Consider the following 56,418-nt stretch of genomic DNA (forward strand, 5'->3'; position numbering starts at 1 on the left):
GTTTTATGACTACCTCGCCGGCCACCCCCGTTAGCCCGAGCAACGCAGCGAACCCGAAGGGCCGCGTAGTCGGGTGCCCCTTGGCTCGCCGTGAAGGCGAAAGGCCAACTGGGTAACAGCGCAGTGCATAAAGTGCTCAGCGGACTGGAAGGACCATCCTGGTGACATGTGATGGACCTTTTTAGCGGTAAATCCAACGCACGGCTAGCGCCCCAGGCGCCCAGCGCTATTGCTCCTTCGCCCGATCAGCCGGCGTCGGATATTGCTGGTGCAAACGCGCCATGTGTGCGTCCTTGTCGATCCAGAGCTGGTTTACCCAGGCCTGGAACTCGGCGCGAAAGGCTTCGTCTTCCTGGTAATTGCGGCCAATAAACTCGGCCGGAATCGGCTTGAGTTCCAGGTGCATGACGACGTGGGTGACCTTGCCGCACATCAGCCCCCAGAAGCTCGGGTTGCCGCCGGGGTAGTGGATGGTGATATCCAGCAGCGAGCGCAACTGCTCACCCATGGCATCGAGCACAAAGGCGATGCCGCCGGACTTGGGTTTGAGCAGGTACTTGAATGGCGACTGCTGTTGCTGGTGCTTGGCGGGAGTCAGGCGGGTGCCTTCGAGAAAGTTGAAGATGGCCACCGGCGTGCTTTTGAACTTCTCGCAGGCCTTGCGCGTGGTCGCCAGGTCCTGCCCGGCCTTTTCCGGGTGCTTGGCCAGGTAGGCCTTGGTGTAGCGCTTCATGAAGGGAAAGTCGAGGGCCCACCAGCACAGGCCGATCACCGGCACCCAGATCAATTCCTGCTTGAGGAAGAACTTGAGCATCGGCATATGGCGGTTCAGTACGTGCTGGAGGGCCAGAATGTCGACCCAGCTTTGGTGGTTGCTGGTGACCAGATACCAGCCGTTGTAGTCCAGTCGCTCGCGTCCTTCGATGTCCCAGCGAATATTGCCGCTAAGGGCCATCCAGCCGCTGTTGCAGCGCATCCAGAATTCGGCAACGCTGATCATCACCCGGGTGCACCAGGTGCGCAGCGCGGGTATCGGTATCAGCTTGATCAGCGCGAAGACAAACAGAATAGGCGCATGCACCAGGGTGTTAAGCACCAGCAGCAGTGCGGCAAGGGTGCCCCGTACGGGGGCAGGCAGAAACGACAGCATGGGTTCGGCTCGTCCAGGGCCGCCCGCAGGCGGCCATTCTTATTGGTCTCAGACGACGTTCACGGCGTGGTACCCGCGTATGCGGCTGTCGTCTATTCGTTGTTGTAGGCCTGGATGGCGGTCAGCGCAATGGTATAGACGATATCGTCGACCAGCGCGCCGCGAGACAGGTCGTTCACCGGTTTGCGCAGGCCCTGCAGCATGGGGCCGACGCTGACCACGTTGGCACTGCGCTGTACCGCCTTGTAGGTGGTATTACCGGTGTTCAGGTCAGGGAAGACGAACACCGTCGCCTGACCGGCCACCGGGCTGTCTGGCGCTTTCTGGCGGCCGACACTGGCGATGGCGGCGGCATCATACTGGAGCGGGCCGTCGAGCAACAGTCCGGGCTCGCGTTCGCGGGCCAGACGGGTTGCCTCGCGGACTTTCTCGACTTCGCTGCCGCTGCCGGAGGTGCCGGTGGAGTAGCTGATCATTGCCACGCGCGCCGGAATCCCAAAGGCTTCGGCCGAGCGCGCGCTCTGAATGGCAATCTCTGCCAGATCCTCGGCGCTGGGGTCGGGGTTCACCGCGCAGTCGCCGTAGACCAGCACCTGCTCGGGCAGCAGCATGAAGAAGATCGATGACACCAAGTTGTAACCGGGGGCCGTCTTGATCAGCTGAAACGCCGGGCGAATGGTGTTGGCGGTGGTGTGAATGGCGCCAGACACCAGCCCGTCGACCTCATCTAGCGCCAGCATCATGGTGCCGAGCACCACGTTGTCTTCAAGCTGTTGCAGGGCCATGGGCTCGTTCAGCCCCTTGCCCTCGCGCAGCTTGACCATGGGAGCCACGTAGCGCTCGCGCACCTGATCCGGGTCGACGATCTGCAGGCCCTCGGGCAGGGCGATGTGCTGGGCGCGGGCTACCGCTTCAACCGACTCGCGTTTGGCCAGCAGGATGCAGTTGGCGATGCCCCGGCGCTGGCAGATGGCGGCGGCCTGCACTGTGCGCGGTTCGTCGCCTTCGGGCAGCACGATGGTCTTGGCGGCGTGCTGGGCCTGGCGCACCAGCTCGTAGCGGAACGCCGGCGGCGACATGCGCTTTTCGCGCGGTGTGTCGCAGCGTTTGGCCAGCCAGACATGGTCGATATGGCTGGCGACAAAGTCGGTCACCTTCTCGGCGCGCTCGCGGTCGTCGATCGGGATCTCGCGGTTCATGCGGTCGAGCTGGGTCGCGGTGGCGAAGGTGTCGGTCGGTACGCCGAGAATTGGCAGCCCCTGGTCCAGTGCCGGTTGGCACAGCTGGATGACGCGCGGGTTGGGCTCATAGCCGCCGGTCAGCAGCAGGCCGGCCAGCGGTGTGCCGGACAGCGAGGCGAGCGAGCTGGCGATGATGATGTCATCGCGATCACCCGGAGTGACAATCAGCGCGCCAGGGCGCAGCAGGTGAATGATGTTGGGCACCGTGCGGGAGCACAGCGCCATTTCCATCACCCGGCGTTGCTGCATGTCGCCGGCATGGAAGGTGGTAGCCCTGAGCAGCTCCGCGATGTCGGAGGTGCGTGGCGCGTTCAGCTCTTCTTGCCAGGGCACGCAGCCGATCAGTCGGAAGTCGTCGGTATCGAGCCGGCTGGAGGCCTCGCGCAGGCTCTGGGCAAAGTCCTTCAGGGTGCTCTTGAGCGTCGGGCGGTCAGGGATGTCGGCGCTGGTTTCGGTGGCCAGTGCCTTTACCTTGTTGATGATCACGCCCAGCACCTTCGGATGCTTGAGGCCGCCAAAGGTCTGGGCGTTGATCTCGATACGATCGGCCAGCGTGGCGAAGTCGTCACCGTCCGGGGCGGTTACCAGAATCACGTCCGCATCCAGGCTCTTGGCCAACTGCTGGTTGATCTGGCTGGCGTAGTTGCTTTGCCGGGTGGGGACCATGCCTTCTACTACGACAACGTCTGCCTCCAGGGCGGCCTGCTGATAGCGGCTGACAATCTCTTCCAGCACCTCGTCCAGCTCGCCCATGGCGAGCTGGTGCTCTACCTGGGACAGCGTCATCGCAGGCGGCGGCGTCAGGCCAAGGGTGCGGCTGATCAGCTCGCTGGAGCGCTCCGGGCCGTCGTCGCCCGGGTGTGGCTGAGCGATGGGCTTGAGAAAGTGCACCTTCAGGCCGGTGCGCTCCAGGGCGCGAATCAGGCCGAGGCTGGTGGAGGTAAGACCGACCCCAAAACCAGTGGGGGCGACAAAGAAAGTGTGCAGGCTCATGCCATTGGGCTCCTTGGCTGCGTGTCGAGCAGGGTGAGGCTCTCGTCGGCGATCTGGCGTTCCTCGTCGGTTGGTATCACCAGAATGGCCGGTGAGCCTTCGGCTTCCACCCGGCCAGCCTCGCCGCGCGGCAGCAGGCTGTTGCTGTCCGGATCCAGCTGCAGGCCCATGACGGCCAGATGCTTGACCGTCAGTGCGCGGGTCAGCGCGGAGTTCTCGCCAATGCCGCCGGTGAAGATCAGGCCGTCGATGCGCGGCAGCGCGACCGCCAGCCCGGCCAGCGAGCGGGCGAGGCGATAACAGAATACCTCGATCGCCAGCTGCGCGCCGCTGTGACCGTCGGCGCGGGCCTGTTCCAGCTCGCGCATGTCGTTGGACAACCCGGAGAGTCCGAGCAGGCCGCTTTCGCGGTTGAGCAGGTGCTCGATGCGCGGCAGGTCCCAGCCGAGTGTGCGCGCCAAGTGCGCGTGCAGGTTCGGGTCCACGTCACCGCTGCGGGTGCCCATGACCAAGCCCTCCAGCGGCGTCAGGCCCATGCTGGTATCCATGCTGCGACCATCCAGCACCGCGCAGCTGGAGCAGCCGTTGCCCAAGTGGGCGGTCAGCCAGGCGCCGGTGCCGCGCTCCTTGCCACAGAGCACGCTGGCCTGGTCGCTGACGTATTTGTGGCTGGTGCCGTGAAAGCCGTAGCGGCGCACACCGTGCACCGCGTACAGCTCGTCGGGCAGGGCGTAGCGAAAGGCGTGGGGCGGCATGCTCTGGTGGAAGGCCGTATCGAAGACAGCGAATTGCGGCGTGCCCGGTAGCAGCTTCAGGGCAGCGCGAATGCCGGTCAGGTTGGCCGGGTTGTGCAGCGGTGCCAGCGGTGCGTTGGCCTGGATGCCGGCAATCACCTCGTCATCGATCTGGCGCGCGCTGGTGAAGCGTTCGCCGCCGTGTACCACGCGGTGGCCCACCGCGCTGAGCGGCTGGTCCAGGTGGGAGTCCACCAGCGGTAGCAAGGCGTCCAGCGCGGCGAGGTGATCGGCACCGGACAGCTCCCGTTCCAGACCGTCCGAGGTGGACAGGCGGGCCTGGGCTGTATTCAGGCGCTCGGCGATCGCCTCGAAGATGGCGCCGGCGGTGTTCTCGCGGCGCAGGGCCACTTTGATGGAGGAGCTGCCCCCGTTAATGACCAGTACGAGGCGGTTTGTCATGGTACGAGCGAATTCCTTTCAGCCGAATCTGGAGTTATGGACCGCATTGAAGCCGGTGGGTTCGACCATCTTCCGGTGCCCCTCCTGTCGGGTCAAGCCGTGCGTTTCTGGGCTATAGCGCGTACACTTTGGGCTTGGGAAGCGCAGATTAATCAGCGCTTCCCCTGTTACCCCAAAACCACAGGAAAGAGATTATGCAGATTGCTGCCAACAAGGCCGTGTCCATCGACTACACCCTGACCAACGATGATGGCGAAGTGCTGGATTCGTCCGTCGGTGGTGCGCCGCTGGTCTACCTGCACGGTGCCGGCAACATCATTCCGGGTCTGGAAAAGGCGCTGGAAGGCAAGCAGAGCGGTGACGAGATCAAGGTGACTGTCGAGCCGGAAGAGGCTTACGGTGACTTCAATGCAGAGCTGATTGCGGTGCTGGGTCGCAATATGTTCGAAGGTGTCGACGAGCTGGAAGTGGGCATGCAGTTCCACGCCTCCGGCCCCGACGGCAGCATGCAGATCGTCACCATCAAGGCACTGGAAGGTGACGAAGTGACTGTCGATGGCAATCACCCGCTGGCTGGCGAGCGTCTGACCTTTGAAGTGAAGGTCGTTGAAGTGCGCGACGCCCAGGACGAAGAGATCGCTCACGGTCACGTCCACGGTGAAGGTGGTCATCAGCACTGATCGCTGATGCGCCAGAAAACCGGGCTCAGGCCCGGTTTTTTTGTATCTGCGGCTGGCTGTTCTGATAGTGCTTTATCACTAATATTTATGGTGTGTATTTATGGCTATCAGTCAAAGTTGACCGGTCGTATAGTGTTCGCATGAACGCTATCCAAGACAAACGCGCGCGCATTCTGGCCTCCGGCACCGCGGTCATGCTGCGCAAGGGCTACAACGGCACTGGAGTGCAGGAAATCACCCAGGGTGCCGGTGTACCCAAGGGGTCTTTCTATCACTACTTCGAAAGTAAGGAAGACTTTGCCATTCAGGCGCTGCACTACTACTACACGCCGCGTATCGAGCGTTTTGCCGATGCGTTGAGTGCGCCACAGCTGTCGCCGCGCGAGCGTATCCTGCGCTGTTACCGGGATCTGGTGGGGTATTTCGCCAATCAGGAGCAGCCTAGCCACCAGTGTTTTATCGGTAGCCTGTGTCACGAAATGGCAGAGGAGAGCCAACCCATCGGTTACGCTGCCAGCGCCATTCTGCAGCGCTCCAATCAGGTGTTGGCAGACTGCCTGTCCGAGGCGCAGGCTGCGGGCGAGATCGCTGCGGATCAGGACCCGGCCGCGCTGGCCGGCTTTGTCAGTGCCGCCTGGGAGGGGGCGCTGCTGCGTATGAAGGCCGACCGTCAGATCGGTCCCTTGCGCGTGTTCATTCAGCAGCTGGAGCGCTTGCTGCAGCCTTGAAAACCATTCCATAAAGACAAGACGACTGGTCAGCTTGCAGGTTGACAAGCGTTCTGGTCAGTCCCTTTCAGGAGAGTATGTATGTCCACAACCGTAACCCCGCTGTTCAAGCCCTTCACCCTGGGCAATCTGGCGCTGTCCAATCGCATCGTGATGGCGCCGATGACCCGCAACTTCTCGCCCAAGGGCGTGCCGAATCAGGCAGTGGTCGATTACTACCGTCGCCGTGCCGAATCCGGTGTGGGCCTGATCATTACCGAAGGCACCGTGGTTGATCACGCGGCGGCCAACGGCTACCCGAACGTGCCCCACTTCTACGGTGAAGACGCGCTGGCCGGCTGGAAGCAGGTTGTTGATGCGGTGCACGCCGCCGGTGGCAAGATTGCACCGCAGCTGTGGCACGTCGGCAACGTCCGTCGCCTCGGCACCGAGCCGAATGGTGACGTGCCCGGCTACGGCCCGATGGAAAAGCAGAAAGATGGCAAGGTGCTGGTCAAGGGTATGACTCAGCAGGATATCGATGACGTGGTTGCGGCCTTTGCCAAGGCTGCCAAGGATGCCAAGGACGTGGGCTTTGACGCCATTGAACTGCACGGTGCCCACGGTTACCTGATCGATCAGTTCTTCTGGGAAGGCACTAACCAGCGCGAAGATCAGTACGGCGGCAGCATGGAGAACCGTGGTCGCTTCGCGGTCGAGATCATCAAGGCCGTGCGCGCGGCTGTGGGTGCCGACTACCCGATCATCTTCCGCTTCTCCCAGTGGAAGCAGCAGGATTACACCGCACGTCTGGCGCCGACTCCCGAGCTGCTGGAGCAGTTCCTGACACCGCTGTCTGACGCTGGCGTGGACATCTTCCACTGCTCGCAGCGTCGCTTCTGGGAGCCGGAGTTCGAAAGCTCCGAGCTGAACCTGGCTGGCTGGACCCGCAAGATCACCGGCAAGCCGTGCATCACTGTTGGCAGCGTCGGCCTGGACGGCGAGTTCCTGCAGTTCATGGTCAACACCGACAAGGTGGCCCAGACCGCCAATATCGACGGCCTGCTGGAGCGTCTGGATGCGGACGAGTTTGATCTGGTCGCCGTTGGTCGTGCGCTGCTGGTAGATCCGCAGTGGGCTGACAAGGTACGCGAAGGTCGCTTTGACGATATCGCTCCGTTCAGCCGCGACGCGCTCAAGACCCTGGTCTGAGCCGTCGTATCAGGCAGTCCGGGCTACTTGCTCGGCACTGCCTGTGCCAACGCAGGCTGCCGCCCGGCGGCCTGCAGCAGGTAGCGCTCAAAGCGCTGCACGATGCTGCTCCAGTCCAATTGGCAGGCCCGATGCCGCGCATGCAGGCGGATACTGCGCCGCCCCTCCCTGTCTGCCGTTAGCCATTGCAGATTCTCGATAAATACCCGGTCATGGGCCACGGGCGCCAGACTGCCGCTGTACCTATCCTGAATGTGCTGGTGAGCTGCCGCCGTATCAAAGGCGCAGACTGCCAGGCCCGAGGCCATGGCTTCGGTCACCACGTTGCCAAAGGTTTCGGTCAGGCTGGGGAAGACGAAGATATCGGCGCTGGCGTAGGCTGCTGCCAGCGGCTCGCCGGTCAGTGCGCCAGTAAACACGGCGTGGGGTAGGCGGCGTTGCAGTTCAGCGCGGGCCGGGCCGTCGCCGACAATCACCAGATGCAGTTTGCGGCCGCTGGTGTCCTGGGTGCTGACCTGGTCCCAGGCCTCGGCCAGCAGCGCCAGGTTTTTCTCTGGCGACAGGCGGCCCACATGCAGCATCACCAGATCGTTGTCGGCGGCGCCCCAGGTGCTGCGCAGCTCGCTGCTGCGGTGCGCGGGATGGAAGCGCCTGCAATCAACGCCGCGACCAAGCAGGCACAGGTTGTTCACGCCCAGGCGGCTCAGCTCGCGTTGTTGCGTCGAGCTGGCGACCAGCGTGCTCAACGTCTGGTTGTGAAACCAGCGCAGATAGCGCATGGCGGGCCCGTGCAGCAGCCCGAGATGGAAGTGGTCGCTGTACTGCTGGAAGTTGGTATGAAAGCCGCTGATGACCGGAATCTGCAAGCGCCGCGCGACGCGCAGCGCGGACCAGCCCAGCGGGCCCTCGGTCGCCAGATAGACGGCATCCGGGCGTTCGCGCTGCCACAGGCGACGCAACTGGTGGCCGGCCGGCAGCCCCCATTGCAGGCTGGCGTAGCCGGGGATCGGCATACCGCGTACACGGCGTTCCAGCAGGTCGCCCTGCCTGTCGCTGCCCGGGCGCTCGTCGGCCAGTGCCGGGCGTACCAGTTGCACGCGGTGCTGGCGCGCGAGCAGGCCACTGCACAGCTGGCCAAGGGTGTTGGCGACGCCGTTGATCTGCGGGGGATAGGTTTCAGTGACCAGTGCGAAGCAGCGGCCGGGCGAGTCTGGTATGGTCATGCTCCGAGTATGGACAGCCGCCATGATCGGAGCGTGACATCTTTATGACGCTTTTATGATGCTTGCTGCTCGCGCTCGCGTACCCACAGCAGGGTAGAGGCTGCCACGGCGGTCGGCATCACCAGCAGGTTGACCAGCGGAATCAGCATGCCGACATACACCGGCAGGCCAAAGCCCAGCGACAGGCTGCGGCGCGTCTGCATCCAGCGCAGCATGTCGCGAAAACCGACCTTGTCGTTATCAGCCTGATAGTCGATGTACTGCACCGCCATCATCCATACGCCAAAGGCCAGCAGCAGCGGGGAGGCGATCAGGTTCACCACCGGAATCAACGTAAGCAGCAACAGTGCCACCATGCGTGGCAGGTAGTAGAGCAGCTTGCGCAGCTCGCGGCCGACGCTGTGCGGAACCAGCATGGCGATGTCGCGCCAGCCGGTCGGCGGACTGACCTCGTTGCGCTCCTGTTCGGCGATTTTCTCCGCCAGAATGCCGTAAAACGGCGAGGCGATGATGTTGGCGACCACGCTGAAGCCAAAAAACAGCACCAGCAGGACCACCAGGGCAAACAGCGGCCACAGCAGCCATTCGACAAAGGCGGCCCAGTCCGGCAGCTGCGGCATCAGGCGCGTCATCCACAGATCGAATTGCTGAATGCCCCAGCCGATCAGTGCGCTGAACAGGATCAGATTCAGTACCAGCGGGATCAGCACAAAGCGCCGCAGGCCCGGTTGATGCAGGGTGCGCCAGCCTTCTTTGAGGTAGTCGGGGCCGCGCATGAGGTCGGTTACGTGCTTCATTGTGCCTGATCCTGGAAGGGAGTTTTCGTGCAGAATTGTGCAGTGCCTAGCCGGGCACTATAGGGGTAAACTATTTGGCTGATACAGTCTTTGCAATGTCCTAATGTGTCCGAGCGCCTTAAGCTGCGCTCCATTGTCCTGGAGAATGGGATGAGCGTTCTGGTAAACCGTGCGGCGCCGGATTTTGTCGCGCCGGCCGTGCTGGCCGATGGCAGCATCGTTGATGCCTTTGACTCAAGCAGTCTGCGTGGTCGTTATGTGGTCATGTTTTTCTGGCCGCTGGATTTCACCTTTGTCTGCCCCTCGGAAATCATTGCGCACAACAATCGCATGGACAAATTCCGCGCGCTGGGGGTTGAGGTGGTGGGGGTATCCATTGACTCGCAGTTCACCCACTTTGCCTGGCGCAATACGCCGGTGGAGCAGGGTGGTATCGGACCGGTGGATTTCACCATGGTCGCCGATGTGCGACATGAGATTACCCGTGCCTACGGCATCGAACATGAGGATGGGGTGGCGTTGCGTGCCTCCTTCCTGATTGATCGTGCGGGTATCGTGCAGCATCAGGTGGTGAACAATCTGGCGCTGGGCCGTGAAGTGGATGAGATGATCCGCTTGGTCGAGGCGCTGCAGTTCACCGAAGAGCACGGCGAGGTCTGCCCGGCCGGCTGGCGCAAGGGGCAGAAGGGTATGCAGGCCAGTGCCGCAGGCGTTGCCAGCTATCTGGCGGAGCATGCCAGCGAGCTGTGATCGAATTCGTTTTTGGGGCGGTCACGTTGTTCCGGGGACCCCTTACCCCTGACTGCCCGTTTTATTACTGCCGCCAGTACGCTGGCGAATTGGGAGGTTTACATGTCTGAAGTGCGTCACGCCCGTCTGATCATCCTCGGCTCCGGCCCTGCTGGCTACAGCGCTGCAGTCTACGCTGCGCGCGCCAACCTCAAGCCGCTGCTGATCACCGGGATGCAGATGGGCGGTCAGCTGACCACGACCACCGAGGTGGACAACTGGCCGGGCGACGTCGAAGGCCTGCAGGGTCCGGACCTGATGGAGCGGATGCGCAAGCATGCCGAACGCTTTGAGACCGAGATCCAGTTTGACCACATCAACAAGGTCGATCTGACCAGCCGCCCGCTCAAGCTGTGGGGCGACAGCGGCGAGTATCAGTGCGATGCACTGATCATCGCCACCGGTGCGTCGGCTCGCTACCTCGGTCTGCCCTCTGAAGAGGCCTTTATGGGCAAGGGCGTGTCTGCCTGCGCGACCTGTGACGGGTTCTTCTATCGTAATCAGGACGTCTCGGTGGTGGGTGGCGGCAACACGGCGGTTGAAGAGGCCCTGTACCTGGCCAATATCGCCAAGAAGGTGACCCTGGTGCATCGCCGTGACAGCTTCCGCGCCGAGAAGATTCTGGTCGACAAGCTGATGGCCCGTGTCGCTGAAGGCAAGATCGAGCTGAAACTCAACGCCACGCTGGACCAGGTGCTGGGTGACGACAGTGGCGTGACCGGCATGCGCATCGCCCTGAACGGCGGCGGCACTGAGGACATCGCCCTGGCAGGTGTCTTTATTGCCATCGGCCACACACCCAATACCGGCCTGTTCGAAGGGCAACTGGAGATGAAAGACGGCTACCTGAAAATCAACAGCGGCACTGAAGGTAATGCCACTCAGACCAATATTCCGGGGGTGTTTGCCGCAGGCGATGTCGCCGACCACGTTTACCGTCAGGCGATCACCTCTGCTGGTGCTGGCTGCATGGCGGCGCTGGATGCGGAGCGGTTCCTCGACGAGCTGTAATCTGATGGTCCGAAACCCCGCCTCGACGGTCGCGTCGAGGCGGGGTTTTTGCTTGGCAGGAGGCGGGGTAAATGGAAGAGTGGATCATGGTGATCGGGCTGACGCTGATGGCTGGCATGGCGATGCCGGCGGGAGCCCTGCTGGCCGGCGTGGAGTCCATCCGACCCAATTGGCTGGATGAAGAGCGTCGCCACGGCATTATCGCCTTCGGTGGTGGGGCTTTGTTGTCGGCGGTGGCGCTGGTGCTGGTGCCCGAGGGGATCGAGGTGCTGTCGCCCGCCAGTTCCGCATTCTGGTTTGTCCTTGGCGGAGCGGCCTTCATGGGGCTGGATCTGCTGCTTTATCGCATCAACACCCCGGCCAGTCAGTTGGCCGCCATGCTGTCCGACTTTATTCCCGAGTCCATCGCCCTTGGCGCCGCCTTCGCCGCTGGGGGTTCCGGTGGGGTGCTGCTGGCCTGCCTGATGATGCTGCAGAATCTGCCTGAAGGCTTTAACGCCTGTCGTGAGCTGCGTGCCAGTACCCACTACGCTGTGCGCAGGGTAACCGCGCTGTTTGCCCTCATGGCCTTGCTTGGCCCGCTGTGTGGCCTGCTCGGCTACGGCTGGCTGGCGCAATTCCCGAGCGTTGTTGCGGGGGTAATGCTGTTCGCCGCCGGCGGTATCTGCTATTCAGTATTTCAGGACATCGCGCCGCAGGCGAAGATTGATCGTCACTGGGCGCCGCCCATGGGCGCGGTGCTCGGTTTTGTGCTGGGGATGGTCGGTCATCAGTTGACGATGGCCTGAGCCTGCCAGCGTTTACCGGTCGCCTCTGTCCCTCTGCGGTGACGGCGGTAACCTCACTGAAAAGGAATATCGTTATGAAAACCCTCTCTGCCCTGGCCGCCGCTGGTCTGCTTGTGGTCGCTGGCAACGCTGCTGCCAGCAGCTTCGTCGGCACCACCGATACCATCGGCTCTTCGCTTGCTAATAGCGTAGAAGGCACCAGTGATGCCTCCACTGGCGGCAACAACAAGGTGGTCATGCAGGCGCGTGATGATGCCGCCAGCTTTGTTGCCAGCAACGGCGCGATTCGTGGTGTTCAGCTGGAAGCGGCGCTGCAGCAGCTGCGTGCGCAGCAACCGGGCCTGGAGGCCAGTGACATGCAGCTGGCCGAGGATATTCTCGCCCAGTGAGCAGTTCGCGCCGCAGCGCTGTGTACCTCGTGCGCATGACGCTGCGGTTGCTGCTGTTGCTGTTGCTGGCAACGCCGGCCTCTGCCGCTCTGCGGTTTGTTGCCGAGCTGGATGGGCTGGATGCTGCCGAGAGTGCATTCACAGGTGAGCTGACGCGCGCTGCGCAGGCGTCCTTGCCGCCGCAGTTAAAGGCGCAGCTGGATGTGGCTGTGCCGCTGGCCTGGTCTGCGGGGCTGCCGGCAGGCGTCAGCGGGCGTGCTACGGCGGGTGGTCGCCTGCAGCTTGATCGGCGTCTGCTGCAGCAGCGTGACCAGGCATTGGCCCTGTGCACGCTGCTGCACGAGGTGATACATCTGTACGACCGTCTCGGCCCGCCAGCCAGGCTGCGCTGGTACTGCGGCGCTCGCCTGCAGACGCAGGGCGCAGTAGGGTTGCCGGCGGGGTGCCGCGGGCAGGGCGAGCGGCGTTTTCGCCTGAGTGATGATCCGCGCCTGTTGGATCTGGCCGGCTGGCCGCAGCGGGTGGCTTCGCGTGGTGAGCGAGAAGCGGCCAATGATCAGGTGTTGCGCTCCCCGGATGCCTATGAGCTGGATAGCCCCGCCGAATTTGTCGCCGTCAACGCAGAGTACTTTCTGCTGGACCCGGATTACGCCTGCCGCCGGCCGGCGCTGCACGCCTACTTCACTGCGCACTTTGAAGGCTGGTCGCCGGAGGCGGCTGCCTGTGCCGACAGCTATCCCTATCTGAATGCCGCCAGCGGCCCCGATCAGCCCGTGGTTGGCTGGCTTGATCCGGAGCGTATCTATGCCGTGCATTACCTGCTGGCTGAGCCTAACGAGGAGTGGGCGAGCCGCTGGGGGCACAGCATGCTGCGGCTGGTGGTCTGCGCGCCGGGTCGTGTGCGCGGTCCGGACTGCATGCTCGATCTGGACCAGCACTTGGTGCTGTCTTTCCGCGCCTTCGTCCAGGACGTGCAGCTATCGCACTGGGACGGGCTGGTAGGGAATTATCCTTCCCGCCTGTTCATGCTGCCGCTGGCTCAAGTGGTGGATGAATATACCAAGCTTGAGCTGCGCGCCTTGCGTTCCGTGCCCCTGTTGCTGAGCCGAGAGCAGATTGCCGGCGTGGCGCAGCAGAGCGCCATGCTGCACTGGAGCTATGACGGGCGTTACTACTTTGTCAGCAATAACTGTGCAGTTGAGACACTCAAGCTGTTACGCACCGGGACCGACAGCCCAAAGCTGCTGGATCTCGACAGTCAGACGCCGATAGGGCTGCTGCAGGCGCTGCAGGCGCGGAGCATGGCTGATGCCAGCGTACTGGGTGACCCGGCCGAGGCGCTGCGGCTGGGCTATCGCTTTGATTCCTATGCCGAGCGTTACCGGCAGATATTCCAGCCGCTGCGCGCCGAGCTGGGCTTGCCTGCCGAGGAGGTCGAACACTGGCTGGCACTGCCGCCCGCCGAGCGCCGGCCCTGGTTTGCTGCTGCGGATCTGCGCGCGAGCGCCGGCTTGTTGTTGCTGGAGCAGGCCGCCGTGCGACGGGAGCTGCTGGCCGCACAGCACAGTCTCAAACTGCGCTATCTGGACGGCGACGCGGAGGAGGCCATGCGTGAGGCCGGTGACCTGATTGGTCAGTTGCTGCTGGAGCGCGGTTTTCTCAGTCGACCGGCTGATCTCCTGCCCGAGGGTTACGGGTTGCCGCAAGCACGCGAGTGGCAAATGCTGGAAGCACGTTCGCAGCAGCGAGGCGCAGCGTTGCTGCAGCTGGAAAAGAGGCTGGACGCGGCATTGCCGGCGCTGCTGTCTGCTGCCCAGCAGGCACGCTTGCAGGGCGGGCAGGATAATCTGCAGCTGTTACGCGAACGCATCAAGGCGCTGAGAGGTGAGCAATAGTCAGGGGGATGGCTCCATTCACAGAACGCGAATGGTGCCCCGAGGGAGAATCGAACTCCCACTCTGTTACCAGAAACGGATTTTGAATCCGTCGCGTCTACCAATTCCGCCATCGGGGCTTGCCGGGCGCAGTGGCTGCGCAAGACAGGCGCGGAGTATAAGGAGCCGGGATGGCTGTGGTCAATCCTGTTGGCGACTGACAGATCGCGAATGTGGTGGTTTTCCGCTACTATAGCGGCCCTTTTTTCTGCCATTTCGGATCCGCTTGCCGCATGCGCCTCAGTGATTTTGATTTTGAGCTGCCCGACGACCTGATCGCCCGCCACCCGCTGGCCGAGCGGCGTGGCAGCCGTTTGCTGTGTCTGGACGGGCCAAGCGGCACGCTTGAACACCGTCTGTTCGTGGACCTGCTGGAATACCTGCGCCCGGGTGACCTGATGGTGTTCAACAATACGCGGGTCATTCCGGCGCGGTTATTTGGTCGCAAGGCCACGGGCGGCGCGCTGGAAGTCTTGGTCGAGCGGGTGCTGGATGAATATCGGGTGCTGGCGCATATTCGTTCCAGCAAGTCGCCCAAGCCCGGCAGCCAGATTGTGATTGATGGCGGCGCCGAGGCCGAGATGGTCGCCCGGCATGATGCCTTGTTCGAGCTGCGCTTTGCCGAGCCGGTGCTGCCGCTGCTGCAGCGCGTTGGTCATATGCCGCTGCCGCCCTATATCGATCGTCCTGATGAGGATGCCGATCGCGAGCGCTATCAGACGGTTTATGCCAAGCGCGAAGGCGCGGTGGCAGCGCCCACTGCCGGCCTGCACTTTGATCAGCCGCTGCTCGATGCCATCGCCGGGCTGGGTGTGGAAACCGCCGAGGTGACCCTGCACGTTGGCGCCGGTACCTTTCAGCCGGTGCGCGTCGAGAAGATTGAAGACCATGTCATGCATCAGGAGTGGCTGGAGGTCTCGCCTGAGGTGGTGGCGGCGGTCGAGGCCTGCAAGGCGCGGGGCGGGCGGGTGATTGCCGTGGGCACCACCAGCGTGCGCTCGCTCGAGTCGGCAGCGCGCGACGGTGAGCTCAAGCCCTTCAGTGGCGATACCGACATCTTTCTGTATCCCGGTCGGCCGTTCCATGTGGTGGATGCGCTGGTCACCAACTTTCATTTGCCCGAGTCGACGCTGCTGATGCTGGTGTCGGCCTTTGCCGGGTACCCGGAAACCATGGCCGCCTACCGTGCAGCCGTGGCCGAGAAGTACCGTTTCTTCAGCTACGGTGATGCCATGTTCATCACCCGCAACCCGGCCCCGACCGGCCCTGAGGTATCGTCATGAGTCATATGTCCTTTGAACTGCTTGCCACCGATGGCAAGGCGCGCCGCGGGCGTCTGACCTTTCCGCGCGGGGTGGTGGAAACCCCGGCGTTTATGCCGGTGGGCACTTACGGCACGGTCAAGGGTATGTTGCCGCGTGACATCGAGGCCATTGGCGCGCAAATCATCCTCGGTAACACCTTCCATCTGTGGCTGCGCCCGGGTACCGAGGTGATCAGCAAACACGGCGACCTGCATGACTTCATGCAGTGGCAGGGGCCGATTTTGACCGACTCTGGCGGCTTTCAGGTGTTTAGCCTTGGCGCCATGCGCAAGATCAAGGAGGAGGGGGTGTACTTCTCTTCGCCGGTTGACGGTGCCAAGGTGTTCATGGGGCCGGAAGAGTCGATGCAGGTCCAGCGCGCGTTGGGCTCAGACATCGTGATGATCTTCGACGAATGCACGCCTTACCCCGCTGACGTCGATACCGCGCGCCGCTCCATGGAGCTGTCGCTGCGCTGGGCCAAACGTTCCAAGCAGGCGCATGGTGACAATCCCTCGGCACTGTTCGGCATTATCCAGGGCGGCATGCACGAAGAGTTGCGTCTGCGCTCGCTCGAAGGGCTGAGCGAGATCGGTTTTGACGGTCTGGCCATTGGCGGTCTGTCGGTCGGCGAGCCGAAGGAAGAAATGATCCGCGTACTGGATTTTCTGCCCGGCCACATGCCGCCGGAAAAACCTCGTTACCTGATGGGAGTAGGCAAGCCCGAAGATCTGGTGGAAGGTGTGCGTCGCGGCGTGGACATGTTCGATTGCGTGATGCCCAGCCGCAATGCGCGCAACGGGCATCTGTTCACCGAGGCGGGCGTGATCAAGATTCGCAACGCGGTGCACCGCCATGACGAGTCGCCGCTGGACCCCGCATGCGATTGCTATACCTGCCAGCACTTCTCCCGCGCCTATCTGCATCACCTGGACAAGTGCGGCGAAATGCTGGGCAGCATGCTCAATACCATCCATAACCTGCGGCATTATCAGCGGCTTATGGCAGGTTTGCGCGGTGCCATCCAACAGGGTACATTGAGCGCCTTTGTGGATAACTTCTACGCCAAACTGGGCCGGCCGGTACCGCCGCTGGAGCCCTGAGCGTCCGCGGATGTGATCAGCGCAGCTCGGCGCTTGAATAGTGTCCGAAGCGCCCCCATAACCGATTTTTCGCAGTTCAATAACAGGAGCGTCACATGAGCTTTTTCATCCCCGCCGCCATGGCACAGTCAGCAGGCGGAGCCGCACCGGCGGGTTCCGGTTTCGAGTGGATTTTTCTGATCGGCTTCGTGGTCATCTTCTATCTGATGATCTGGCGCCCGCAGGCCAAGCGCGCCAAGGAGCACAAGAATCTGCTGGCCGGTCTGTCCACAGGTGATGAAGTGGTAACCGGCGGTGGCATCCTGGGTAAAGTGAAAAAGGTGACCGACGAGTTCGTGGTACTGGAAGTCGGCGACAGCCAGGAACTGAAGTTCCAGAAAGGCTCGATCGTGGCTGTGCTGCCCAAGGGCACGCTGAAAGCCATCTAATCCCCTCGTAGACCTCCGTTCCGGGCGCCGATCAGGCGCCCGGACTGCTTCAGGCCCTGATATGCTCAATCGTTACCCCCTCTGGAAATACCTGCTGATCGTGGCCGTGCTGGCGCTGGGCCTGATCTATGCAATGCCCAACCTGTATCCGGATGATCCGGCCATTCAGATTTCCGGCGCCAGCTCCACGCTGGAAATCCAGCAGTCCGATCTCGACCGTATCGAGCAGGCGCTGGCCGCCGCCAACCTGCCGACCAAAGGCACGGAGCTCGGCACCAATGGCCGCTCAGGCCTGGTGCGTCTGGTCAATCGCGCTGATCAGCTGAAGGCGCAGGATGTGGTGCGCGACGCGCTGGGGCGCGATTATGTGGTGGCGCAGAATCTGGCGCCGACCACGCCCGAGTGGCTGAGCAATATCGGTGCTGGTCCAATGACGCTGGGCCTGGACTTGTCCGGTGGTGTGCACTTCCTGCTGCAGGTGGACATGGATAAGGCCATTGAGTCGCGGGTTAACGTCTACCAGAGCGAGATTCGCGGCCTGATGCGTACCGAGGGCCTGCGCTATCGCAGTCTGCCAACCCAGGGCAACACCCTGCAGTTTGGCTTTGCTGATGAAGATCAGCGCAGCGAGGCGCGCCGCCTGATTACCCGGCAGTACAATCAGTTCACGCTGGAAACTGCCGAGCGTCAGGAGCAATACGTTCTGCAGCTGACGCTGACCGAGGCTGAGATTGCCGCCATTCGCGATTACGCGGTGAACCAGAACCTGACCACCGTACGCAACCGGGTTAACGAATTGGGTGTGGCCGAGCCGCTGGTGCAGCGTCAGGGTGCTGATCGCATCGTGGTCGAGTTGCCGGGCGTGCAGGACACTGCCGAGGCCAAGCGCGTACTGGGCAAGACCGCCAACCTGGAGTTTCGTCTGGCTGCCGAGCCGGACGCGCCCCGTGCGACCACCGAGTCCTTTCCCTTCCGTAGCAGCGAAGGACGCGTCGCAGACGTCGAGCGCAGCATCATCATTACCGGTGACCAGGTTACCGATGCGCAAGCCAACTACGACGAAAACGGTCGCCCGCAGGTCAACATCAACCTCGACAGTCACGGCGGCGAGCTGATGAACCGCGCCACGCGCAGCAACATTGGGCGCGGCATGGCGGTGCTGTTTATCGAGCAGCGTCAGATCAGTCGTACGGTTACCGAAGAGGTTGATGGCGTGATGCAGGAGGTCGAGGTTCCGGCCTTTGTCGAAGAGAAGTCGATCATCAGTCTGGCGACCATTCAGAGCGCGCTGGGTACCCAGTTCCGCATTACCGGTCTGGATTCGCCGGCCGAGTCTTCCGAACTGGCGCTGCTGCTGCGTGCCGGTGGTCTGGCGGCGCCCATGCACTTTGTCGAAGAGCGCACCATCGGCCCGAGCCTGGGGGCAGAAAACATTGCCAAGGGTGTGACCGCGACCCAGGTCGGCTTTATCGCCGTGCTGGTGTTCATGATCATCATCTACCGCGCCTTTGGTGTGTTTGCCAGCATCGCCTTGAGCTTCAACCTGATCCTGCTGATTGCGTTGATGTCCATGTTGGGGGCTACCCTCACGCTGCCGGGTATCGCCGGTATCGTGCTGACGCTGGGTATGGCGGTCGACGCCAACGTGCTGATCTTCTCGCGTATCAGGGAAGAGATATTTAACGGCATGTCGCCCCAGCGTGCGGTGCACGAAGGTTTCGACAAGGCCTTCTCGGCGATTATCGACGGCAACCTGACGACCCTGCTGGTGGGTGTGATTCTGTTCGCCATGGGCTCGGGGCCGATCAAGGGCTTTGCCGTCACCCTGTCGCTGGGGATCGTGACCTCGATGTTCAGTGCCATTATGGTGACCCGCGCCATGGTCAACCTGGCCGTTGGCGGTCGCGATGTGAAGAAGCTGTGGCTCTGAGGAATACGCAATGAACATCAATAGAACTATCAATTTCCTCGGCCTGCGCAAGTTCTTCTTTGGCGTAGCTGTCGTGCTGATGATTGCCTCGCTGGGCAGTCTGGTCGTCAAGCAGCTGAATCTGGGCTTGGACTTCACCGGCGGTGCGCTGGTTGAGCTTAACTACAGTGAAGCGGCTGACCTGGAAGATATTCGTCTTACCCTGCGTGAAAACGGCTGGGACGACGCGGTTGTGCAGAACTTTGGCGCTTCCACCGATGTGCTGATCCGGTTGCCCAGTGATGACCCGAATCTGGGTAATCAGGTGGCGGACATGGTCAAGCGCGCCGAAGGTGGCGAGGTCGTGGTCAAGCGAGTCGAGTTTATCGGGCCGCAGGTCGGTGAGGAGCTGCGTGACCAGGGCGGCCTGGGCATGCTGCTGGCCATTGGCGGCATTCTGCTTTATGTGTCCCTGCGCTTTCAGATGAAGTTTGCAGTCGCGGCCATTCTGGCTCTGGTGCACGACGTGATCTTCACCCTGGGGTTCTTTGCCTTCTTCGGTTTGTCCTTCGACTTGACCGTACTGGCAGCCCTGCTGGCGGTGATTGGTTACTCGTTGAACGACACTATCGTGGTGTTTGACCGTGTTCGCGAGAATATCCGGGCGATGCGGCATACCGATCTGGTGGAGATCATCAACGTCTCCACCACCCAGACCCTGGGGCGGACGCTGGCAACCTCGTTCTCGACCATTCTGGTGCTGCTGGCGCTGTTCTGGTTTGGTGGCGAGAATATCCATGGCTTCGCGACCGCGCTGTTGATCGGCGTGGGTGTGGGCACCTACTCGTCCATCTATGTGGCTGGCGGCCTGCTGGTGACGATGAAGCTCACCCGCGAAGACCTGATCCCGCCGCAGGTGGAAGAGGCGGTCGACGAAAGGCCCTGAGCGCAGGCGTTGCCTGCGCAGCTGCAAGCTGCAAGCTGCAAGCTGCAAGAAAACCCGTGCCGGAACTGAATCCGGCGCGGGTTTTTGCTTTTCTGGGTGGCTTGAAGCTTGCGGCTTGTAGCTTGCAGCTCAAAAAAAGGCCCACACCGGTCAGGATGTGGGCCTCTTTGTTCTGCCCCGTACGGCCAGCTTGCCGCTTGAGGCTTACAGCTTGTAGCTTGTCTATTTACATCTTCATGCTGGGCGTCAGGTGCGGCTGGATGGCGGTCAGCACGGCCTTGAAGCATTTGGGGTTGCCGGCAACGATCTGACCCTTCTCCAGGAACTGGTGGCCACCGTTGAAGTCGCTGCACAGACCGCCTGCTTCCTGAATCAGCAGGGCGCCGGCGGCCATATCCCACTCGGCCAGGCCGAATTCCCAGAAGGCGTCAAAACGGCCTGCGGCCACGTAGGCCAGATCGAGGCTGGCGGCGCCGGCCCGGCGGATACCGGCGGTCTGGCCGACCAGGCTGCGGAACATGCCCAGGTAGTTGTCCAGTGAGTCAATCTGGTTGGCGCGGAACGGGAAGCCGGTGCCCAGCAGCGCGCCGTCCAGGGTCTTGCGGGTGCTGACGCGCAGGCGGCGACCGTTCAGCGCTGCACCGCGACCGCGGCTGGCGGTGAATTCTTCCTGACGGATCGGGTCCAGCACCACGGCGTGCTCAGTGCGACCTTTTACGCGGCAGGCGATGCTGACAGCAAAGTGCGGTACGCCGCGAATGAAGTTGGTGGTGCCGTCCAGTGGGTCAATGATCCAGACGGTGTCGGCGCCGTCGCCGTGGCCAGGTTGGAAGCCGCTTTCCTCCGCCTGGATGCTGTGGTCAGGGTAGGCCTTGCGCAGTTGGCTGATGATGGCCTGCTCGGCGGCGCGATCCACTTCCGACACATAATCGCGCGCGTCCTTTTCGTCCACGGTGAGCACATCAAGGCGTTCCATGGAACGGTAAATGAGCTCTCCTGCGCTGCGCGCGGCACGCAGGGCGATATTCAGCATGGGCTGCATAGGGCTATGTCTCTGTCGGGGGAATGATGAAAAGCCGGAAATTGTAGCAGAAGTGTAGGTGAACAGAAATGGATCATGGCTATCGCAGCAAGGCTTTTGTAAGATGCAGGGTCCATTTTCTGGCGTGAAGGGTCCGCTGTGCTTAATAACGTGCGTGTGGTGTTGGTCAACACCAGTCATCCCGGCAACATTGGCGGCGCCGCCAGGGCCATGAAGAATATGGGGTTGAATCAGCTGGTGCTGGTCGATCCGGTGCGCTTTCCGGACCCTGACGCCAACTCTCGCGCATCGGGCGCGGATGATCTGCTGAGTAATGCGCGGATTGTCGCGACCCTGGATGAGGCTATTGCCGACTGCACCTTGGTCATGGGTACCAGTGCGCGAGATCGCCGTATCCCCTGGCCCGTGGTTGACCCGCGTGAGGCGGCGGATCTGGTGCTGGATCAGTCGGCGCTGCCCGAGGCGCAGATTGCGCTGGTCTTCGGTCGCGAGGACTCGGGGCTGACCAGTGACGAGCTGCAGCGCTGTCAGTATCACGTACATATTCCTTCCATGCCTGATTTCAGCTCGCTGAATCTGGCTGCGGCGGTGCAGGTGCTGGCTTATGAGCTGCGCATGCAGGGGCTGCAGCGCGAGGGCGCACCGACCAAGATGCACAAGGTCGAGACCACGGCGGTCTTTAATGAAATTCCGGCGACGGCGGGGGAGTTGGAGCAGTTTTATCAGCATCTGGAGCAGGTGCTGGTTGAAATCGGCTTCCATGACCCTCAGAAACCACGGCAGCTGTTGCCGCGTTTGCGTCGCCTCTACGGGCGGGTGCACCTTAATCGGATGGAAATGAACATCCTGCGTGGCATCTTGACCGAAACCCAAAAAGCCATCGGCGTAAAAGCGGCCGGTGAGCGGAGATCCTGACCATGTTTGCTCGGATGAAAGAAGATATCGCCAGCGTATTCCACCGTGACCCTGCCGCGCGCAACACGCTGGAAGTGCTGACCTGCTATCCCGGCTTGCATGCGGTCTGGCTACACCGTGTGGCGCATGCGCTGTGGGTGCGCCGTGCCTTTTTGCTGGCGCGTATGGTCTCGCACCTGGCGCGCTGGCTGACCGGGATCGAAATTCACCCTGGCGCCCAGATCGGTCGCCGCTTTTTTATCGACCACGGCTTTGGTGTGGTGATCGGTGAAACCACCGAAATCGGCGACGATGTCACGCTCTATCAGGGCGTGACCCTGGGTGGCACGAGCTGGGATCAGGGTAAACGTCACCCAACGCTGGAAGACGGTGTGGTCGTGGGCGCCGGTGCCAAGGTGCTCGGGCCTTTCACGGTCGGAGCGGGTGCCAAGATCGGCTCCAACGCGGTGGTCACCAAGGCGGTGCCGGCCGGTGCCACGGCGGTGGGTATTCCGGGGCGGATTATTCCCAAAGAGCCGGAGCCTGAGGCCAAGACAGAGCAGCAGGTCAAGCGTGAGGCGATGGCCGAGAAGCTGGGCTTTGATGCCTATGGTGTGAGTCGCGACATGCCGGATCCGGTGGCTCGTGCCATCGGTCAGATGCTCGACCATATGCATGCGGTGGACAGCCGACTGGAGGGCATGTGCAAGGCGCTCAGCGAGCTGGGCAGTGACTACTGCGCCAAAGAATTGCCAACCCTGGGTGGCGAGGATTTCGAGTTGCTGAAGGATGAGTCGCAACCGTCGGTTGAAGTGGACGCTGCCAGCGACAGCAAGGCCTGAGGTGATATGAAACAGCCTATTTATCTGGATTATGCGGCGACCACGCCGGTTGATCCGGCGGTAGCCGAGAAAATGATTGCCTGCCTGACCATGGACGGCAACTTTGCCAACCCGGCTTCGCGCTCGCACGTCTACGGCTGGAAGGCCGAGGAGGCGGCAGAGAATGCCCGTCGTCAGGTGGCGGATCTGGTGGGTGCAGACCCGCGCGAGATTGTCTGGACCTCTGGTGCCACCGAGTCGAACAATCTGGCCATCAAGGGCATGGCTCATGCGCTGAGTGCACGCGGTCGCCACTTGATTACCTCCACTATCGAGCACAAGGCGGTGCTCGACTGTTTCAAGCAGTTGGAGCAAGAGGGGTACGAGGTCACCTGGCTGCAGGCTGACGCCAGCGGCGTAATTGCGCCCGAGCAGTTGCGCTCAGCGCTGCGCGAGGACACGGTGCTGGTCTCGCTGATGCACGTGAACAACGAGATTGGCACGATCAACGATATTCGCGCGCTGGGCGAGCTGGCTCAGGGCGCTGGTGCCGTGTTTCATGTTGATGCGGCGCAGTCGACCGGCAAGTTGCCGATTGACCTGAAGACCCTGCCGGTCGATCTGATGTCCTTCAGCGCTCACAAGACCTACGGTCCCAAGGGGGTGGGTGCGCTGTTTGTGCGGCGCGGCCTGATGCCGCGGCCGCAGGCGCAGATTCACGGTGGCGGCCACGAGCGTGGGTTGCGCTCGGGTACGCTGGCAACCCATCAGCTCGTTGGTATCGGCGCTGCGTTCGAGCTGGCCGGCCAGGTGCGCGAGCAGGAGAGCGCACGTATCACGGAGCTGCGTGATGCGCTGCTTGCAGGGCTGGAGGGGCTTGATGGGGTTAGCCTTAATGGCAGTGCCGAGTTACGCGTACCGCATAATCTCAATCTGGCCTTCGCCGGTGTGGATGGCGAGCTGCTGCTGCTGTCGCTCAAGGAGCTGGCGCTGTCCAGCGGGTCAGCCTGTACCTCGGCCGCCGTCGAGCCGTCGTACGTGCTGCGCGGCATCGGCCTGAGCGATGAGTTGGCCCATAGCTCCATTCGTCTGTCGTTGGGGCGTTATACCAGCCTGGAAGACGTGGAGCGCGCCGCCCAGGTCATCTGTCAGGTGGTGCCGCGCCTGCGTGCAAGCTGACGGTCCGCCGTCAGCTATGCTGCTGTTATCTATTTGTCTTTAACCTGCGTATAATCCGCAGGTTAACCATCTTTTGTAATTTCATTCTGTAACTATCTGTCTGGAGAGTTTTATGGCCGTTGAACGCACCCTGTCCATCATCAAGCCCGATGCCGTTGCCAAGAACGTCATTGGCGAGATTCTGACCCGTTTTGAGCAGGCTGGTCTGCGCGTTGTCGCAGCCAAGATGGTTCAGCTGTCCCAGGCCGATGCCGAAGGCTTCTACGCCGAGCATAAAGAGCGTCCCTTCTTCAAGGATCTGGTTGGCTTCATGACCTCTGGCCCGGTTGTTGTACAAGTGCTGGAAGGTGAAGGCGCGGTACTGAAGAACCGTGACCTGATGGGCGCTACCAACCCGAAGGAAGCCGCTGCCGGTACCATCCGCGCCGACTTCGCCGAGTCCATCGATGCCAACGCCGTGCATGGTTCCGACTCCACCACTTCCGCTGCCCGTGAAGTGGCTTACTTCTTCGCCGAAACCGAACTCTGCCCGCGCTAAGGCCGGGTCTGGTTCTCTCAGCCGAGTGATGTGATCGCCATGACCGATACCACCAGCAAGACCAATCTGCTGGGTCTGACACAGCAGAAACTGGAAGCTTTCTTCGAGGGATTGGGAGAGAAGCGTTTTCGTGCCGGCCAGGTCATGAAATGGATGCATCACTATGGCGTGGACAACTTCGATGACATGACCAATATCGGCAAGGCTCTGCGCGAAAAGCTCAAGGCCAATGCCGAGATTCGTGGCCCCGAGGTTGTCAGCGAAGATATCTCCCGCGACGGCACACGCAAGTGGGTCGTCCGGGTTGCCTCGGGCAGTTGCGTCGAGACCGTGTACATTCCGCAAAACGGACGCGGCACCCTGTGTGTCTCCTCCCAGGCGGGTTGTGCACTGGATTGCAGCTTCTGCTCGACCGGCAAGCAGGGCTTCAACAGCGATCTGACCGTGGCCGAAATCATTGGCCAGGTGTGGATTGCCAGCAAGTCCTTCGGTTCTATTCCGGCAACCGCCGACCGTGCCGTCACCAACGTGGTGATGATGGGCATGGGTGAGCCGCTACTGAATTACGACAACGTCGTGGATGCCATGACGTTGATGATGGATGACCTGGGGTACGGTATTTCCAAGCGCAAGGTGACGCTGTCCACCTCGGGCGTGGTGCCGATGATCAACAAGCTGGCCGAGGATATGGACGTTGCCCTGGCGCTGTCGCTGCACGCGCCGAACAACGCGCTGCGCAATCAGCTGGTGCCGTTGAACAAGAAGTATCCGCTGGAAGTATTGCTGCCGGCCTGCAAGAGCTACATCGCCGGGCTTGGCGAAAAGCGTTCGCTGACCGTCGAGTACACCCTGCTTAAGGGCGTCAATGACCAGCCCGAGCACGCCGCCGAGATGATCGAGCTGCTGCGCGATATCCCGTGCAAGATCAACCTCATCCCCTTCAACCCCTTCCCGCATTCCGGTTACGAGCGACCCAGCAACAATGCCATTCGCCGTTTCCAGGACCTGTTGCACAACGCCGGTTATAACGTCACTGTGCGTACAACGCGCGGTGAAGACATCGATGCCGCCTGCGGTCAGCTGGTGGGGCAGGTGATGGACCGCACCCGACGCAGCGAGCGCTACATTGCGGTGCGCCAGCTGGCGGCCGATGCCACTGACGCGAGCGAGCGCAATCAGCGCAACGCGGGTTAAACACTCAAGCCGGAAAGGATGTTGACATGAGCAAGCCAAGCGCCGCGATCCTGCTACTCAGCCTGCTGCTGGCAGGCTGTGTCACAACGGGAGACAAGCCCCGCAAGGTTGACCCTGAGGCGGCGCGTGATGCCTACATCCAGCTGGGCATAGGCTATCTGCAAAAGGGCGAAACCGAACGTGCCAAGCAGCCGCTGAGCGAAGCCCTCAAACTTGATCCGCGCTCGGCATCGGCCAATATGGTGCTGGCGCTGGTGTTTCAGCAGGAGGGAGAGTATCCCGCTGCCGAGCAGCATTTCCGCGCTGCACTGTCGGCCGACCCTGCCAATGCCCGTATTCTCAACAACTACGGCGCCTTTCTGCTGGATCGCGAGCGTTATGCCGAGGCGCTGAGCTATTTCCAGAAGGCGGCGGAAGATACCCTGTACAGCGAGCGTTCGCGTGTGTTTGAGAATATGGGTATCACCTACATGCGCATGGGCGATGCCGCCTCGGCGCGCGAGAATCTGGAGCGCTCGCTGCGGCTGAACGGCCGCCAGCCGCGGGCATTGTTTGAACTGGCACAATTGGAGTTTGATGCTGGTGAATTTGTCCCGGCGTGGAACCATTATCGCCGCTTCGACCAGCTGTCCACTCAAAACGCCGCCAGCCTCTGGCTTGGCGTGCGTCTGGCCCGTCGATTTGAAGATCACAGCAGCGCTGTCAGCTACGGCCTGCAACTCAAACGCCTTTATCCCAACAGTCCCGAAGCGAAAGCGCTTGTGGAGTCCGAATAGTCATGAGTTCCGAGCGTCATGATGCAATGGCAGGCATGGCAGAAACTGGTTCCTTGGGTAGCCCTGGGCAAACACTGCGTGAAGCGCGTGAGGCGCGCGGCATGTCTGTTGCCGAGGTGGCGCAGGAGCTCAAGATTTCCCGCCAGGCGGTAGAGCGTCTGGAGCAGGGGCAGTATGACAGCCTGCCCGGCGATACCTTTGCGCGCGGCTACATTCGCAGTTACGCGCGTCTCATGGGGATGGATCCGGCGCGTCTGGCGCTGGCCTTCGACCGTGAGCGCGGTATCGAGGTGCGTGAGCGCAGCGTCAGCAGCATCACCCGCGTTGAGCCGCCGAGTCGCAGTGGCCGGACCTTGATGTGGTGGAGTTCGGTGCTGATTGTCGTGGCGTTGGTGTTGTCTGCACTGTGGTGGTACGAAACCAGTCAGCCGACGCTTGTTCCGCTGCCTGAACTGGACGAGCTGGACTCGCAGACCTTGTTGGACGATGTCGAGGTTGATGCGATCACCTTGCCCGAATCCATCGCGGAGCAAACCGACGGCGTACCCGCCGATCTGCTGCCCGCTGAGTCCGCGGGCACTTCGACCGAAGCTGAAGCTGAGCCGAGCGACGCGCCGGCCGCCGCAAACAATGACGCGCCGGCTCAAGCAGCCGCCTCGCAGGGCGTTGAAAACGACGCTGCCGAGGTTGCGGCAGCCGGCGCTGCGTCAACTGAAACGGCCGCTCCGGCCAGCAGCGCTGGCCTGGTGCTGAGCGTTGCTGCTGACTGCTGGGTCCAGGTGTCTGCTGCGGACGGCCGCGTACTGCACAGCGCCTTGATGCGTGAAGGGCAGACGCTTGAGTTGCCGCCCTCCGGGGCGCTCGATCTGGTTATTGGCGATCGCAGCGCGGTCACCGCGATTCGTTTCCAAGGACATTCCGTCACACTGCCGCCGCAAGGGCGTTCGGGCGTTGTCCGCATGCGCCTGGGCGAGTAGGAGGTCAGTCAGTTATGCAGCATCAGTCGCCCGTCAAACGGCGCGTTTCCCGGCAGATCAAGGTCGGTTCGGTTCTGGTTGGCGGTGATGCGCCAATCTCGGTACAGAGCATGACCAACACCGAAACCTGCGACGTCGCCGCCACCGTGGCCCAGATACGGCGCCTGGAAGAGGTGGGCGCCGATATCGTGCGGGTCTCGGTGCCGAGTATGGAGGCAGCCGAGGCTTTTGGTGAAATCCGCAAGCAGGTGGGTATTGCCCTGGTCGCGGATATTCACTTTGACTACAAGATCGCCCTGCGGGTGGCCGATCTGGGTGTCGACTGTCTGCGGATCAACCCGGGCAACATCGGCCGAGAAGATCGCGTCAAGGCGGTAGTCGATGCGGCGCGCCACAACGGCATTCCGATCCGCATTGGCGTCAACGCCGGGTCGCTGGAAAAGGATCTGCAGAAAAAGTACGGCGAGCCCACGCCGGCTGCGCTGGTCGAGTCGGCCATGCGTCACGTCGAGCATCTGGATCGATTGGACTTTCAGGACTTCAAGGTCAGCGTAAAGGCATCCGACGTGTTTATGGCCGTCGATGCGTATCGCCTGCTGGCTACACAAATCGAGCAGCCACTGCATCTGGGTATCACCGAAGCCGGTGGTCTGCGCTCTGGCACGGTGAAGTCTGCGGTCGGGCTGGGCATGCTGCTGGCCGAGGGCATTGGCGACACTATCCGGATTTCGCTGGCCGCTGACCCGGTCGAGGAGATTCGGGTCGGCTTCGATATCCTCAAGTCCCTGCGACTGCGCTCGCGTGGTATCAACTTCATCGCCTGCCCGAGCTGCTCGCGGCAGAACTTTGATGTGGTCAAGACCATGAACGAGCTTGAGACGCGGCTTGAGGATGTGCTGACCCCCATGGACGTTGCCGTGATTGGCTGCGTAGTTAACGGCCCGGGCGAAGCCAAGGAGGCCGATATCGGCCTGACCGGCGGCACCCCGAACAACCTGATCTATCAGGACGGCAAGCCGGACCAGAAGGTGGATAACCTGGAATTGGTCGACCGGCTGGAAAAAATGATTCGAGACAAGGTCGCAGCCAAGCAGGCGGCGGAAGCCAATACCATCGCCCGCGGCTAAGCGACCCAGTAACTAGGAAAGCGACTTTGAAGACCCTGCAAGCCGTGCGCGGCATGAACGACATCCTGCCCGCCGACAGCGCGCTCTGGCAGTATCTGGAGCGCACCGTAGCCGACCTGCTGGCGGGCTACGGCTACCAGCAGATCCGCCTGCCTATCGTCGAGCCGACCGAGCTGTTCAAGCGCTCGATCGGCGAGGTGACCGACATCGTCGAGAAGGAGATGTACACCTTTGACGATCGCAACGGCGACTCCCTGACCCTGCGCCCGGAAGGCACAGCCGGTTGCGTGCGCGCCATGCTGCAGCACGGTCTGCTGGGTGGCGGCGTGGGCCACAAGGTGTGGTACACCGGCCCGATGTTCCGGCACGAGCGGCCACAGAAGGGGCGCTACCGCCAGTTTCATCAGATTGGCGTGGAGACCTTCAACTTCGCCGGCCCGGATGTGGATGCCGAGCTGATCGTGCTGTCCTGGCGGCTGTGGCAACGCCTGGGCATCAGTGGCGCGGTCAAGCTGGAGCTCAACAGCCTGGGCAGTTCGGAAGACCGCGCACGCTACCGTGACGATCTGGTGGCGTATCTGCAGGCCCGCTTCGATCAGCTGGACGAAGACAGCCAGCGTCGCCTGGCCAGCAACCCGCTGCGTATCCTCGACAGCAAGAACCCGGATACTCAGGCGCTGCTGGTTGAGGCCCCCAAGCTGGCCGACTACCTGAATGATGAAGCGCGTGCGCACTTCGCCGGCTTGCGCAAGCTGCTCGACGCCGTTGGCATTCCCTATGAAATCAATCCGCGCCTGGTGCGTGGGCTGGACTACTACGGTCTGACGGTGTTCGAATGGGTCACCGATCAGCTGGGCGCCCAGGGCACTGTCTGTGCCGGTGGGCGTTACGATGGTTTGGTTGCTCAGCTCGGCGGCAAGCCCGCCCCGGCGGTTGGCTTCGCCATGGGGATGGAGCGACTGCTGCTGCTGATCGAGACCCTGGAGCAGGTGCCGGCTGAACTGGCCCGTCAGGTTGATGTCTACCTCGTCACCCTGGGGGAGGCTGCCGAACTGGCTGGCCTGCGTCTGGCCGAACAACTGCGAGACGCGCTGCCCGAGCTGCGTCTGGTGGTGCACGCCGGTGGCGGCAGCTTCAAGAGCCAGTTCAAGAAGGCCGACAAGTCCGGCGCATTGTTCGCGCTGGTGCTGGGTGAGGACGAAGTGAGCGCCGAGCAGATCGGCCTCAAGCCGCTGCGTAGCGGCGCAGAACAGGAAAACCTGAGCTGGCAGGCATTGCCGGCTCGGCTTGCAGAGATTATCTGAACGGCATGATCCGTTCCCGGTACCGCTAAGGAGCATTGCGTGGCTTACGACACAGAAGAAGAACAGGTAGAAAAACTGCGAGAGCTCTGGCAGCGCCATGGTGCGCCGCTGCTGACCGGCGTTGCTCTGGCATTGGCTGGTGTGTTTGGCTGGAATGCCTGGCAGAACTACGAAACCACCCAAGCGCAGAACGCCTCCACCCTCTATCAATCGATGATGGAAGCGGTGCTGGCGAGCGATACCGAAGCGTCCCGTGCCCGTGCTGCCGAGTTGGCCGCGCAGCTGCGCGATGAATTTGACCACACTCGTTACGCTGATTTTGCCGCGCTGATGCAGGCGCGTCTGGCCGTTGAGGCGCGGGACTTCCCGGTGGCCGAACAGAGCCTGCGTGAGCTGCTCGACAGCACAGACGATGTGGCCCTGCAGGAAATTGCTCGCCAACGGTTGGCCCGCATTCTGGCCCAGCAGGACCGCGCGGAAGAAGGACTCGAGCTGTTCAGCTCTCCGGTCAGTGGCGCCGAGTTGACCGCCAGCCGCGAAGAGGTGCGTGGTGATTTGCTGGTCAGTCTGGGCCGCAACGACGAGGCGCGCGCCGCCTATCAGGCCGCGGTAGATGCGTTGACTGACGCCTCTGCACGTCCGCAACTGCAATTGAAGCTTGATGATCTGGCGGAGGAAGCCTAGTGAAGATGTTGTCTCGTTGTCTGATCCTTGGTCTGTCCGCGGCCATTATGGTGGGGTGCAGCTCCAACAAGAAGGAGCTGCCGCCGGCCGAACTGGAGAAATTTGATGCCGAGGTCGAGCTGGACCGCATCTGGAAGCGCAACATTGGGGTTGGTCAGGGCGACCTGTACAACAACCTGACCCCCGCGCTGGACGGCCTGACGCTTTACGCTGCCGACGCCAAGGGGCGTGTGGTAGCCCTGGAGCGCGAGACCGGCAAGGAAAAGTGGGAAGTCAAACTTAAAGAGCCTCTGTCGGGCGCCGTTGGCGCGGGTGGTGGCCTGGTGCTGGTCGGTACCCTGGATGGTCAGGTGATTACCCTGGATGAAGCCGACGGCAGCGAAAAATGGCGCGCCCAGGTGTCCAGCGAGGTGCTGGCCGCTCCGCAGGCCAACGGTGATGTCGTGGTGGTGCAGACCCAGGATGACAAGCTGGTTGCGCTGGATATCAGCAACGGCGAACGCCGCTGGATCTACGAATCGACTCTGCCGGTTCTGACCGTGCGCGGCCACAGCGAGCCGCTGGTTGATGTGCGTCAGGTGTTCGCGGGGCTGGCCAGTGGCAAGGTTGTGGCGTTGTCCGCCGAGACGGGTATCCCGATGTGGGAGCAGCGTGTAGCGCAGCCCACAGGGCGTTCCGAGCTGGAGCGTATGGTCGATATCGACGGTCGCCTGCTGCTGGATGATCAGACCCTGTACGTGGTGTCCTACCAGGGCAACGTGGCCGCGCTGGATGCCCAGTCCGGTCGTCCGCTCTGGCAGCATGCTGCCTCCAGTTACACCGGTCCTGGCGCTGGCTTCGGCAGTGTCTACATCAGCGAAGCCGATGGCACCGTGCAGGCGCTGGATGCCGGCAGTGCGACCGAGCTGTGGAGCACCGAGGCACTGGCCCGGCGCCAACTCACGGCCCCGGTCGCCTTCAGCAACTTTGTTGCGGTGGGTGACTATGAAGGTTACCTGCACCTGTTGGCGCAGACCGACGGCCGTATGGCCGGGCGTGTTCGGGTAGACGGCGACGGCCTGCGTGCTGCCCCGCTCACCGTGGGTGACCTGCTGTTTGTCTATGGTAACAGTGGCGACCTGGCTGCCTACAAGCTGAAGTAAGCCGAAAAGCGGTTATACTTTCCCGGCCGTTACACAGTCAGGTGTAACGGCCGTTTTGTTTTTTCTGCACAGCAGATGTGCGCGGAGTAATCATGGTTCCTGTCATCGCCCTGGTGGGGCGGCCGAATGTCGGCAAATCCACGTTGTTCAACCGTCTGACCAAGAGTCGCGATGCCATTGTTGCCGACGTCTCCGGGTTGACCCGTGACCGCCAGTACGGTGAGGCCGTATGGCAGGGCAAGCCTTATATCGTGGTCGATACCGGTGGTATCAGTGGCGACGAGGAAGGCCTGGATCTGATGATGGCCGGGCAATCCCTGCAGGCCATCGAAGAGGCCGATGCCGTGCTGTTTCTGGTCGACGCGCGTGCTGGTCGCACCGCTGGCGATGAGCAGATTGCCGCGCACCTGCGCAAGCGCAACAAGCACACCTATCTGATTGCCAACAAGATTGATGGGGCTGACCCGGACGCCATTCTGGGCGAGTTTGCCACCCTGGGGCTGGGGCAGCCGCTGGGTATTGCTGCTGCGCACGGGCGCAATATCAACCCGATGCTGGACTCGGTGCTCAACGACGAGAGCTTGCAGGTGACCGGTGAAGAGGGGCGCGTCGTTGAGCCCATTGGCACCAAGATCGCGATTATCGGCCGTCCCAACGTGGGCAAGTCCACGCTGGTCAACCGTATGCTGGGCGAAGACCGGGTAGTGGTATTCGACCAGGCCGGTACCACCCGAGACAGTATCTATATTCCCTATGAGCGCCATGAGAAGCCCTACACGCTGATCGACACCGCCGGTGTGCGGCGTCGCGGCAAGGTGTTCGAGGCCATCGAGAAGTTTTCGGTGATCAAGACTCTGCAGGCGATCCAGGACGCCAACGTGGTGGTCTTTGTGATCGACGCGCGTGAGGGTATCGTCGAGCAGGATCTGCATCTGCTGGGCTTTGTGCTGGAAGCGGGCCGGGCGCTGGTGATTGCCGTCAACAAGTGGGACGGCATGGCGCAGGAAGAAAAGGACTTCGTGAAGACCGAGCTGGAGCGCCGGCTGATCTTTGCCCAGTTTGCCGACCTGCATTTTATCTCGGCTCTGCATGGCAGCGGCGTGGGCCTGCTGTACAAGTCGGTCGATCAGGCCTATAGCGCGGCAATGACCAAGATTCCGACCCGCCGCATGACCGAAATTCTGGAAGATGCCGTGACCGAGCACCAGCCGCCGATGGTCAACGGCCGCCGGATCAAGCTGCGTTATGCGCACCTGGGTGGCTCCAACCCGCCGATCATCGTGGTGCACGGCAACCAGGTTGACTCTGTGCCGCGCTCCTACACGCGCTATCTGGAAAATACCTTCCGCAAGGTGCTCAAGCTCAAGGGCACGCCGATTCGGGTCGAGTACAAGGGTAGTGACAACCCTTATGCCGACCGAAAGAACACGCTGACCGAGCGTCAGGTGAACAAGAAACGCCGGTTGATGAGCCACAATAAGAAGATGAAGAAAAAGGGCAGGGACAAGCGCTGATCCTGCTCACACAAAAAAGCCGGCATCATGCCGGCTTTTTTGTGTCTGCTATTCAGGCATCTATTTGCTCTTGGCACCTGCAGGGCCACGGCATGCCGTGGCTCTGCAGGTGGGGGAGGTCGTTGCGCTCGCAGGGACGCAACATGTCGCGTCCGTAAGGTGCGCGCGCTGCGTGCCCATCCCCGTGCAGTTGCACTCTTCAGGCATCCATGGTCGGGTAGTCGGTGTAGCCCTCGGCGCCGCCGCCGTACAGGGTGCGCGGGTTGACCTGATTCAACGGTGCGCCGGCCTGCAGGCGGGCCACCAGATCAGGGTTGGCAATGTAGGGGCGACCAAAGGCGGCAAATTGCGCCAGGCCGCTGTCCAGAGCCTCGGCGGCACTGTCACCGTCCAGTCCGCCGGCAAGGATAAAGTCGCCCGTGTAGACCTTGCGCAGCGCCGCCAGCAACTCGTCGAAGCCTTCGTAGCTGCCGCCGGCCCAGTCGGGCTTGTTCACGTGTACATAGGCCAGACCACGGCTGTTCAGCTCGTTCAGCAGGTAGCTGAACGTCTCCAGCGGGTTGGCGTCTTCAACACCATTAAAGGTACCGAGGGGCGAGATGCGAATGCCGACGATACCGGCGTCGCCTGCGGCTGCCACCACGGCGTCAACGACCTCCAGTACCAGGCGGGCGCGGTTTTCGACGCTGCCGCCGTAGTTGTCGCTGCGCTGGTTGCTGTTTGAGCAGAGGAACTGGTCCAGCAGGTAGCCGTTGGCAGCGTGAATTTCAACGCCGTCAAATCCGGCCTGCAGTGCGTTGCGGGTGGCTTGTGCGTAGGTTTCCACCACCTGAGGCAGCTCGGCGGTTTCCAGCGCGCGGGGGGTAGAGGCGGCTGCCTTGTGATGGCTGCCGTCCGGTTTCTGCACGTAGACGTCCGCTTTGGCGGCAATGGCAGAGGGGGCGACCGGTGCCTGACCGTTGGGCTGGATCAGGGTGTGCGAGATGCGGCCAACGTGCCACAGCTGCAGGAATATCCGGCCGCCGGCGTTGTGTACCGACTCGGTCACGGCCTTCCAGCCGTCGATCTGCTCTGCGCTGTGGATGCCGGGCGTCCAGGCATAGCCTTGCGCCTCGGGGCTGATCTGTACGCCTTCACTTATGATCAGGCCGGCGTTGGCGCGCTGGGTGTAGTACTCCACGTTCAGTGCCTGCGGCAGGTTGCCGGGCTGGGCTGCGCGCTGACGGGTCAGCGGGGCCATTACAACACGGTTGGGCAGGTCTAGGCTGCCCAGGCGGGCAGGTTGAAACAGGGTGGTGCTGGGCATGGATGTCTCCCGGATTCTGTCATCGGCGAATTGCCAATGCCGGACATTATGGGGGTGGCAATCTTTTTAACAAGTACGTACGATTTGCGCAGTCACTTACCCTGAGGTAACCATTGATGACCGAAGAGCAACTGCGTATCGCCGCGAGCAAGCGCCTGGAGCGCGACGGCAAGGTTTACGCCACACCGATCGAAGTTACGCTGGACGTCATTGGCGGCAAGTGGAAATCGGTGCTGGCCTACCACATCATTCAGGGGCCGCAGCGGTTTTCCGAGCTCAAGCGGTTGGTGCCGGGGATTACCGAGAAGATGCTGACCCAGACGCTGCGCGAGCTGGAGCGCGACGGTGTGGTCAGTCGGACGGTGTTTGCCGAGGTGCCGCCGCGGGTCGAATACCGGATCACCGAGCACGGTGCCAGCTTGCAGCCGGTACTGGCGGCGATGTGCGCCTGGGGTAGAGGTCACTGGCAGCAAGGCGCTGCCAGTTCAGAGGGCATGCGGAATTAATCAGCGCTTCCTTAAGGCTCAGGCGGCTTTTGCTTCGGCCTGACGCAGCGCGCGGTTGAGTGCGCTGAACAGGGCGCGGAAGCTGGCGGTGGTGAGGTTTTCGTCAATGCCGATGCCGTGCAGCGGACGACCGTTGTCGAGGCGAATCTCCACATAGGCGGCCGCCTTGGCATTGCTGCCCGAGCCAATCGCGTGCTCGTGGTAGTCCATAATCTCTACCTTGACCGGCAAGCCGGCGACCAGTGCTTCCAGCGGGCCTTTGCCCAGGCCGCGCCAGTGCAGGGTCTCGCCCTTGTTGAGCACTTCCACGTCGACGGCACTGGTGCCGTTCTCTTCCTGCAGACGGTGGCGGATCAGTGCATAAGGGCTGGTCGCCTGTACGTATTCCTTCTCCAGCAAGCCGTGGATCTGCGCGGCGGTCAGCTCCAGACCCAGGCGGTCGGTTTCGCCCTGTACCACCTGGCTGAACTCGATCTGCATGCGGCGCGGCAGGCTGATACCGTACTCCTGCTCCAGCAGGTAGGTGATGCCACCCTTGCCCGACTGGCTGTTGACGCGGATGACCGCCTCGTAGCTGCGACCAATGTCCGCCGGGTCAATCGGCAGGTAGGGCACTTCCCAGACGTCGTTCGGGTCCTGTTGGCTGAAGCCCTTGCGAATCGCATCCTGGTGCGAGCCGGAGAAGGCAGTGTGAACCAGATCGCCCACGTACGGGTGACGCGGGTGCACCGGCAACTGGTTGCACTCCTCGACCACCTTGCGCACGGCGTCGATATCGGAAAAGTCCAGCCCCGGGTGCAGGCCCTGGGTGTACATGTTCAATGCCACGTTGACCAGATCAACGTTGCCGGTGCGCTCGCCGTTGCCGAACAGGCAGCCCTCGACGCGATCGGCGCCGGCCATCAGACCCAGTTCGGTCGCGGCCACGCCGGTGCCACGGTCGTTGTGGGTGTGCAGGCTGACCAGCACGCTGTCGCGGCGGCTGATGTGACGGCAGAACCACTCGATCTGATCGGCGTAGATGTTCGGGGTGGACACTTCGACAGTGGCCGGCAGGTTGAGGATGACCTTGTTCTCCGGAGTCGGCTGCCAGACATCCAGCACGGCGTCACAGACCTGAACGGCAAAGTCCAGTTCGGTGGAGGTGAAGATCTCCGGTGAGTACTGGAAGGTCCACTGGGTTTCCGCCTGCTTGGCGGCCAGCTCCTTGATCAGCTTGGCGGCGTTGACGGCGATATCGGTTACGCCATGCTTGTCCTGCTTGAACACAATGCGGCGGAAGCTGGGTGCGGTCGCGTTGTAAACGTGGATGATCGCTTTCTTGGCGCCACGCACGGACTCGAAGGTGCGCTCGATCAGGTCGGCACGGGCCTGGGTCAACACCTGAATGGTGACGTCATCCGGGATGTGGCCATCTTCGATCAGGGTGCGCACAAAGTCGAAATCGGTCTGTGACGCAGACGGGAAGGCGACCTCGATCTGCTTCAGGCCCACGGCCACCAGCGTCTTGAAGAAACGCAGCTTGCGCACCGGGTCCATTGGCTCGATCAGGGACTGGTTGCCATCGCGCAGGTCGGAGCTGCACCACACCGGGACTTCGGTGATGGTGCGGCTGGGCCACTGGCGGTCAGGAATGTCGATCGGCTGGAACGCACGATACTTGCTGGACGGATCTTTGAGCATGCTCATGGTTTGGGTTTCCCTGGGCTGGTTGGCCTCTTGTGAAGGCCAAAGGCAGTAACAAATAAGGAGCTAGTTGCAGTAGAAGGTAATGGCTGTGGTTTATGCTTGCAACAAGTTGAAAAAAATTGGCAGAAATCACTTCTTGGGCGATAAATGTTGGTTTTTATTGTCTGCTCGTCGGGATTTCTGCCAGATGTTTGCGCGGCGATTTCAGGCTGGCTGTCAAGGCTCAAAGGTACCAATGAAGATGGCCGGATCAATGCGGCTGCCATTCAGGCTGACATTCCAGTGCAGATGTGGGCCGGTTGCCCGGCCGGTTGAGCCCACTTTGCCGAGCACGCCGCCACGGGGGACGTCCTGCCCCAGTTCGATATCAATGGCTGACAGGTGGCAGAACATGCTGATCAGCCCCTGGCCGTGGTCGACGAATACCGTTTTGCCGTTGAAGAAGTAATCTCCCACCAGAATCACCTTGCCTGCCGCGGGTGCCTTGATTGGTGTGCCGGTACTGGCGGCAAAGTCGAGGCCCGAATGCGGGTTGCGTTCCTCGCCATTGAAGAACCGACGTACACCAAAGGGGCTGGACTGGCGGCCCGGGACGGGGCGGTCAAACAACAGGTTGCTGGGCTGGCGCGGGCTGAACTGCGCGTAGGCGTCGGTCTGTTCTTTCAGTTCCCGCTGAATGCGTGCCAGCTGGGCTGGCGCCGGGTTGACCTGGCTCTGGTTGCGCAGGGTGATGTGCTGCTGGTCGTACTCGCGTGGATTGACGGTAAAGCTCAATTGGCTGCCGTCTTCCAGTGTGATGTGCTGCTGGCCGGTAGCGGTATCCAGGCCCAGTCCGACGATGGCGATCCAGCGTTGGCCATCTTCGCGGATGGTCAGCAGCGGTTTGCCCTGATAGGTGGCCCGTGGCGCTTCGGCCTGTTCAGGCAGGGCTACCACGGCCACCCCGCCGGGTACCGGTTTGTCGAGCAGGCGGGTGATGAAACCGTCGGCCAATGCCGGCAGGCTGAACGCCGCCAGCAGCAGGGCCGCCAGTGGGCGGCGCAGTCGATGTATGGGCATGGTTAATCCAGCAGTGACAGGGTGTGGGGTTCGTCTTTTACGACCTCTACCGCCAGCGTGCCGTCTTGCAGGCGCGCGTTCAGGCGCTGCCCGGGGCGGGTGTCGCCGGCGCTGCGCACCGCTTTGCCGTGCTGGTCCAGCAGAATGCTGTAGCCACGCCCCAGGGTGGCCAGCGGGCTCATCAGATGCAGGGCCTGTACTTGCTGTTGCAGGCGCGTGTGTTGCTGCTTGAGCTGTTGCTGCATGGCGCGCGGCAGGCGCTGATCCAGTTGCTGCCATTGTTCCTGCAGGCGCTGCAGGCGGCGCCCTGGGTGCTGGGTCGCCAGTCGGGTCTGCAGGTGTTGCAGGCGCTCGTTGCGCTGGCGCAGGCGGGTTTCCAGCGCCCGGCGCAGGCGCAGTTCCATTTCGTCCAGGCGCTGGGCCTGCTGGCTCAGGCGCTCGCCCGGGTGGCGCAGGCGGCGGCGAAGACCATCGAGTTGCAGGCGGGCGCGGCTCAGGCGCTCGGCCAGTCGTTGCTGCAAGCGGCGCTGCAGTTGTTCGACCTGGCGCAGCAGCGCCTGGCGGTCCGGGCTCAGCAGTTCTGCCGCCGCAGATGGGGTAGGGGCGCGCACGTCGGCGACAAAGTCACTGATCGAGATATCGGTTTCATGGCCCACCGCGCTGATGGTAGGGGTGCGGCAGGCGGCCAGTGCGCGGGCGACCATCTCTTCGTTGAACGGCCACAGGTCTTCCAGCGAGCCGCCACCACGGCTAAGGATGATGGCGTCAAAGCCGGCGCGGTCGGCCCGCTCCAGCGCCTGCACCAGCTGCGGCGCGGCCTCGCGGCCCTGCACGGCGGCCGGCACGATGACCAGCTCGATAAAGGGCGCGCGGCGGCCGAACACGCTGATGATGTCGCGCACTGCTGCACCGCTGGGTGAGGTGATTACACCGATGCGGGTCGGGTGTTCGGGCAGCGGCTGCTTGCGCTCGGCGGCAAACAGGCCCTCGCTCTGCAGCTTGGCCTTGAGCGCCTCAAAGGCCTGGCGTAGCGCGCCGTCACCGGCGGTCTCGACGCTGTCGACAATCAACTGATAATCGCCACGGCCCTCATACAGGCTGACCCGGCCGCGGGCGCGAATCTGCTGGCCGTCGCGCATCGCCAGGCGCACGCGGGCGGCGTGCTGGCGGAACAGGGCGCAACGAATCTGCGCGCGGTCGTCCTTCAGCGTGAAGTACATGTGGCCGGAGCTGGGCCGCGACAGGTTGGACAGCTCGCCCTCGACCCAGATACGCGGAAAGACATCTTCCAGCAGTTGTCTGGCGCGGGCATTCAATTGGCTGACGCTGAGTACGTCTGGCTCGGCGGTGAGCTTCTGAAACAGGTGGTCGTCGTTCATGGGCGCATTCTAACAGGCTGCTGACAATCTACCCGCATTGTCGCTGCCGCGTTAACCATGCGCATTTGTTTTATGACAATTGCGTCTGCTTGCCGGTTTTTTGCCTTGTAAAGACGCCTGCGTCTGCGCGCTCAGCCGCTTGCCAGAGCCTCCGGCGCGCCTGCCGCCACGCCTTGCGTATTCTGGCATTTAGAGTGCTCAAGCCAATTGAGTGCAACCGGGCTGACAGGTATAATGGCGCGCTTCCATTTTTCCCGCTCGGGAGCCTGCTATGCTGCGTATTCGCCAAGAAGCACTTACCTTTGATGACGTTCTCCTGGTGCCCGGATACTCCGAGGTTCTGCCCAAGGACGTGAGTCTCAAGACCCGTCTGACCCGTCGTATCGAACTGAACATCCCGCTGCTGTCCGCTGCCATGGACACCGTCACCGAAGCCCGTCTGGCGATTGCCATGGCGCAGGAAGGTGGCATGGGCATCATCCACAAGAACATGACCGTCGAGCAGCAGGCCGCCGAAGTACGCAAGGTCAAGAAATTCGAGTCTGGCGTGGTGCGCGACCCGATCACCATCGATGCCAGCGCCACGGTTGCCGACCTGATCGAGCTGACCAGCCAGAACAACATCTCCGGTGTGCCGGTGCTGTCCAATGGCGATCTGGTCGGTATTGTCACCGCCCGTGACATCCGCTTCGAAACCCGCATGAACGCGCTGATCAGCGAGGTCATGACGCCGAAAGAGAAGCTGGTCACGGTCAAGGAGGGGGTTGCAGCCACCGAAGTACGCCAGCTGCTGCACATCCACCGCATTGAAAAAGTCCTGATCGTTGACGATGCCTTCCGCCTGCAGGGCATGATGACCGTCAAGGACATCGAAAAGGCCCGCGCCTACCCGAATGCGGCCAAAGACGACCAAGGCCGCCTGCTGGTTGGCGCAGCGGTCGGCACCGGCCCCGAGACGCCTGCCCGGGTTGAAGCGCTGGCTGCTGCCGGCGTTGACGTGATCATCGTGGATACCGCGCACGGCCACTCCAAGGGCGTGATCGATCGCGTCAGCTGGGTCAAGCAGACCTTCCCGCATATCCAGGTCATCGGCGGAAACATCGCCACCGGTGCCGCCGCCAAGGCACTGGCCGAGGCCGGCGCTGATGCGGTCAAGGTCGGTATCGGCCCCGGCTCCATCTGCACCACCCGTATCGTTGCCGGTGTTGGCGTACCGCAAATCTCTGCCATCGCTGATGTGGCTGCTGCGCTGGAAGGCACCGGCGTACCGCTGATCGCGGACGGCGGCATCCGCTTCTCCGGTGACCTGGCCAAGGCCATCGCCGCTGGCGCATCCGTTGTGATGATGGGCTCCATGTTTGCCGGTACTGAAGAAGCACCGGGCGAGGTCGAGCTGTTCCAGGGCCGTTCCTACAAGGCTTACCGTGGCATGGGCTCGCTGGGAGCCATGGCCAACTCCGGCGGCGGCTCGGCTGACCGCTACTTCCAGGATTCCAGCGCTGGCGCCGAGAAACTGGTACCGGAAGGGATCGAAGGCCGCGTGCCGTATAAGGGCGCACTGGCTGCGATCATCCATCAACTGATGGGTGGTCTGCGTGCCTCCATGGGTTACACCGGCTCCAGCTCCATCGATGAGATGCGCACCCAGCCCGAGTTTGTTCGCATTACCGGCGCCGGCATGAGTGAATCGCACGTCCATGACGTACAGATCACCAAGGAAGCGCCGAACTATCGGGTAGGTTGAGCGCAGCTCAACCCGCCAGCGGCAAGCTGAAAGCCTCAAGCTGCAAGCAGTACGGCCTGTACTTGTAGCTTGCGGCTTGGCGCTTGTAGCTTACTTTTTCTGAGGAAATTCCATGTCCCTGCAAGATATCCATGCGCACCGCATCCTGATTCTGGACTTCGGTTCCCAGTACACCCAGTTGATCGCCCGCCGGGTCCGTGAGATTGGCGTTTACTGCGAGATCCATCCCTGGGACATGAGCGCCGAGGACATCAACGCCTTCGCGCCGCGCGGCATCATCCTGGCCGGTGGCCCGGAGTCGGTACACGCGGCTGACAGCCCGCGTGCGCCGCAGGCGGTATTTGATCTGAACGTACCGCTTTTCGGTATCTGCTATGGCATGCAGACCATGGCCGACCAGCTGGGCGGCAAGGTGGAAGGCTCCAATCTGCGCGAGTTTGGTTATGCCCGTGTGGATGTGGTCGGCAAGGCCCGCCTGCTCGACGGTATCGAAGACCACGTCGACGCCGATGGTGTGCTGGCGCTGGATGTCTGGATGAGCCACGGCGACAAGGTCAGTGCCATCCCGGATGGTTTTCACGTACTGGCCAGCACTCCAAGCTGCCCGATTGCGGCCATGGCGGACGATGAGCGCGGCTACTACGGCGTGCAGTTCCACCCGGAAGTCACCCACACCAAACAGGGCGGTCGTATCCTCTCGCGCTTCGTGCTGGATATCTGTGGCTGTGAAGCGCTGTGGACGCCGGCCAACATCGTGGAAGATGCCATCGCTACCGTCCGCGCTCAGGTAGGGGACTCCAAGGTGCTGCTGGGTCTGTCTGGCGGCGTTGATTCCTCGGTGGTTGCCGCGCTGCTGCACAAGGCGATTGGTGATCAACTGACCTGCGTCTTTGTCGACAACGGTCTGCTGCGCCACCAGGAAGGCGATCAGGTCATGGCCATGTTTGCCGAAAACATGGGCGTCAAGGTCATCCGTGTTGATGCCGAAGACCTGTTCCTCGGCCGTCTGGCCGGCGTGTCCGACCCGGAAGAGAAGCGTAAGGTGATTGGTCGCACCTTTATCGAGGTGTTCGATACTGAAGCAACCAAGCTCAAGGATGTGAAATTCCTCGCCCAGGGCACCATCTACCCTGACGTGATCGAGTCGGCCGGTGCCAAGACCGGCAAGGCCCACGTGATCAAGTCGCACCACAACGTCGGCGGCCTGCCGGACGATATGGCCTTTGAACTGGTCGAGCCGCTGCGCGAACTGTTCAAGGATGAAGTCCGCAAGATCGGTCTGGAACTGGGCCTGCCCTACGACATGGTCTACCGTCACCCCTTCCCCGGCCCGGGGCTGGGTGTGCGCATCCTCGGTGAAGTGAAGAAGGAATACGCCGACCTGCTGCGTCTGGCGGATCACATCTTCATTCAGGAGCTGCATAACTTCGACTGGTACCACAAGACCAGCCAGGCGTTCGTGGTGTTCCAGCCGGTCAAGTCGGTCGGTGTGGTCGGTGATGGCCGTCGCTACGCCTGGGTGGTTGCCCTGCGTGCGGTCGAAACCATCGACTTCATGACCGCCCGTTGGGCGCATCTGCCGTACGAGCTGCTGGAGAAGGTCTCCAACCGCATCATTAACGAAATCGACGGCATCTCACGCGTCACCTACGACGTCTCGAGCAAGCCGCCGGCGACGATTGAGTGGGAGTGATCCTTACTCGTTGGTCGCAGTGAAAAAAGCCCGCTTTGTGCGGGCTTTTTTGTTTGCGGTTGCAGGCGTGCTTACTGCCCCTTGCCCATCGCCCACTCGGGCTTGAACTGATAAAGCCAGGTTTCGGTCAGCGGTTTGCCGTCCAATTCCATGTACATGCGCAGGTCGGCGGTCTGATCGGGTTCCAGCTCCAGGTCGAAGCTGGCGCGCCAGACGTTGCCGTTGGGTACCGGACGGGCGAAGGTACGGCTGACGATGCCGGCGCTGGTGCTGACCTTGACCTCGGGAAAGACGCCGTAAGGAATCTGCTGCATGACCTCAGGGCGATCAAATTCGACCGTGAAGTTATAGACGTTGTCGGGACGCTCGTGGCCGGGCTGGCCGCCGCGGCCGATGCGGGTGGCGATGGTCTGGGCGATGTTGGTGGCCGGTACCGGGCTCAGATCCTGCCAGTGCAGGCGGTAGTGCAGGTCATATTCGCTGCCCTTGCTGGCCTTGCCGTCCGGGACCCAGAAGGCGCCGATGTTGTCGTGGATTTCATCGTCGGTGGGGATTTCCAGCAATTGCACGCTGCCCTTGCCGAGCGGTTTGAGCGGCTCCACCCAGACGCTGGGGCGGCGGTCGTAGAAAACGCCGTCCTGGTAATGGTCGAAGTTGCGGTCGCGCTGCATCAGGCCAAAGCCCTTGGGGTTTTCATCGGCAAAGGCGGATACGCGGGTGGCGTCGGGGTTGTTCAGCGGCCGCCAGATGCGCTCGCCGGAACCCGTCCACAGCGCGAGTCCGTCGGAATCGTGTACCTCCGGGCGCCAGTCCTTGAGACGCTCTGCGCCGTATTCGCCAAACCAGAACATGGAGGTCAGCGGCAGCAGGCCAAGCCGATCAACGTCTTCGCGCAGGAAAATCCGCGCCTCAACGTCCATGACCACAGGCGCGCTGCGGTCCAGGCCGCGGGTCATCTTGAAGCGGTAGGCGCCGGTTACGCTGGGCCCATTGAGCAGGGCGTGGACGGTCACCGGGGTGTCGGGCGTGGCGTCGGCTTGCTGCTCGATATAGAACTCGGTGAAGTCCGGAAACTCTTCCGGCTGGCCGGCGACCGCTGGGTCAATCGCGATACCGCGGGCTGACTGGCCGTACTGCCCATCGGCGCCGATGGAGCGGAAGTAGGAGGCGCCCTGAAAGGCCACCCAGTCCTGTTTTACCCAGTCCTCAGCCGTGTGCCACTCCTGCAGACGAAAGCCGGCGAAGCCGGCATCGGCAGGCAGGTCACGGGCGGGGTTGTCCGCCGGCATGTTGAAGAAGTCGGCCGAGTAGGGGATCTCGACGGCTTCGCCCTGATCGACCATAAACATGTGTACGCCCTTGGGCGCGTACTTGCCCAGCGGGAAGAACACCAGCGGGTAGCCCTCGCTCGCCTCGGTGTCAGGCTGGCCGGAGAAGGGCGCACGCTGGGTGTCGAAGACGAGCTCGCCGTGCCGTGCGTAGTCAATCTGTTGGACGACCTCGGGGGCGGGCAGCGCGGGCGCCTGGTAGGGGGTGCTGGCCATGCTGCGTGCCCGCTCCACCAGCGCATCAAAGCTGAATGGGCGTACATCACTGGCGGCAAGGGCGAAGGAGGGCAGTAGCATGGCGCCGGCAAGGGCGGCAGCGCCTTGCAGCAGGGGTCGTCTGTTCATGGTTGTGGCTGATCTCCGCACGGCGTTGGGGCTGCTGATCCCGCCGGAATGTCCCTTCGGCTGGATCTGCTTGTGGCCGTTTAGAGCCGTTGTACTGCGTGGTGGTTCCGATTGGGGGAAAACGCCAGGCGAGTTTGTGGCCCTGTTGGCAGAACCTGGAGGGTGCGCGCCAGAGCGCTCGGTGTCAGCTCGCCGTGGTCTTGGCCGGCCCGCTTGCGTTGGCTTTTCTGTCCTGCGCCGGTGACAGGCCGAACAGCCGGCGGTACTCGCGACTGAATTGCGAGGTGCTTTCATAGCCCACGGCAAAGGCGATAGCGCTGATGGCGGTGCCCCGTCCGAGCAACTGGCTGCGCGCATCAATCAAGCGCAGTTGCTTCTGAAACTGCAGCGGTGTCAGGGAAGTCTGGGCGCGGAAGTGCTGGTGAAAGGCTGACCGACTCATGCCCGCGGTGGCAGCCAGGGCGCTGACCGACAGCGGCGTGCGGTAATCGTTGCGCAGCAGGCGCACGGCGCGGGCGATGCGCAGGGCATGGCCATCGGTTTGTGCCAGCTCGCGCAGCGACGGGCCCTCGGCGCCAAGCAGCAGCCAGTGGTGGATTTCGCGCAGCAGGCCGGCTTGTAGTGCGGCCAATGAGGCGGGCTGATCGAGCAGGGTGATCAGTCTGCGCAGGGCATCGAGCAACGGCGGGCGGGTATCCTGCGGCGAGTCGCCAGGGGCGCTGTCGTGCAGCTCAATCAGCTCGCCCAACAGGCCGACATTCAGATCCAGGGCGATGGAGAGATAGGGCTCGGCGGCACTGGCTTTGGCGATGCGGGTCAGTGTGGGCGTGTTGCGGGCGACCAGCATGATATCGCCGGCATCGTAGCGCGCGGTGCGCTGGTCGATTTTGACCTCTTTGCTGCCCTCCAGCACCACGCAGAGCAACGGCTGGACGATTGCATGATCGACCGCCGCCGGCGTGGTTCTGCGTAGCAGGATCAAGCCCGGTACTGGCGTAGTGATCAGTGGGCCGCGTTTGGCGTGCCTCTGGCAGTAGTGACGGGCGGTGTCGAGCAGTGAGCGGTACATGCGGTGATTGTGCGCCGCGGCCGTGCTCAGGGTAAAGCCGTCTGGATTATCAGGCATGTTTGTCGGTGCTTTGGGCATCTGCTGCACGTGCCCATGGCTAGAGTGGAAGCTCCACGACAGGAGGTGACCCATGACTGACAAACAGACACGCGACGCGTCGGTACCCGGACCGCTTGCACCACCACCGCCGATCGAGTCGCCCCACGTTGGCGTCCGACAGATCGGTGAGCAGGGCGAGGAAGGGCGCAAGGCCTTTTACATTCATATCGAGGCCAGGCCCGGGCGGGAGGAGGAGGTGCTGCAGATGCTGCGCGATATTCGCGCCTGCGTTGAAGACGAACCGGGCACCGGGCCCTGGTTTGCGGTGCGCTATTCCGAGCGGGTATTCGGCATCTTCGAGGCGTTTCCCGATATCGCTGGCAGGCAGGCTCATGTCGAGGGCGGCGGTGGTGATATTTTCAGGGACCGGGCGCGGATGAACGCCATTTTGGCCGACGCCGCCCGGGTGCATCGGCTGGATGTATTGATGAGCAAGGATGCGTTCTCGCATCTGCAAGTCTGAGATCCCGCGTCTTACCCGACCCTGCTGGCGCTCTGGAACGGCGCTGGCAGGAATATCCGCGCTGATCCTTGGCTATGTCTATAATCTGCTGCGAAGTGGCGACGGCTCCGGGGCCGGCTGCCTGTGGAGCGGGCTGCAAGGATCAGGGTGCGGGGTGATATGGGGTTGGTGAGATTAGCCTGGATTTTTCTGGCCTGCGCGTTGCTGGTGCAGCCGGCGCAGGCGCGCCCGTCGGGAGCTGCGCTGGCCGAGTGTCGTGACGAATCCGAGCTGCTGGCTGCGCTGGAGCAAGGCATTGAGCAGCTTAACGGCCGCCGTGCGGTGTTTGATTCGATCTACAACGATGCGTTTCCGGCCAGCATGTCGCTCGACGAGGTGTTGCAGGGTGCGCAGAACGGCGGGCGCCAGGCCTGGCCCGATACCATCGACTGTTCGGCGCTGGCCGAGCAGTACCAGTCGGCGTTAGCCGACTATCGGCACGCACAATCACGCCTGCAGCGTCAGCAGGCCAGCTGGGCTGCGTTGCCCGACAGCATGCGCGATGCGCTGGTGCTGGTGTGGCAGTCACGTCAGCGCTTGCTGATTCATGGTGAGGTGCTGCAACAGCAGCTGTCGGCGGATGAATCGCCGGCGCAGTCGAGCGCCGAGCAGGCGTTGTTGCAGGCCGCCATCAACCGTAGCCAGGGGCAACTGAGTGATCTGCGGCGAGAGCTGTTCGCCATTTTGCCGGCGTTGCAACGAGAGCCTACGGCGGTGCGGCTGGGCGACTTGCTGCAGCTCTGGCGCAATGCCTATGCGCTGAACCCCGCGAACGATCTGCCGCGTCAGCAACTGCTGGATGCCCTGCCTGCCGAGGTGGCGGAGTCCGCCCGCGAGTACTTCCGGCTGGCGCGTCTGGATGCGCTGGTACAGCGCAATGCGTTGAACGACGTGCGGGCGTGGATGTGGAGTCGTTATCCGCTGCTGTTCGAGCAGTTGCCGCCACAGGCTCGTGATGGCTTGCTGCTGGATGAGGCGCGTGCCTTCCACACACGTTTGAACTGGTTGTTTGCCGATACCCGCGCGAGTTACCGGGCGGGCAAGGACGGTGAAGCTGGCACGCCGGGCTGGCTCAAGATTGTCGAATACCTGTTTGGTGTGCTGCTGTTGTGTCTGCTGGTCCTGCTGGCGCGACGATCCCGTGCGCCGGCCGCTACCGTGCAGGGCCGTTTTGCGCGCTGGGCTCGCGGCCGCAGGCTGGCTGAACCGCTGAGCCGGATTACCGCATCTGTGCCCCGTCTGCTGCCCTGGTTGCTGGGGTTGGTGGGTATTGGCCTGCTTCATATGCTGTTTACGCATTGGCGGCTGCCGCTGCTGACCACCTTCTTGCCGCTGGCGCGCTTGTACATTCTCTACGGCTTGATCTCGCTGGCAGGGGAGTGGCTGTTGCAGCGCACCGCGCAGCAAGCCGGCAGCTTTCTCAATGAAGAACAGCTGGCCCAGGCGCAGCGTCAGGCGCGGCTGGCGGCGGCAGTCGCCGTGGTGCCGCTGCTGGTGCAGGACTTTATTGCCCTGGGTGTCGGGCCGTCACGGTTGCTGGATATCTGCGGGTGGCTGTCGGTGCTGGGTGTTTTGCTGGCACTGGGACTGTTGCTGCGCAGTCGCCGTGAGGACTTTATCGAGGCGCTCAAGTCGTTCCTGCCGAGTCGCGGTGATCGGTTGATCGAGCAGTTGCTCGGCAAGCGTCTGTTTTTGCTGGTCGCGCCCATTGCCGCGCCGCCGCTGTTGCTGGCGCTGCTGGCCAACTTCATGCACAAGGCGTTGTTTGCCTACGATTGGTATCGTCGCCTGTTCGCCCGCAGCTTTCGGTTGCGGGTCGCCGCTGTCGAGGGCGAACCAGCGCCGGATGTTGCCGCCCAGGACAGCGTCGGGTTGGCAAGTTACCGCGTCTGGTTTCTGGAGAACGACCCGGCCAAGGTGCCGTTTATTGATTCGGGCCTGTATGCCCAGGTGCGCAAGAGTCTGGACCCCTGGCTGGACGACCGCACGCAGGACAACGCGTTGCTGCTGACCGGCCCCAACGGGGCGGGCAAGAGCACCATTGTGCCGCGGCTGCAGAAGGAGCTGGCCGAGCAGCAACCGGACATTCAGGTGTTGCGGCTGGTGGTCGAAGACAAGGTCACCACCGCCGAGGCGTTGTTGGCGCTGCTGGGCTCGGCGCTGGGCATCGACCTGGCCGCCGGGCCGTCGACGCTGGTGCGTGAAGACGCCGCGCGACAGCCCACCCTGGTGGTGATCGACGATGCGCAGAACCTGTTCCTGCGTCAGGTCGGTGGGCTGGCTGGCTGGGAAGCGCTACTCGGGCTGGTCAATGCGCGGGTCGAGAACCTGTTCTGGCTGGTGCTGATCGACAATCACGCCTGGGCCTATTTGAGCAACGTGTATGGGCGTGATTACCAGTTCCGCAGTATCAAGGTGGCGCGCCGCTGGTCGCAGAACGACATCCGTTCGCTGGTGTTGTCGCGTAACCACCTCAGCGGGTGTCGCATCCGTTACGACAACATTCTGCTGGCCACCCGAGGGCCGGAGGCCGGCAGCATCCGCAACGCCGAGCAGCTGTATTTCAGTCTGCTGTGGGATGCCTGCCAGGGCAACCCGGCGATTGCCCTGCGCCTGTGGCTGCGCTCGATCCGGATGGAAGGCAATACCGTGGTGGTCGGTTTGCCGGATGAGGTGGTCGGCAGCGGTCTTGAGGCGCTGGATCGTGATCTGCATTTTGTCTATGCGGCCATCAGCATCCACGAGAACATGAGCAGCGACGAGCTGGTATCGGCTACCGCGCTACCGGAGCGCGTGGTTCGCCGGGCGCTGAAAACCGGGCAGGACATGGGCTTTCTTGAGCGCGGGGAGAATCGCCGCTACCGCATCGTCGCGCTCTGGTATCCGATCGTGACGCGGCTGCTGGCACGGAAGAATCTGCTACATGAATAACGAACTCGCCTCTCAGTTGACGACCTTCGTCAACATGTTCGACACCGGCACCCTGGCGCTGCTGCTGGTCAGCCTGCTGGTGCTGTGGCTGATCAACTGGTGCATCCGCAACCTGACCACTCGGCTGATGACACGCTTTCCGGCGCGCCGTTTCACCATCATGCAGCTGGGCACGCTACTGAGCTTTACCTTGTACATCGTCGGTGGCACCGCGCTGGTGGTCGGTGTGCTGAAGCCGCCGCAGGAGTTTCTGCTGGCCATCGGCGGTTCGGCGGCGGTGGCGATGGGCTTTGCCCTGAAGGATATTGCCGCGTCGCTGGTATCCGGCCTGATCCTGCTGTTTGATCGGCCGTTTCATGTGGGCGACCGGGTCAGCTTTGATGGGGTGTACGGCGAGATCATCGCCATCACCCTGCGTACGGTGCGGCTGCAGACGCTGGACGACAATATTGTCACCATTCCCAATTCCCGCTTCATTACCGACGTCGTGGCCTCGGGCAACCTTGGCGCCATGGACATGATGGTGGTGACCGACTTTCACCTGGCGCTGGATGCCGACATTCAGCAAGCCGAAGACATCGCTCGCCAAGTGATTGTCACCAGCCGCTATGCCTACCTGAAAAAGCCGGTGACCTTTGCCATCGAAGAGGTGCAGATCGCCGAGCGCCTGGCGATCCGCCTGCGGGCCAAGGCCTACGTGCTGGATGTGACCTACGAAAAGCCCTTCCAGAGCGACATCACGGTGCGTACCTCGGCGCTGTTTCGTGAGCGCGGCGTGCTGCGCCCGGGGCAGTGATCAGGCAAGTCAGAAGGTGGTGGAAGTGACCTCGAAATGCTGCTGGTCAATGCCGGCCACGTCGCGCCAGTCAATCTCGAACATCTCGCCGGGGCCGGCATCCATCAGGATGTAAAAGGGTTGCCCCGGCAGCGGCGTGCTGAAGCGAGAGCGGGTGTCCAGCACCCCGTCGGCCAGCGTCTCGCCACTGTAGGCCAGCACCCGCATGGCGATGCCGTCGGCGCTGGAGCCGTCATCGTAACCCCCCTGGCAGCTGATCTGTTGTGCCTCCAGCTGACAGCGGCAAACCGGTGTGTGGGCCTGGGCGGCGGTGGCGCACAGCAGGGCCCCCAGCAGCAATAGCAGTCTCATGGCTGTTCCTCGATAAAGCGCGCCAGCGCGGGGGACAGGCGTTCAATGGCAAAACGCTGTTGATGCACGCTGCCATCGTTGCCTTCCACGGTCAACCAGAGGCCATCCTGGATGCTGGCGGCCCGCGGTATGGGGATTTCCACCCGCTTCTCAGTGCCGCGACCGCCAAAGGCGTTGCCGGGGGCGCTGGTGTTGTGCGGCTGGCGAATCTTCAGTGAGGCCTGGCGGATATCGCGCTGGCAGGCGTCGCAAAAGCGGATCACAAAGGTTTTCAGCGGCACGCCCAGTGCAACGATCTCGGGGGCGTGCTTGTCCTGCTCGGCGAGGCTGAAGGTCCAGGGGCCAATCTGGCCGTGTAGCGCGTCGTCACGCAGCAGCGGCCGCTCCGGCGTGATGATCAACTGCCAGGTAAAAAGCACCAGCGGCGCGGCCAGCAGCAGGGCGCCCAGCGCGACTTGCCTGCCGCTTCGTGGTGCTGGCGTATAGGGCTTTTCAGAACGCGGCTTGGCCGCCTTGGTCACCGGTTGCCACGGCCAGTGCGGCAGGTAGAACACCAGCAGGAGACCGGCCACCGTCAGCCAGCCAAGCCAGGTAACCAGCCCCACATCGGCGTGCCACTGTTTGATGCCGATGGCCAGTGCGGCGGCCAGCAGCAGCCAGCCAAGGGCACGCAGCAGGCGACTGACAGCGGGCGGTAATTCGCGCCGTAGCAGGTGTTTGGCGTGTTTGGACATACCGGCAGCCAGGGTAACAAAGCCGGCCAGACTGAGCAGGAAAACACCGATATTCAGAGGCGTCACAGGCTGCCTCCGGCGGGCAACAGCCCCCAGCTGAGCAGCGTGCATACCGCGGTGGCGCCGAGCAAGCCAAGCCAGACAGTGCGCAGGCGCTGGCTGGCAAAGATCCAGATGATGATCAGCGTATAGAGCGCAAAGCTGAGCATGGTGCTGGCTGCTACCGCTTCTGCTTGCGGCAGGGGCCAGAGCAACGCCAGCAGAGTGCTGGCGGCGGAGGTCAGGGCGTAACCGCCCACTACGGCGGCCAGTACCCTGCTGGCGACCAGCCAGCGATAGCGTGCGCTTGCGGTCTGGCGAGCCATCAGCGTGCTCCCCCGGCCACGGCGCTGCGAGCGGCAGGTGCGGTGTCGGTGATTTTAGCCAGCCAGCGCCGCTGCACCTTGATCGCCATGTAGCCGAAGGCGGCGCCCAGGGCCAGCATGGTCAGGTCAAAGCCGGCCAGCGTCCAGTCGCCGGCGGGCAGCGTGACGCCCAGATGGCGGTCGGTGGTCAGGGCGTTGACCAGCGGCAGCAACGCGTAGGCCGTCGCTGCCAGCCAGAGCAGCTCGACCCAGGCCTTGCGGATATCACGAAACAGCGCGTAGATCAGGGTTTCGCCCCAGATCAGAAACAGGGCATTGACCTCCCAGCTGGCACGGTCGGCCAGCTCCACCGGCAGCAGCCGATTGGCCCAGAAATAGGCTGCCACGCCCGCCGGTAAGCCGGCGATGGTGGCGACGTTCAGCGCCTCGACCAGCCGATGCCCAAAGTGTGTGCCGGCGGCGGCGTGTTGCTTGCGGCGTTTGACCGTCCACAGCACCATGCCGGTGCCGATCATGCCGCAGCCCAGCAGCCCGGCGATAAAGTACAGCCAGCGCAGCCAGGGCTCGGCAAAGCGTCCCTCGTGCAGCGCATACATGACCTGCACGCTCTGTATCGTTGCGCTGTCTGCCGGTTCTGCCGGCAGGGGCTCGCCGGTGTTGGCGTGGAACGCGAGCTCGTGATTGTCTCGCCAGCGCACCGCGTCGCCGTACGCCCGGCCGATCTCTACCCGTGGCGGCTCGCCGCGATCATGCTGCACCAGCACCGCACGCAGCTGGGTGTCCGGCCCCCAGGTGCGCATGGCCTGCTTCATCATGTCCGCGATGGAGGCTTGCGGGCGTTCGACCGCCAGGTGCTCGTGGTCGTCGTACAGTTCGTCGTAGAAGCGCTGCATGGCGGCGCGGTCGGTGCCGTAGGTGGAGGCGACGGGGGCGGGCATGTAGTCCTGTGCAAAGAACATCAGCCCGCTGTAGGTAATCATCAGGAAAAACGGCAGGGCCATGACGCTGATGACATTGTGGGCGTCCAGCCAGGAGCGCTGACCCTTGCCTGGGCGAAAAGTAAAAAAGTCCTTGAAGATCTTCTTGTGGGTAATGACGCCGGTGATGATCGCCACCAGCATCAGCATGGTGCAGATACCGACCAGGCGAAAGGCCAGCGGGTAGTCGATGTAGTGCAGCGCGTAGTGCATGACGTACAGCTGACGCCCGCCGCCGGTGTCGCGTGGCTCGATGTCGGTGCGCAGCCCGCCGGTGGCCGGATCCAGTTGTTCACTGCCGCGCCTGCCACGCTCGTGGCCTTCCTGTGGCAGGGTGGTCCATTCGATGCTGTAGTCCTGCCAGGCGCGTTGGGCTTGTGCCCAGTGCGGCAGATTGATTGCCCAGAACTCGGCTTCAGGGGCGACCTGCTGCAGGCGATCCAGCCCGTTCTCGATCAGGGCAACGCGGTCGTATTCAAGCGGTGTGCCGGCCAGCGGCCGTTCCGGCTCCATCCAGCGGGTGATCTCGTAGTTGAAGTAGCCCGCTGTGCCGGTGACAAAGACAAAGAACAGCACCCAGGCGACGATCAGGCCGGTCCAGGTGTGCAGCCAGGCCATGCTCTGGCGAAATCCTTCTCTCATTGCTGTTCCACCTTTCTCGGGTTTTCCGTTTTGGCCTCAAGCCGCACTGGCGCTGGCGTTGCAGTGCGCTGTGTCGCATTTCTCGGCGGCGCGGCGCCGTCTTTTTTCGGGCTCTATGCTGATGACGAACGAGCGGCCCAAAAAGGGAATGGGCGAGCGGATTTTTTGCGTATCGGCTCAAACGCTTTTTTGATAGTAATTCTTATTTGCGGCGCGAGTGTAGCAGCAAGTGCCTGAAGCGAAAACCGCTGGCCCGGGCAAGCCGCCGGCGGATGCACTGGCGACTTGCCGCTACTGGGTCTCAGAAGCTCAGGCTGGTGCCCAGCGTCAGGGTTCTGGGCATGCCCTGGCTGAGGCTGTGATAGCCGGTGCTGGTCAGCCAGTAGGCTTCGTCGGTGAGGTTGTCCAGGTTGACCTTCAGCTCAACGTCGGTGTCGCCCAGCTGCATGGCATAGCGCGCGCCGAGGTCGTACAGGGTGAAGGCGTCCAGGTCGATGTTGCGTGCCTCATCCAGGCTGCGCTCGCCGGTATGGCTGGCACCTGCGCTAAGCACCCAGGCGGTGTTCGGGATCTGGTACTCGCCGTACAGCCGGTACTGCTGGTCCGCGGTGCCGACTATCTGCTGGCCCTCAAGCGCCGGGTCGGAGGTCTTGCGGTTTTCGGCGTCCAGCCACATGGCGCTGGCGCCGATCAGCACATCGGGGGTGAGGTGGCCGCGGGCGTTGAGTTCCAGCCCCTGGTAGCGGGCTATGCCATCCTGGCTGAAGACGTTGCTGGCGTCGGTGTAGGTCAGCGCCCGTTCCAGGCGAAAGAGCGCAGCACTGGCGGACCAGCGCTCACGGTCCATCTTCACGCCGATCTCGTGTTGCTCGCTGGTCATTGGCTCGAATACTTCGCCGGCATTGACGGCGGTGTCCGGGGCGACAGCACCCTGCTCGAAGGCTTCGATATAGCTGACATAGAACGAGGTCCAGTCCACCGGGCGATACACCAGCGCGACGCTCGGGGTGAGGGCGCTTTCGCGGTAGTCGCCATATTTGGCATCCAGCGTGCCGTGGCGTACCCCCAGAATCAGGTCGAGCTGCTCGCCGAAGCCCAGAGTGTCTGAAACGAACACTTCGGTGCGCTTGATGGACAGGTACTCGTTGTAGTCGGCATCCCCACGACTCAGACGAATGCCCGGGTCGGTAAAGTCCTGCGGGTTGGACAGATTGCCCGAGCCCAATGGGGTGGTGCTGGGGACCAGGCCGTTGCTATTGGACGAGGTGGTACGACCACTGGCGCCGCCGACGGTCACCTGATGGCTGATTGGGCCGGTGTCCAGATGTCCGCTAACCTGGCCCTCGAAGCCTTCGCTGGTGAACAGGTTGTTGTAGTGGTACAGCACGGCAGAATAGTTGCCGTCGGCGTCGGCAAACAGGCCGGGCAGGTAGGGGTTACGGAAGCTGTCGGAGTAGCGGTACGCCAGGCGCAGGTGCCAGTCATCGCCAATATCCCAGTTCAGGTCACTGCCCCAGGTGCGGTGGGATGACTCGTAGAACGCCCAGGACGGTGCCAGCCGCTTGTCGCCATCAATGGGGTCCAGTGGTTTGCCCAACGCGGTGCTGTAGGAGGCGTCGGCATTGGGCAGCAGGCGGAAGTAGCCACCATCGCTGACGCGGTTGGCGTAGAGGGCGTCGACCTGCCAGGTCAGCGCGGGCGTCAGCCGCCAGTCCAGCGCGAGGGAGGCGGATTTGCGCTTCGAGTCGTTGCCTGACACGTAGGTTTCGCCGTCCTGGCCGACCAGATTGATACGGTAGCCAAAGCGCTTGTCGTCACCGAAGCGCCCGCCGATATCGCCGTGCAGCAGTATCTGACCGTTGTCGGTGACCTGGCTGGTCAGTGTGCGGGTGAGCTCCTCGGTGGGCCGTTTGAGCACGTAGTTGATGGTGCCGCCAGGGCTGCCAAAGCCGTACAAAAAGGCGCCGGCACCCTTGAGTATGTCAACGCGCTCGATGTGCTCCAGCGGCAGGTCGGACGCACGGCTGCGCAGGGTCAGGCCGTCGAGCTTTTGCCCGGTATCAAAGTCGGGTGACAGGCCGCGTATCACCAGCGCGTTCTCGCTTTGCTGGTCATCGCTGGACGCAGCAACGGCAGCGTCGTAGCGGGTCAGGTCAGCGAGCGAGCTGATCTGCAGGTTGTCCATGTACTCACGCGAGTAGGTCGAGACGCTGAAGGGCGTGTCCTGCAGGCGGCGATTGCCGAGTGCGCCGACTCGGGCGCTGGACAGACGGTAGGCGCTGGCGGCGCTGCCGCCCTCGTCGACCTCGGCGCTGACGGTCATTGCGGGCAGGCTAGTCTGGGCGCTCTGGCGCCGCAGCGAATAGCTCGAACCGCCCTCATGCACCAGTTCCACGTTGCTGCCGCGCAGCAGTGTGGTAAAGCCTTCACTCAGGGTGTAGCTGCCCTGCAGGCCTGGGCTGCGCAAGCCATCCAGCAGTCTGGGTTCGAACGACAGGGTGACGCCGGAGGCGGCCGCGTAGCGGGCCAGCACGTCACTCAGCCGGCCGGCAGCCAGGTTGTGGGTCTGGCGGGCTTCGGCTGTCTGCGCCTGGGCTGGCAGCGTTAGCAGCAGCGGAGCTGTCGCCAGGCCGTTGATAGCCAGGGCCAGCGCGAGTGCGCGGCGGCCCGAGGGGCGGGGAGTGGCGGCGGTCATAAGGTATCCCTTTTGGCAGGTTGGCAGAGTCAGTACGTGTGGCCGTCGAGGCCCTGCTGAAAACGTCTCACTTGCTATACCGAACGAGATGAAAAAAGGTATCAGGCGGGTTTGATCGTGACCCACCACGGGCCCAGCTGGTGCACCCTGACGGGCAGCGTTTTCTGCAACAGGGCCAGGCTGGCGTCGGTATCGCGCAGGGAGAAAGCGCCGGACACGACGATGGCTGCAACCGCCGGGTCGCAGCGCACCACCCCGGAGCGATAGCGCCCCAGCTCCTCGGTCAGCGTGCCCAGCGGCATGTCGATAGCCAGCAGCATGCCCTGTTGCCACAACAGCGACTGCTCGTTGGCCGGCGTTGGCGCCGAAATGGCGCCCAGGCTGAGCTGCCGCTGCTGCCCGGCATTCAGCTCGACCTGCTGTGCAAGGCCGGCCCCGTGCAGCAGCGCTGTACCTGAGAACACGGCAACCCGGGTATCGCTGGCGCGCTGCTGCACGCTGAGGCGAGCATTGCGGGTCTCTATCAACCCTTCGCGGGTGCTGATGACCAGTGGCCGCTCGGGGGTGAGCGGGTCAGGCGCGGCGCTCAGCAGCAGCTCGCCCTCCTTGAGTTCCAGGCGCCGTTGCCGCGCGGTAAACGCCAGGTTGATGGCGGTCGCGGTATTCAGTACCAGGGTGCTGCCGTCGGCCAGCGTCAAGCGGGACTGTTCACCCGTCGCGGTGCGCAGGTCGGCCTGCCAGACGCCCCAGGGTAATTGCGAAACAGTCAGCGCGGCCAATGGCACACCCAGGGCCAGCAGTGACAGGGCCTTGAGCGTCTTGCGCCGATCCTGCGTGTGCCGCCGCTGCAGGGTCGGTCGGGCGATGTCGGCCGGCAGCTGGCCAAGGCTGCCGAGCAGCGACTCGGCGCGCTGCCAGGTCTGCTGGTGTGCATCGCTGCGCTGACACCACTGCTGCAGCCGCCGATGGTCGTCGTCGGTGGCCTCGCCACTGTGCAGCAGCGCCATCCAGTCGGCGGCTTCCTCCAATAAATTGTCATGTTGCCGGGCGCTGGTCATGGCTCGCTCACTCCAGCCGCAGACAGGCAAGAAAGGCGTTGCGCATATGGCGCTTGACCGTCGGCAGGGACACGCCGGTGTGCTCGGCAATCTCGGCGTAGCGCAGGCCGTCGAGCTGGGCGAGCAGGAAAATCTCCCGCGTCAGCGCAGGCAGTTGC

Annotated in this window: 50 protein-coding genes and 1 tRNA gene (1 of these 51 only partly in view); 31 read left to right on the plus strand and 20 right to left on the minus strand. The window is 62.8% G+C overall.

Going from position 1 to position 56,418, the window contains the following annotated elements; genetic code table 11:
* Positions 1-226: 226 nt before the first annotated feature.
* From ASB58_RS01430 to ASB58_RS01440, 3 genes are all read right to left on the minus strand, one after another.
* Positions 227-1,150: a 1-acylglycerol-3-phosphate O-acyltransferase, YihG family gene (locus ASB58_RS01430; RefSeq protein ID WP_118129103.1), complete on the minus strand. Its 924-nt coding sequence runs from the start codon at positions 1,148-1,150 to the stop codon at positions 227-229.
* A 92-nt stretch (positions 1,151-1,242) separates the two neighbouring features.
* Positions 1,243-3,378, minus strand: a complete 2,136-nt coding sequence (pta, locus tag ASB58_RS01435; protein ID WP_118129965.1) for a phosphate acetyltransferase — start codon at positions 3,376-3,378, stop codon at positions 1,243-1,245.
* Between the two features lie 2 nt (positions 3,379-3,380).
* The gene (locus tag ASB58_RS01440; protein ID WP_118129104.1) at positions 3,381-4,580 is read right to left on the minus strand and encodes an acetate/propionate family kinase; all 1,200 of its coding nucleotides are present in this window, start codon (positions 4,578-4,580) and stop codon (positions 3,381-3,383) included.
* Between the two features lie 194 nt (positions 4,581-4,774).
* Here ASB58_RS01440 and ASB58_RS01445 point away from each other — a divergent pair, with 194 nt between their 5' ends.
* The 3 genes from ASB58_RS01445 (at position 4,775) to ASB58_RS01455 (ending at position 7,179) form a co-directional block, all read left to right on the plus strand.
* Entirely contained in the window at positions 4,775-5,260 is a 486-nt protein-coding gene (locus ASB58_RS01445; RefSeq protein ID WP_118129105.1) for an FKBP-type peptidyl-prolyl cis-trans isomerase, read from the plus strand.
* A 140-nt stretch (positions 5,261-5,400) separates the two neighbouring features.
* Positions 5,401-5,988, plus strand: a complete 588-nt coding sequence (locus ASB58_RS01450) for a TetR/AcrR family transcriptional regulator (protein WP_118129106.1) — start codon at positions 5,401-5,403, stop codon at positions 5,986-5,988.
* Between the two features lie 81 nt (positions 5,989-6,069).
* Positions 6,070-7,179, plus strand: a complete 1,110-nt coding sequence (locus ASB58_RS01455; protein WP_118129107.1) for an NADH:flavin oxidoreductase — start codon at positions 6,070-6,072, stop codon at positions 7,177-7,179.
* A gap of 23 nt (positions 7,180-7,202) precedes the next feature.
* Here ASB58_RS01455 and ASB58_RS01460 read toward each other — a convergent pair whose 3' ends face one another.
* Both ASB58_RS01460 and cysZ read right to left on the minus strand, forming a co-directional pair.
* Complete coding sequence (locus tag ASB58_RS01460) at positions 7,203-8,426, minus strand: glycosyltransferase family 4 protein (protein ID WP_407920646.1); 1,224 nt, start codon at positions 8,424-8,426, stop codon at positions 7,203-7,205.
* Positions 8,427-8,455: 29 nt separating this feature from the next.
* Positions 8,456-9,199, minus strand: coding sequence for a sulfate transporter CysZ (cysZ, locus tag ASB58_RS01465; protein ID WP_118129109.1), 744 nt, complete (start codon positions 9,197-9,199; stop codon positions 8,456-8,458).
* A gap of 150 nt (positions 9,200-9,349) precedes the next feature.
* Between cysZ and ASB58_RS01470 the strand changes: the two genes are divergently transcribed.
* From ASB58_RS01470 to ASB58_RS01490, 5 genes are all read left to right on the plus strand, one after another.
* The gene (locus tag ASB58_RS01470) at positions 9,350-9,949 is read left to right on the plus strand and encodes a peroxiredoxin (RefSeq protein WP_083727529.1); all 600 of its coding nucleotides are present in this window, start codon (positions 9,350-9,352) and stop codon (positions 9,947-9,949) included.
* A 102-nt stretch (positions 9,950-10,051) separates the two neighbouring features.
* Complete coding sequence (trxB, locus tag ASB58_RS01475) at positions 10,052-10,999, plus strand: thioredoxin-disulfide reductase (RefSeq protein ID WP_118129110.1); 948 nt, start codon at positions 10,052-10,054, stop codon at positions 10,997-10,999.
* A gap of 71 nt (positions 11,000-11,070) precedes the next feature.
* Complete coding sequence (locus tag ASB58_RS01480) at positions 11,071-11,787, plus strand: ZIP family metal transporter (protein WP_096003937.1); 717 nt, start codon at positions 11,071-11,073, stop codon at positions 11,785-11,787.
* Between the two features lie 74 nt (positions 11,788-11,861).
* A complete protein-coding gene (locus ASB58_RS01485) occupies positions 11,862-12,176 on the plus strand; it encodes a DUF2388 domain-containing protein (RefSeq protein WP_118129111.1) in 315 nt (104 codons plus the stop codon).
* Between the two features lie 35 nt (positions 12,177-12,211).
* Positions 12,212-14,071 (plus strand): DUF7844 domain-containing protein, encoded by a 1,860-nt coding sequence (locus ASB58_RS01490; protein ID WP_118129966.1) that lies wholly within the window; start codon positions 12,212-12,214, stop codon positions 14,069-14,071.
* Between the two features lie 32 nt (positions 14,072-14,103).
* On the opposite strand, the gene ASB58_RS01495 is transcribed toward ASB58_RS01490, so the two are convergent.
* A tRNA-Leu gene (locus ASB58_RS01495) sits at positions 14,104-14,190 on the minus strand.
* Positions 14,191-14,343: 153 nt separating this feature from the next.
* On the opposite strand from ASB58_RS01495, the gene queA reads away from it, so the two are divergent.
* The 5 genes from queA (at position 14,344) to secF (ending at position 19,800) form a co-directional block, all read left to right on the plus strand.
* Complete coding sequence (gene queA / locus ASB58_RS01500; protein WP_096003940.1) at positions 14,344-15,393, plus strand: tRNA preQ1(34) S-adenosylmethionine ribosyltransferase-isomerase QueA; 1,050 nt, start codon at positions 14,344-14,346, stop codon at positions 15,391-15,393.
* 5 nt (positions 15,394-15,398) lie between these two features.
* Positions 15,399-16,517 carry a tRNA guanosine(34) transglycosylase Tgt gene (gene tgt / locus ASB58_RS01505; RefSeq protein WP_165771233.1) on the plus strand — a complete coding sequence of 373 codons (1,119 nt, stop codon included), beginning with the start codon at positions 15,399-15,401 and terminating at the stop codon, positions 16,515-16,517.
* A 95-nt stretch (positions 16,518-16,612) separates the two neighbouring features.
* Positions 16,613-16,945: a preprotein translocase subunit YajC gene (gene yajC, locus ASB58_RS01510; RefSeq protein ID WP_083727541.1), complete on the plus strand. Its 333-nt coding sequence runs from the start codon at positions 16,613-16,615 to the stop codon at positions 16,943-16,945.
* 61 nt (positions 16,946-17,006) lie between these two features.
* Positions 17,007-18,875 (plus strand): protein translocase subunit SecD, encoded by a 1,869-nt coding sequence (secD, locus tag ASB58_RS01515; RefSeq protein ID WP_118129112.1) that lies wholly within the window; start codon positions 17,007-17,009, stop codon positions 18,873-18,875.
* A gap of 10 nt (positions 18,876-18,885) precedes the next feature.
* The gene (gene secF / locus ASB58_RS01520; protein ID WP_096003942.1) at positions 18,886-19,800 is read left to right on the plus strand and encodes a protein translocase subunit SecF; all 915 of its coding nucleotides are present in this window, start codon (positions 18,886-18,888) and stop codon (positions 19,798-19,800) included.
* Positions 19,801-20,026: 226 nt separating this feature from the next.
* On the opposite strand, the gene suhB is transcribed toward secF, so the two are convergent.
* Positions 20,027-20,842, minus strand: a complete 816-nt coding sequence (gene suhB, locus ASB58_RS01525; protein ID WP_118129113.1) for a type III secretion system regulator SuhB — start codon at positions 20,840-20,842, stop codon at positions 20,027-20,029.
* Positions 20,843-20,980: 138 nt separating this feature from the next.
* Between suhB and ASB58_RS01530 the strand changes: the two genes are divergently transcribed.
* The 12 genes from ASB58_RS01530 (at position 20,981) to der (ending at position 32,992) form a co-directional block, all read left to right on the plus strand.
* On the plus strand, positions 20,981-21,757 hold the full coding sequence (locus ASB58_RS01530) for an RNA methyltransferase (protein ID WP_096003944.1): 777 nt from the start codon (positions 20,981-20,983) through the stop codon (positions 21,755-21,757).
* 2 nt (positions 21,758-21,759) lie between these two features.
* Entirely contained in the window at positions 21,760-22,578 is an 819-nt protein-coding gene (gene cysE, locus ASB58_RS01535; protein WP_118129114.1) for a serine O-acetyltransferase, read from the plus strand.
* Between the two features lie 6 nt (positions 22,579-22,584).
* Positions 22,585-23,736 carry an IscS subfamily cysteine desulfurase gene (locus ASB58_RS01540; RefSeq protein ID WP_118129115.1) on the plus strand — a complete coding sequence of 384 codons (1,152 nt, stop codon included), beginning with the start codon at positions 22,585-22,587 and terminating at the stop codon, positions 23,734-23,736.
* A gap of 112 nt (positions 23,737-23,848) precedes the next feature.
* The gene (gene ndk / locus ASB58_RS01545) at positions 23,849-24,274 is read left to right on the plus strand and encodes a nucleoside-diphosphate kinase (RefSeq protein WP_096003947.1); all 426 of its coding nucleotides are present in this window, start codon (positions 23,849-23,851) and stop codon (positions 24,272-24,274) included.
* A gap of 39 nt (positions 24,275-24,313) precedes the next feature.
* Positions 24,314-25,468, plus strand: a complete 1,155-nt coding sequence (gene rlmN, locus ASB58_RS01550) for a dual-specificity RNA methyltransferase RlmN (RefSeq protein ID WP_096004040.1) — start codon at positions 24,314-24,316, stop codon at positions 25,466-25,468.
* A 26-nt stretch (positions 25,469-25,494) separates the two neighbouring features.
* Positions 25,495-26,244, plus strand: a complete 750-nt coding sequence (pilW, locus tag ASB58_RS01555; protein ID WP_096003948.1) for a type IV pilus biogenesis/stability protein PilW — start codon at positions 25,495-25,497, stop codon at positions 26,242-26,244.
* Positions 26,245-26,246: 2 nt separating this feature from the next.
* Positions 26,247-27,221 carry a helix-turn-helix domain-containing protein gene (locus ASB58_RS01560; protein WP_118129116.1) on the plus strand — a complete coding sequence of 325 codons (975 nt, stop codon included), beginning with the start codon at positions 26,247-26,249 and terminating at the stop codon, positions 27,219-27,221.
* 14 nt (positions 27,222-27,235) lie between these two features.
* Complete coding sequence (ispG, locus tag ASB58_RS01565) at positions 27,236-28,348, plus strand: flavodoxin-dependent (E)-4-hydroxy-3-methylbut-2-enyl-diphosphate synthase (protein WP_096003950.1); 1,113 nt, start codon at positions 27,236-27,238, stop codon at positions 28,346-28,348.
* Between the two features lie 26 nt (positions 28,349-28,374).
* Positions 28,375-29,652, plus strand: coding sequence for a histidine--tRNA ligase (hisS, locus tag ASB58_RS01570; RefSeq protein ID WP_268877905.1), 1,278 nt, complete (start codon positions 28,375-28,377; stop codon positions 29,650-29,652).
* Positions 29,653-29,691: 39 nt separating this feature from the next.
* Positions 29,692-30,336, plus strand: coding sequence for a YfgM family protein (locus tag ASB58_RS01575; RefSeq protein WP_096003951.1), 645 nt, complete (start codon positions 29,692-29,694; stop codon positions 30,334-30,336).
* Between the two features lie 5 nt (positions 30,337-30,341).
* Complete coding sequence (gene bamB, locus ASB58_RS01580; RefSeq protein WP_118129967.1) at positions 30,342-31,478, plus strand: outer membrane protein assembly factor BamB; 1,137 nt, start codon at positions 30,342-30,344, stop codon at positions 31,476-31,478.
* Positions 31,479-31,570: 92 nt separating this feature from the next.
* Positions 31,571-32,992 (plus strand): ribosome biogenesis GTPase Der, encoded by a 1,422-nt coding sequence (gene der, locus ASB58_RS01585; RefSeq protein WP_118129117.1) that lies wholly within the window; start codon positions 31,571-31,573, stop codon positions 32,990-32,992.
* A gap of 199 nt (positions 32,993-33,191) precedes the next feature.
* On the opposite strand, the gene ASB58_RS01590 is transcribed toward der, so the two are convergent.
* On the minus strand, positions 33,192-34,298 hold the full coding sequence (locus tag ASB58_RS01590) for an alkene reductase (RefSeq protein ID WP_118129118.1): 1,107 nt from the start codon (positions 34,296-34,298) through the stop codon (positions 33,192-33,194).
* Positions 34,299-34,414: 116 nt separating this feature from the next.
* On the opposite strand from ASB58_RS01590, the gene ASB58_RS01595 reads away from it, so the two are divergent.
* Positions 34,415-34,804 (plus strand): winged helix-turn-helix transcriptional regulator, encoded by a 390-nt coding sequence (locus ASB58_RS01595; protein WP_096003954.1) that lies wholly within the window; start codon positions 34,415-34,417, stop codon positions 34,802-34,804.
* Positions 34,805-34,822: 18 nt separating this feature from the next.
* Here the strand turns inward: ASB58_RS01595 and leuA are convergent, their stop codons facing one another.
* The 3 genes from leuA to xseA form a co-directional block, all read right to left on the minus strand.
* A complete protein-coding gene (gene leuA / locus ASB58_RS01600; RefSeq protein WP_118129119.1) occupies positions 34,823-36,493 on the minus strand; it encodes a 2-isopropylmalate synthase in 1,671 nt (556 codons plus the stop codon).
* A gap of 216 nt (positions 36,494-36,709) precedes the next feature.
* The gene (locus tag ASB58_RS01605; protein WP_118129120.1) at positions 36,710-37,552 is read right to left on the minus strand and encodes a M23 family metallopeptidase; all 843 of its coding nucleotides are present in this window, start codon (positions 37,550-37,552) and stop codon (positions 36,710-36,712) included.
* A gap of 2 nt (positions 37,553-37,554) precedes the next feature.
* The gene (xseA, locus tag ASB58_RS01610; RefSeq protein ID WP_118129121.1) at positions 37,555-38,931 is read right to left on the minus strand and encodes an exodeoxyribonuclease VII large subunit; all 1,377 of its coding nucleotides are present in this window, start codon (positions 38,929-38,931) and stop codon (positions 37,555-37,557) included.
* Between the two features lie 271 nt (positions 38,932-39,202).
* On the opposite strand from xseA, the gene guaB reads away from it, so the two are divergent.
* On the plus strand, positions 39,203-40,675 hold the full coding sequence (guaB, locus tag ASB58_RS01615) for an IMP dehydrogenase (RefSeq protein ID WP_096003958.1): 1,473 nt from the start codon (positions 39,203-39,205) through the stop codon (positions 40,673-40,675).
* A gap of 112 nt (positions 40,676-40,787) precedes the next feature.
* A complete protein-coding gene (guaA, locus tag ASB58_RS01620; RefSeq protein ID WP_118129122.1) occupies positions 40,788-42,368 on the plus strand; it encodes a glutamine-hydrolyzing GMP synthase in 1,581 nt (526 codons plus the stop codon).
* Positions 42,369-42,439: 71 nt separating this feature from the next.
* On the opposite strand, the gene ASB58_RS01625 is transcribed toward guaA, so the two are convergent.
* Both ASB58_RS01625 and ASB58_RS01630 read right to left on the minus strand, forming a co-directional pair.
* On the minus strand, positions 42,440-43,993 hold the full coding sequence (locus tag ASB58_RS01625; RefSeq protein WP_202974606.1) for an OpgD/OpgG family glucan biosynthesis protein: 1,554 nt from the start codon (positions 43,991-43,993) through the stop codon (positions 42,440-42,442).
* Between the two features lie 232 nt (positions 43,994-44,225).
* Complete coding sequence (locus tag ASB58_RS01630; RefSeq protein ID WP_235827154.1) at positions 44,226-45,167, minus strand: AraC family transcriptional regulator; 942 nt, start codon at positions 45,165-45,167, stop codon at positions 44,226-44,228.
* Between the two features lie 73 nt (positions 45,168-45,240).
* Here ASB58_RS01630 and ASB58_RS01635 point away from each other — a divergent pair, with 73 nt between their 5' ends.
* From ASB58_RS01635 to ASB58_RS01645, 3 genes are all read left to right on the plus strand, one after another.
* Complete coding sequence (locus ASB58_RS01635) at positions 45,241-45,672, plus strand: putative quinol monooxygenase (RefSeq protein ID WP_202974576.1); 432 nt, start codon at positions 45,241-45,243, stop codon at positions 45,670-45,672.
* Positions 45,673-45,831: 159 nt separating this feature from the next.
* Positions 45,832-48,642, plus strand: a complete 2,811-nt coding sequence (locus ASB58_RS01640) for an AAA family ATPase (RefSeq protein ID WP_118129124.1) — start codon at positions 45,832-45,834, stop codon at positions 48,640-48,642.
* Positions 48,635-49,438: a mechanosensitive ion channel family protein gene (locus ASB58_RS01645; protein ID WP_118129125.1), complete on the plus strand. Its 804-nt coding sequence runs from the start codon at positions 48,635-48,637 to the stop codon at positions 49,436-49,438. The genes ASB58_RS01640 and ASB58_RS01645 overlap by 8 nt, the downstream gene beginning before the upstream one ends.
* A 9-nt stretch (positions 49,439-49,447) precedes the next feature.
* On the opposite strand, the gene ASB58_RS01650 is transcribed toward ASB58_RS01645, so the two are convergent.
* From ASB58_RS01650 to ASB58_RS01680, 7 genes are all read right to left on the minus strand, one after another.
* Positions 49,448-49,789: a hypothetical protein gene (locus tag ASB58_RS01650; RefSeq protein WP_118129126.1), complete on the minus strand. Its 342-nt coding sequence runs from the start codon at positions 49,787-49,789 to the stop codon at positions 49,448-49,450.
* The gene (locus ASB58_RS01655; RefSeq protein ID WP_181977846.1) at positions 49,786-50,589 is read right to left on the minus strand and encodes a DUF3325 domain-containing protein; all 804 of its coding nucleotides are present in this window, start codon (positions 50,587-50,589) and stop codon (positions 49,786-49,788) included. The genes ASB58_RS01650 and ASB58_RS01655 overlap by 4 nt, the downstream gene beginning before the upstream one ends.
* The gene (locus ASB58_RS01660; RefSeq protein ID WP_118129128.1) at positions 50,586-50,888 is read right to left on the minus strand and encodes an iron transporter; all 303 of its coding nucleotides are present in this window, start codon (positions 50,886-50,888) and stop codon (positions 50,586-50,588) included. The genes ASB58_RS01655 and ASB58_RS01660 overlap by 4 nt, the downstream gene beginning before the upstream one ends.
* The gene (locus ASB58_RS01665) at positions 50,888-52,507 is read right to left on the minus strand and encodes a PepSY-associated TM helix domain-containing protein (protein WP_118129129.1); all 1,620 of its coding nucleotides are present in this window, start codon (positions 52,505-52,507) and stop codon (positions 50,888-50,890) included. Before ASB58_RS01665 ends, ASB58_RS01660 begins: the two co-directional genes overlap by 1 nt.
* A gap of 301 nt (positions 52,508-52,808) precedes the next feature.
* A complete protein-coding gene (locus ASB58_RS01670; RefSeq protein ID WP_118129130.1) occupies positions 52,809-55,202 on the minus strand; it encodes a TonB-dependent siderophore receptor in 2,394 nt (797 codons plus the stop codon).
* A 101-nt stretch (positions 55,203-55,303) separates the two neighbouring features.
* Positions 55,304-56,260: a FecR domain-containing protein gene (locus ASB58_RS01675; protein WP_118129131.1), complete on the minus strand. Its 957-nt coding sequence runs from the start codon at positions 56,258-56,260 to the stop codon at positions 55,304-55,306.
* 7 nt (positions 56,261-56,267) lie between these two features.
* Positions 56,268-56,418: the final stretch of a sigma-70 family RNA polymerase sigma factor gene (locus ASB58_RS01680; RefSeq protein ID WP_118129132.1), read on the minus strand. The gene runs 347 nt beyond the window's last position; 151 of the gene's 498 nt are visible here — the last part of the coding sequence; its start codon lies off the right edge, out of view; the stop codon is at positions 56,268-56,270.

The sequence above is a fragment of the Pseudomonas abyssi genome (assembly GCF_003444685.1).
GTDB lineage: Bacteria > Pseudomonadota > Gammaproteobacteria > Pseudomonadales > Pseudomonadaceae > Halopseudomonas > Halopseudomonas abyssi.

What these genes read in the sequence shown, in the direction of transcription:
- ASB58_RS01430 (WP_118129103.1), bottom strand. Translation starts at nt 1,150, where the DNA reads ATGCTGTCGTTTCTGCCTGCCCCCGTACGGGGCACCCTTGCCGCACTG.
- ASB58_RS01440 (WP_118129104.1), bottom strand. Translation starts at nt 4,580, where the DNA reads ATGACAAACCGCCTCGTACTGGTCATTAACGGGGGCAGCTCCTCCATC.
- ASB58_RS01445 (WP_118129105.1), top strand. Translation starts at nt 4,775, where the DNA reads ATGCAGATTGCTGCCAACAAGGCCGTGTCCATCGACTACACCCTGACC.
- ASB58_RS01450 (WP_118129106.1), top strand. Translation starts at nt 5,401, where the DNA reads ATGAACGCTATCCAAGACAAACGCGCGCGCATTCTGGCCTCCGGCACC.
- ASB58_RS01455 (WP_118129107.1), top strand. Translation starts at nt 6,070, where the DNA reads ATGTCCACAACCGTAACCCCGCTGTTCAAGCCCTTCACCCTGGGCAAT.
- ASB58_RS01460 (WP_407920646.1), bottom strand. Translation starts at nt 8,426, where the DNA reads ATGGCGGCTGTCCATACTCGGAGCATGACCATACCAGACTCGCCCGGC.
- cysZ (WP_118129109.1), bottom strand. Translation starts at nt 9,199, where the DNA reads ATGAAGCACGTAACCGACCTCATGCGCGGCCCCGACTACCTCAAAGAA.
- ASB58_RS01470 (WP_083727529.1), top strand. Translation starts at nt 9,350, where the DNA reads ATGAGCGTTCTGGTAAACCGTGCGGCGCCGGATTTTGTCGCGCCGGCC.
- trxB (WP_118129110.1), top strand. Translation starts at nt 10,052, where the DNA reads ATGTCTGAAGTGCGTCACGCCCGTCTGATCATCCTCGGCTCCGGCCCT.
- ASB58_RS01480 (WP_096003937.1), top strand. Translation starts at nt 11,071, where the DNA reads ATGGAAGAGTGGATCATGGTGATCGGGCTGACGCTGATGGCTGGCATG.
- ASB58_RS01485 (WP_118129111.1), top strand. Translation starts at nt 11,862, where the DNA reads ATGAAAACCCTCTCTGCCCTGGCCGCCGCTGGTCTGCTTGTGGTCGCT.
- ASB58_RS01490 (WP_118129966.1), top strand. Translation starts at nt 12,212, where the DNA reads ATGACGCTGCGGTTGCTGCTGTTGCTGTTGCTGGCAACGCCGGCCTCT.
- queA (WP_096003940.1), top strand. Translation starts at nt 14,344, where the DNA reads ATGCGCCTCAGTGATTTTGATTTTGAGCTGCCCGACGACCTGATCGCC.
- tgt (WP_165771233.1), top strand. Translation starts at nt 15,399, where the DNA reads ATGTCCTTTGAACTGCTTGCCACCGATGGCAAGGCGCGCCGCGGGCGT.
- yajC (WP_083727541.1), top strand. Translation starts at nt 16,613, where the DNA reads ATGAGCTTTTTCATCCCCGCCGCCATGGCACAGTCAGCAGGCGGAGCC.
- secD (WP_118129112.1), top strand. Translation starts at nt 17,007, where the DNA reads ATGCTCAATCGTTACCCCCTCTGGAAATACCTGCTGATCGTGGCCGTG.
- secF (WP_096003942.1), top strand. Translation starts at nt 18,886, where the DNA reads ATGAACATCAATAGAACTATCAATTTCCTCGGCCTGCGCAAGTTCTTC.
- suhB (WP_118129113.1), bottom strand. Translation starts at nt 20,842, where the DNA reads ATGCAGCCCATGCTGAATATCGCCCTGCGTGCCGCGCGCAGCGCAGGA.
- cysE (WP_118129114.1), top strand. Translation starts at nt 21,760, where the DNA reads ATGTTTGCTCGGATGAAAGAAGATATCGCCAGCGTATTCCACCGTGAC.
- ASB58_RS01540 (WP_118129115.1), top strand. Translation starts at nt 22,585, where the DNA reads ATGAAACAGCCTATTTATCTGGATTATGCGGCGACCACGCCGGTTGAT.
- ndk (WP_096003947.1), top strand. Translation starts at nt 23,849, where the DNA reads ATGGCCGTTGAACGCACCCTGTCCATCATCAAGCCCGATGCCGTTGCC.
- rlmN (WP_096004040.1), top strand. Translation starts at nt 24,314, where the DNA reads ATGACCGATACCACCAGCAAGACCAATCTGCTGGGTCTGACACAGCAG.
- pilW (WP_096003948.1), top strand. Translation starts at nt 25,495, where the DNA reads ATGAGCAAGCCAAGCGCCGCGATCCTGCTACTCAGCCTGCTGCTGGCA.
- ASB58_RS01560 (WP_118129116.1), top strand. Translation starts at nt 26,247, where the DNA reads ATGAGTTCCGAGCGTCATGATGCAATGGCAGGCATGGCAGAAACTGGT.
- ispG (WP_096003950.1), top strand. Translation starts at nt 27,236, where the DNA reads ATGCAGCATCAGTCGCCCGTCAAACGGCGCGTTTCCCGGCAGATCAAG.
- bamB (WP_118129967.1), top strand. Translation starts at nt 30,342, where the DNA reads ATGTTGTCTCGTTGTCTGATCCTTGGTCTGTCCGCGGCCATTATGGTG.
- der (WP_118129117.1), top strand. Translation starts at nt 31,571, where the DNA reads ATGGTTCCTGTCATCGCCCTGGTGGGGCGGCCGAATGTCGGCAAATCC.
- ASB58_RS01590 (WP_118129118.1), bottom strand. Translation starts at nt 34,298, where the DNA reads ATGCCCAGCACCACCCTGTTTCAACCTGCCCGCCTGGGCAGCCTAGAC.
- ASB58_RS01595 (WP_096003954.1), top strand. Translation starts at nt 34,415, where the DNA reads ATGACCGAAGAGCAACTGCGTATCGCCGCGAGCAAGCGCCTGGAGCGC.
- leuA (WP_118129119.1), bottom strand. Translation starts at nt 36,493, where the DNA reads ATGAGCATGCTCAAAGATCCGTCCAGCAAGTATCGTGCGTTCCAGCCG.
- ASB58_RS01605 (WP_118129120.1), bottom strand. Translation starts at nt 37,552, where the DNA reads ATGCCCATACATCGACTGCGCCGCCCACTGGCGGCCCTGCTGCTGGCG.
- xseA (WP_118129121.1), bottom strand. Translation starts at nt 38,931, where the DNA reads ATGAACGACGACCACCTGTTTCAGAAGCTCACCGCCGAGCCAGACGTA.
- guaB (WP_096003958.1), top strand. Translation starts at nt 39,203, where the DNA reads ATGCTGCGTATTCGCCAAGAAGCACTTACCTTTGATGACGTTCTCCTG.
- guaA (WP_118129122.1), top strand. Translation starts at nt 40,788, where the DNA reads ATGTCCCTGCAAGATATCCATGCGCACCGCATCCTGATTCTGGACTTC.
- ASB58_RS01625 (WP_202974606.1), bottom strand. Translation starts at nt 43,993, where the DNA reads ATGCTACTGCCCTCCTTCGCCCTTGCCGCCAGTGATGTACGCCCATTC.
- ASB58_RS01630 (WP_235827154.1), bottom strand. Translation starts at nt 45,167, where the DNA reads ATGCCTGATAATCCAGACGGCTTTACCCTGAGCACGGCCGCGGCGCAC.
- ASB58_RS01635 (WP_202974576.1), top strand. Translation starts at nt 45,241, where the DNA reads ATGACTGACAAACAGACACGCGACGCGTCGGTACCCGGACCGCTTGCA.
- ASB58_RS01640 (WP_118129124.1), top strand. Translation starts at nt 45,832, where the DNA reads ATGGGGTTGGTGAGATTAGCCTGGATTTTTCTGGCCTGCGCGTTGCTG.
- ASB58_RS01645 (WP_118129125.1), top strand. Translation starts at nt 48,635, where the DNA reads ATGAATAACGAACTCGCCTCTCAGTTGACGACCTTCGTCAACATGTTC.
- ASB58_RS01650 (WP_118129126.1), bottom strand. Translation starts at nt 49,789, where the DNA reads ATGAGACTGCTATTGCTGCTGGGGGCCCTGCTGTGCGCCACCGCCGCC.
- ASB58_RS01660 (WP_118129128.1), bottom strand. Translation starts at nt 50,888, where the DNA reads ATGGCTCGCCAGACCGCAAGCGCACGCTATCGCTGGCTGGTCGCCAGC.
- ASB58_RS01665 (WP_118129129.1), bottom strand. Translation starts at nt 52,507, where the DNA reads ATGAGAGAAGGATTTCGCCAGAGCATGGCCTGGCTGCACACCTGGACC.
- ASB58_RS01670 (WP_118129130.1), bottom strand. Translation starts at nt 55,202, where the DNA reads ATGACCGCCGCCACTCCCCGCCCCTCGGGCCGCCGCGCACTCGCGCTG.
- ASB58_RS01675 (WP_118129131.1), bottom strand. Translation starts at nt 56,260, where the DNA reads ATGACCAGCGCCCGGCAACATGACAATTTATTGGAGGAAGCCGCCGAC.